Here is a 57671-nt window from a genome sequence, read left to right on the forward strand (position 1 = left end):
GTCCCTCTGTTCACGTTGGCGGCCTGCTTCGTCGTGCCCGGCCAGGGTGACGACGGCGGGCGTTCGGACAGCCGGAGCGCCACTCCCGACGCGCGTGCGGCCGGGCTGGACGCGCCGGGGAAGAAGGAGTTGGCGCAGCGGATCGTGTCCAGCGCGGAGAACTCCAGCCTGGACTGGCGTGCGCAGTACGGCTACATCGAGGACATCGACGACGGCCGCGGGTACACGGCGGGGATCATCGGTTTCACCACCGGTACGCATGATCTGCTCGTCCTGGTCGAGCGTTATACGAAGGCGCATCCGGGCAATGCGCTGGCGCGGTATCTGCCCGCTCTGCGGAAGGTCGACGGGTCCGAGTCGCATGCGGGGTTGGGCGACGGGTTCGTGGCTGCCTGGAAGGCGGAGGCGGCGAAGGCCGCGTTCCAGCGGGCGCAGGATTCCGAGCGGGACCGGGTGTACTTCGACCCCGCGGTACGGCTCGCGAAGCGCGACGGGCTCGGTGTGCTCGGTCAGTTCATCTACTACGACGCGATGGTGATGCACGGGCCCGGCAATCCCGGTTTCTACGGCATCCGCAAGCAGGCGATGGCGGAGGCGGACACTCCTGCGGAGGGCGGCAAGGAGGTCTCGTACCTCGACATCTTCCTGGACATGCGGAAGAAGACGATGGAGGACGAGGGGCGCCGGGACACGTCTCGTGTGGACACGGCTCAGCGGCGGTTCCTGTACGACGGCAATCTGGACCTGGACACCCCGCTGAAGTGGAAGGTCTACGGCCAGCCCTACGAAGTGAAGTAACCGCATGGGGGCTGCACCCCCTCGCCCCCGTTGCGCAGTTCCCCGCGCCCCTGAAAACCCCCAGGGGCGCGGGGAACTGCGCAATCGTTGAGGCCCGCCCCCACCGGACCCGCAGACGAAAACCCGTGCGGACGCACCACGGCGCCCACCATCATCCGGTCGGGGACGAGGGGCAGGCGCCGCGCTCAGTTCCGTACACCGTTGTACGGGACGTCTATGGGGGGGTGGAGCGTCAGACCATCAAGGACCGGTCTGTGGGGCGGACCGGCGCCGGCAGCTCGCTGACGCCCGTCAGGAAGCGGTCGACCCCGCGGGCGGCCGAGCGGCCCTCCGCGATGGCCCACACGATGAGGGACTGGCCGCGCCCGGCGTCACCGGCGACGAACACGCCGGGCACGTTGGTCGCGTAGTCGCGGTCGCGGGCGATGTTGCCGCGCTCGTCGAGGTCGAGGGCGAACTGGGAGACCAGTCCGTTCTCCTGGTCGGTGCCGGTGAAGCCCATGGCGAGGGTGACGAGCTGGGCGGGGATCTTGCGCTCCGTGCCCGGCTTCGGCGTGAGCTTGCCGTCGATGAACTCGACCTCGCCGAGGTGCAGCCACTGGACGTTGCCGTCCTCGTCGCCCTCGAAGTGGGTGGTGGAGACGGCGTAGACGCGCTCGCCGCCCTCCTCGTGCGCGGAGGTCACCTTGTAGAGCATGGGGAACGTCGGCCACGGCTGGTGAGGAGCGCGGTCCTCGCCCGGCTGGGGCATGATCTCCAGCTGGGTGACGGAGGCCGCGCCCTGGCGGTGGGCGGTGCCCACGCAGTCCGCGCCGGTGTCGCCGCCGCCGATGACGACGACGTGCTTGCCCTCGGCGGTGATGGGGGGCGCCACGAAGTCGCCCTCCTGCACCTTGTTGGCGAGCGGCAGGTACTCCATGGCGAAGTGGATGCCGTTCAGCTCGCGGCCGGGGACCGGCAGGTCGCGGGAGACGGTGGCGCCGGCGGCGATGACGACGGCGTCGTACCGCTTGCGCAGGTCGGTGGCCTTGAGGTCGCGGCCGATCTCGATGCCGGTACGGAAGCGGGTGCCCTCCGCGCGCATCTGCTCGATGCGGCGGTTGATGTGCCGCTTCTCCATCTTGAACTCGGGGATGCCGTAGCGCAGGAGGCCGCCGACGCGGTCGGCGCGCTCGTAGACGGCGACCGTGTGGCCGGCGCGGGTGAGCTGCTGTGCGGCGGCGAGGCCCGCGGGGCCGGAGCCGATGACGGCGACCGTCTTGCCGGAGAGGCGCTCGGGGGCCTGGGGGGCGACGTCGCCGCTGTCCCACGCCTTGTCGATGATCGAGACCTCGACGTTCTTGATGGTGACGGCGGGCTGGTTGATGCCCAGCACGCACGCCGACTCGCAGGGCGCGGGGCACAGCCGGCCGGTGAACTCCGGGAAGTTGTTCGTGGCGTGCAGCCGCTCGGAGGCCGCGGACCAGTCCTCGCGGTACGCGAAGTCGTTCCACTCGGGGATGAGGTTCCCGAGGGGACAGCCGTTGTGGCAGAAGGGGATGCCGCAGTCCATGCAGCGCGAGGCCTGCGTGGGGATGATGGGCAGGAGGGAGCCCGGGACGTAGACCTCGTTCCAGTCCCTGACGCGCTCCTGGACGGGGCGGGTCCTGGCGACCTCTCGGCCGTGGTTCAGAAAGCCCTTGGGATCAGCCATTGGTCGCCGCCTCCATCATCTTCTCGGTGATCGCGGACTCGTCGAGTCCGGCTCGCTCGGCGGCGTCCTTGGCGGCGAGCACTGCCTTGTACGTGCTGGGGATGATCTTGCTGAAGCGGTCCACCGCGGTGTCCCACTCGGCCAGGAGCTTCTCGGCGACGGTGGAGGCCGTCTCCTCCTGGTGCCGGCGCACGACGTCGTGCAGCCACTGCTTGTCGGTGTCGTCGAGTTCCTCGACCGCGCCGAGGTTTCCGGCATTGACGTTGTCGCGGTCCAGGTCGATGACGTACGCGATGCCGCCCGACATGCCGGCCGCGAAGTTGCGGCCCGTCTCGCCGATGACGACGGCGTGACCGCCGGTCATGTACTCGCAGCCGTGGTCGCCCACGCCCTCGGCGACCACGGTCGCACCGGAGTTGCGGACGCAGAAGCGCTCGCCGGTACGGCCGCGCAGGAACAGCTCGCCGCCCGTCGCCCCGTACGCGATGGTGTTGCCCGCGATGGTGGAGAACTCGGCGAGGTGGTCGGCGCCCCGGTCGGGACGGACGATCACCCGGCCGCCGGAGAGGCCCTTGCCGACGTAGTCGTTGGCATCGCCCTCCAGGCGCAGCGTCACACCGCGCGGCAGGAAGGCGCCGAAGGACTGGCCCGCGGAACCGGTGAAGGTGATGTCGACGGTGTCGTCCGGCAGGCCCGCGCCGCCGAACTTCTTCGTCACCTCGTGGCCGAGCATGGTGCCGACCGTGCGGTTGATGTTGCGGATGGCGACCTGGGCGCGGACCGGCTGGGCGTCGGTGGCGCCGGTCGCGTTGAGGGCGTCGGCGGCGAGCTTGATCAGCTCGTTGTCGAGCGCCTTCTCCAGGCCGTGGTCCTGCTCGATGGTCTGGTGCAGGGCCGCGCCCTCGGGCAGCTCGGGCACGTAGAAGAGCGGGGCCAGGTCGAGGCCCTGCGCCTTCCAGTGGTCGACCGCGCGGGCCACGTCGAGCGCCTCGGCGTGGCCGACGGCCTCCTCGATGGTGCGGAAGCCCAGCTCGGCGAGGATCTCGCGGACCTCTTCGGCGATGAACTTGAAGAAGTTCACGATGTACTCGGCCTTGCCCGTGAACCGGTCCCGCAGGACGGGGTTCTGGGTGGCGATGCCGACGGGGCAGGTGTCGAGGTGGCAGACGCGCATCATGACGCAGCCGGAGACGACGAGCGGCGCGGTCGCGAAACCGAACTCCTCGGCGCCGAGGAGCGCGGCGATGACGACGTCACGGCCGGTCTTCAGCTGACCGTCGGTCTGGACGACGATGCGGTCGCGCAGGCCGTTGAGGAGCAGCGTCTGCTGGGTCTCGGCGAGGCCCAGCTCCCAGGGACCGCCCGCGTGCTTGAGCGAGGTGAGCGGGGAGGCGCCCGTTCCGCCGTCGTGGCCGGAGATGAGGACGACGTCCGCGTGGGCTTTGGAGACACCCGCGGCGACCGTGCCGACGCCGACCTCGGAGACCAGCTTCACGTGGATCCGCGCCTGCGGGTTCGCGTTCTTCAGGTCGTGGATCAGCTGGGCGAGGTCTTCGATGGAGTAGATGTCGTGGTGCGGGGGCGGGGAGATGAGGCCCACGCCGGGGGTGCTGTGCCGGGTCTTGGCGACCCACGGGTAGACCTTGTGGCCGGGCAGCTGGCCGCCCTCGCCGGGCTTGGCGCCCTGGGCCATCTTGATCTGGATGTCGTCGGCGTTGACCAGGTACTCGGAGGTGACGCCGAAGCGGCCGGAGGCGACCTGCTTGATGGACGAGCGGCGCGCCGGGTCGTAGAGGCGGTCCGGGTCCTCGCCGCCCTCACCGGTGTTGGACTTGGCGCCCAGCTGGTTCATGGCGATGGCGAGCGTCTCGTGGGCTTCCTTGGAGATGGAGCCGTACGACATGGCGCCGGTGGAGAAGCGCTTGACGATCTCGCTGACCGGCTCGACCTCGTCGATCGAGATGGCCTCGCGGCCCGAGTCGAAGCCGAACAGGCCGCGCAGCGTCATCAGGCGCTCGGACTGCTCGTTCACGCGGTCCGTGTACTTCTTGAAGATGTCGTAGCGGTTGCTGCGCGCCGAGTGCTGGAGGCGGAAGACCGTCTCGGGGTCGAACAGGTGCGGCTCGCCCTCGCGGCGCCACTGGTACTCGCCGCCTATGTCGAGGGCGCGGTGCGCGGGCGCGATGCCGCTGGCCGGGTACGCCTTCGCGTGGCGGGCGGCGACCTCCTTGGCGACGACGTCGATGCCGACGCCGCCGATCTTGGTGGCGGTGCCGCTGAAGTACTTCTGCACGAAGGCCGTGTCGAGGCCGACGGCCTCGAAGACCTGGGCGCCGCGGTAGGAGGCGACGGTGGAGATGCCCATCTTGGACATGACCTTGAGGACGCCCTTGCCGAGCGCGTAGATCAGGTTGCGGATGGCCTGCTCGGGCTCCATGCCCGGGAGGAACGTACCGGCCCTGACCAGGTCCTCGACGGACTCCATCGCGAGGTACGGGTTGACGGCCGCGGCGCCGAAGCCGATGAGGAGGGCCACGTGGTGGACCTCGCGGACGTCGCCCGCCTCGACCAGCAGGCCCACCTGGGTGCGCTGCTTGGTGCGGATGAGGTGGTGGTGGACGGCGGCGGTCAGCAGCAGCGAGGGGATCGGTGCGTGCTCGGCGTCGGAGTGCCGGTCCGAGAGGACGATCAGACGGGCGCCGTTCTCGATGGCGGCGTCGGCCTCGGTGCAGATCTCCGCGATGCGGGCGGCGAGGGAGTCGCCGCCGCCGGAGACGCGGTACAGGCCGGAGAGCGTCGCGGCCTTCATGCCCGGCATGTCGCCGTCGGCGTTGATGTGGATGAGCTTGGCCAGCTCGTCGTTGTCGATCACCGGGAAGGGCAGGGTGACGCTTCGACAGGAGGCGGCGGTCGGCTCCAGCAGGTTGCCCGCGGGGCCGAGCGAGGAGCGCAGCGAGGTGACGAGCTCTTCGCGGATGGCATCCAGCGGCGGGTTGGTGACCTGCGCGAACAGCTGGGTGAAGTAGTCGAAGAGCAGCCGGGGGCGCTCGGACAGGGCCGCGATCGGCGAGTCCGTGCCCATGGAGCCGAGCGGCTCACCGGCGGTCTTGGCCATCGGGGCGAGGATGACGCGCAGCTCTTCCTCGGTGTAGCCGAAGGTCTGCTGGCGGCGGGTGACCGAGGCGTGAGTGTGCACGATGTGCTCGCGCTCGGGGAGGTCGGAGAGCTCGATCTCGCCGGCTTCGAGCCACTCCGCGTACGGGTTCTCGGCGGCGAGGCCGGCCTTGATCTCGTCGTCCTCGATGATCCGGTGCTCGGCGGTGTCCACGAGGAACATGCGGCCGGGCTGCAGGCGGCCCTTGCGGACGACCTTCGCGGGGTCGATGTCGAGGACGCCGACCTCGGAACCGAGGACGACGAGGCCGTCGTCGGTGACCCAGTAGCGGCCGGGGCGCAGGCCGTTGCGGTCGAGGACCGCGCCGACCTGGGTGCCGTCGGTGAAGGTGACGCAGGCCGGGCCGTCCCAGGGCTCCATCTGCGTGGAGTGGAACTGGTAGAAGGCGCGGCGGGCCGGGTCCATGGAGGCGTGGTTCTCCCAGGCCTCCGGGATCATCATCAGCACGGAGTGCGGGAGGGACCGGCCGCCGAGGTGCAGCAGCTCCAGGACCTCGTCGAAGGAGGCGGAGTCGGACGCGTCGGGCGTACAGATCGGGAAGACCCGGTCGAGGCTGTCCTGCTCGCCGAACAGGTCGGAGACGAGCTGGGACTCGCGGGCCGCCATCCAGTTGCGGTTGCCCTTGACCGTGTTGATCTCGCCGTTGTGCGCGACGAAGCGGTACGGGTGCGCGAGCGGCCAGCTCGGGAAGGTGTTGGTGGAGAACCGGGAGTGCACGAGCGCGATCGCGGAGGCGAAGCGGCGGTCGGACAGGTCCGGGAAGAAGGGCTCCAGCTGGCCGGTGGTCAGCATGCCCTTGTAGACGATGGTGCGGGCGGAGAGCGACGGGAAGTACACGCCGGCCTCGCGCTCGGCGCGCTTGCGCAGCGCGAACGCCTTGCGGTCGAGGTCGATTCCCTGGCTGGATCCGTCCCCTACGAAGACCTGCCGGAAGTGCGGCATCGTCGAGCGGGCGGTGGCGCCGAGGAGTCCGGGGGCGACCGGGACCTCGCGCCAGCCGAGCACCGTGAGGTTCTCCTCGGCGGCGATCGTCTCGATCCGTGAGACGGCGTCGGCGGTGGCGTCCTCGGGCAGGAAGGCGATGCCGACCGCGTACGAGCCGGCCTCGGGCAGCTCGAATTCGGCCACCTCGCGGAAGAAGGCGTCGGGGACCTGGGACAGAATGCCCGCGCCGTCCCCGGAGTCGGGTTCCGAGCCGGTCGCGCCGCGGTGCTCCAGGTTGCGGAGCACGGTCAGCGCCTGTTCGACCAGCGCGTGGCTCGCCTCACCGGTGAGGGTCGCCACGAAGCCGACGCCGCAGGCGTCGTGCTCGTTGCGCGGGTCGTACATTCCCTGCGCGGCAGGGCGAGCATCCATGAAGGACCAGTTCTGGCCATTCTCGGAGTGCTGGGACGGCTGGCGCGGCGTACGCATCGGCTCTCCCGTCGTCGTCGTGTCTGGGGGGCACCTCCCAGGCCTTGAGGCTCTGGGGGCAAGTGCCGAGGGACGACGTTGGCCCTTAGCGAGAGTGCAAAATTTCGTGCAGGTTACATGATGGAGCGGTTCTCGTGAACCGGATACCGCGTTCCATCATGCGGACGCCACGGGTCGCGGCGGGGCGCCGCTCGTGGCGGCTGAAAAAGGGGGCTTTTTCGGTCAGATCCATGACCGTCGGCCCGATCGCGGCAGGCAACGTCACCTGCTGCTGATGATGTGCGTGTGGTGCGGCGCGGTCGTCATTGCCCGCGGCGCTTACGGCTCATGCCCAATGGTTAAGCGTTCGAAACCGCCGAGTAACGGCTACTTATGCAGTCCCGTGCATAGGTGCGCGATCAGGCGGTGCCGGTCATCCTACGGCCGTTCCGAAGAAACTGCCCAGGGCGTACGTCACACCGGCCGCGGCCCCGCCCAGCGCGAGCTGCCGCAGCCCGCTGAACCACCATGACCTGGCGGTCACCTTGGCGACGATCGCCCCGCAGGCGAAGAGCCCGAGCGCGGCGAGCAGCAGGGCGGGCCAGAGGGTGGCGGCCCCCAGCAGGTACGGGAGGACGGGGAGCAGGGCGCCCAGGGCGAACGCGCCGAAGCTCGACACGGCGGCGACGACGGGTGAGGGCAGGTCGCCGGGATCGATGCCCAGCTCCTCCCGCGCATGGATCTCCAGCGCCTGCTCGGGATCCCTGGACAGCTGCCGGGCGACCTCGCCCGCGAGCGCGGGCTCCACCCCGCGGGCCTCGTACAGCAGTGCCAGCTCATGCTCCTCGTCCTGCGGATGCTTCCTCAACTCCCGCCGCTCCACGTCGAGTTCGGCTTCGACGAGTTCGCGCTGCGAGGCCACGGAGGTGTACTCGCCGGCCGCCATGGAGAAGGCACCCGCGGCCAGTCCCGCGAGCCCGGTGATGACGACGGTCCGGTGCGAGACGGCTCCACCCGCCACACCGGTCATCAGCGCCAGGTTGGAGACGAGGCCGTCCATCGCGCCGAAGACCGCCGGGCGCAGCCATCCGCCGTTCACGTCCCGGTGGGTGTGGTTGTCGCGGTGCGCCTCGTGCAGCGCGGCCTCGGTCTCGATGATGGCCATGCGGGGGTCCCCCAAGTGCTCGTTCACTGCTTGTTTGGACTGCTTCTACTTTTGGACAACTGCGAACGTACGCCTGAAATTCCGCCCCCGCCAGCAAGGAAGGCCGTACTTACCTGCACCTTCGCCCCCTTTCGCTCATCCGTGCCGAGCTGCGCACACATGTCGACCGGGTGACTCTGGGGCACGTGAGGCTCCGCCGAACCCCTCCCGGGGGACACATCCGCAAAGGGGCTCCCGGCCGGCCTGCGACTGGCTTCCGATCGCCCGGGACCCCGCGACGGAGAGGGGCCGCCATGGCATCGATCGCCTGCGTTCCGCCGGTACCGGCGCCCGGGGACGGGGGCGCCACCGCCCTCCGTGACCGCGCCCGCGGCGCACTGCTGGGTCTCGCCGTAGGGGACGCGCTGGGGGCACCGGCCGAGAACATGAAACCGTCCGAGATCCGCGCGCGCTGGGGCCGCATCACGGGATACGTGGCCGAACAGCCGGCCGGCACGGACGACACGGAGTACGCGATCTTCTCGGGTCTGCTGCTGGCCCGGCACGGCTCGGCGCTCACGGTCGCCCACGTGGAGGCGGCCTGGCACCAGTGGATCGCGGACCGCGACGAGGGGCCGTTCCGGGGCGCGGGCTTCAGCGAACGGGGCACGCTGGAGAACCTGCGCCGGGGGCTCGCCGCCCCCATCTCCGCCCAGCACCGGCACGCCTGGAGCGACGGCCTCGCCATGCGGGCGGCGCCCTTCGGGGTCTTCGCGGCGGGCCGCCCCGCGGAGGCGGCGCGGCTGGTGGCGATCGACGGTTCGGTGAGCCACGACGGCGAGGGCATCTACGGCGGCCAGGCCGTCGCGGCGGGCGTCGCCGCGGCGATGGCGGGCGCCCCCACGATCGTCGTCGTCGCCTCCGCCCTCGCGGTCGTCCCCGACGACTCCTGGACGGCCCGCTCCCTGCGCAGGGCGGTGGCCTGCGCACATCGCGGCGAACGCGCGGTCCGCTCGGCGGTCGTCATCGGCGGCTACCCCTGGACGGACCTGGCCCCCGAGGCCGTCGCCCTGGCCTTCGGCGCGTACGCGGCGGCCGACGGCGACTTCGAGGAGGCCGTCCTCACGGCGGTCAACATGGGCCGCGACGCCGACACGACGGCGGCGGTGGCGGGCGCCCTGGCCGGCGCCACACGCGGCGCCGCCGCGATCCCGCCCGCCTGGGCGGCGGCGATCGGCCCCGCGAAGGGCAGCTGCCTCCCCTCGATGCAGGGCCACCACGTCCTGGACGTAGCAGACCTACTGACCCCACCCGAGGAATCCCAATGACCCCCACAGCCCCTTCAGGACCACACCCTTCACCGGCACCGGCGCACCTCTCAGGGGCGCGGGGAACGGCGCGACCAGCCACAACGCACCCGCACCCTCCAGCCCACTCCACACCCCCCACCCCCTCAGGGGCGCGGGGAACGGCGCAACAAGCCCCCACCGACCCGCACCCCACAAGCGACCCCACACCCCCCACTCCCCCAGGGGCGCGGGGAACGGCGCAACCAGCCACAACGAACCCGCACACAACACCCCGCCGAATCGAAGGCCTCCTCCTGGGCCTCGCGGCCGGCGACGCCGCCGGTTGGCCGGCGGCACGGCACAGAGCAACCCGCATGCCCGAATGGACAAGACGCCTCACCCGCGAACTGGACACCTTCGCCGAACAGAACGCCACCACCACCCTCCCCGTCCCCATCGCCCTCAACCAGCCCCCCGAACCCCTGCGCCTCGGCCCCTCGGACGACGCAGAGTGGGCGGCCTTCGCGGCAGAGGCGGTGCTTCGCGCCGCGGACGCCGCCGCCCTGGGCGACCTCAGCCGAGCCCGCCGCATGCGCGCAGCGATCGACCTCTCCTGGAACGCGATCGCCAGCGAGGTCGCCGCCGCCGCGGACCGGGCCCCCGAGGTCGAGTCGGCGGTACTCCCCCTGCGCGCCCGCATCTCCGTACGCGCGGGCCTCGGCAATCTCGCCAACGGCCTGCGCCCACCCGCCTCGGGCCACGACAACCCCCACTACTTCGACGACGCGGCCTGCGTACGGGCCTGTGTCCTGGCGGTCGCCCACGCGGGGGACCCCCGGTCCGCCGCGGACCTGGCCGAGTTCGACGCCCGTTACACCCAGGACGGCGACGGCGTGCACGGCGCCCGCGCGATGGCCGCGGCCGTCGCCCTCGCGCTGAGCGGCGCCGACGTGGACGCCTGCGCGGAAGCGGCCCTGGCCGAACTCCCGGAGGCCACGGAGATCGGCCGCAACGCCCGCCACGCCCTGGCGCTCGCCGACGCCGCCCGCGCGAACGGGGACGGCGCCTTCGGCCTCGTTCCCCTCCTGGAACACCAGATCGTCGACCACGTCTACAGCTACGGCATCGCCGCCGCCGAGACCGTCCCGGTCGCCCTCGCACTCGCCGTCGCCGCCCGCGGCCGGATCGCGGAGGCGGTACCGGCGGCGGCGTGTCTGTCCCGGGTCGCGGACTCGGCCCCGGCCCTCGCCGGCGCGCTGACCGGCGCACTCGGCGGCGGGGCGGCCATCCCGGCCGCCTGGCGGGACGCCTGCCGCACGCTCTCCGGCTGCACGCTGCCGCGCCTGACCGGCACGGACCTCATCGGACTCGCCGATCTCCTGGAAGCCACGGAACTGGCCCTTCCCGGAGGATGATCCGGGCATGACGACAAAAAGCGAAGAAACCGTAAGCAAAGCAATCAGAAGTGAAGAGATCGGAAGCGAAGAAGCGGGAACCCTGGAAGACCGGATCACCGGAGCCCTCGTCGGGGCCGCAGTCGGCGACGCGCTCGGCGGTCCCGTGGAGGGCTACTCCCCCGAGCAGATCGTCGAACGGCACGGCGGACGCGTCCACGGCATCGTCGGCCCCTGGCACGGCGACGAATGGCGCACGGCCCGCCCCGTAGCGCCGTACCACAAGGGCGACGGACACGTCACCGACGACACCTTGATGACGCACGCGCTGGTACGGGTCTACGCGACGGTCCGCGACCACCTGGACGCGTACGCCGTCGCCGGACACCTCGTGCCCGACCTGATGACGACGCCCCGCTGGATCCCGGAACTCGAAGCGGACGCGCTGCCCCTCCAGCGGATCTTCCTCGCCGAGAAGTGGCTGGTGGCCAGGATCCACTACGGGCACGTGGACCCGCGCGAGGCGGGCACCGGCAACATCGTCAACTGCGGTGCCGCGATGTACATGGCGCCGGTCGGCCTGGTCAACGCGGCGAACCCGGCGGGCGCGTACGCCGAGGCCCTCGACGTCGCGGGCGCCCACCAGTCGTCGTACGGGCGCGAGGCGGCGGGGGTCTTCGCGGCGGCCGTGGCGGCGGCCTGCGCCCCCGGCGCGACCCCGGACTCGGTGGTCGGGGCCTGTCTCGCCGTGGCGAAGGACGGCACGCGGGCCGCGATCGAGACGGTCTGCGACACGGCCACGCGGTACTCGGACTTCGAGTCGGCGCTGCGTCCGCTGCGGGAGGCGGTCGCCCCGTACGACACGGTCGGCCCGGACTACCGCAGCCCGTCCCTGGGCGCCCGCCGCCCCTCCCGTATCCACTCGATCGAGGAACTGCCGGTCGCTCTGGCGATGTTGCTGGTCTCGGGCGGCGACTACCGGCACGCGGTGCTGGGTTCGGTGAACTACGGCCGCGACTGCGACTCCATCGCGACGATGTCCGGCGCTCTCGCGGGCGCCCTGGGCGCGGAGATCCCGTCCGACTGGGCCAAGACGGTGGCGGAGGCCAGCCGGCTGGACCTGAGGGCACCCGCGCGGACCCTCACCGAGGTGACCCAGGAGATCTTCGCGCGGGACGTCACCCGCCGCCGCGCCCACGAGACGGCGTACGCGGAGCTGTCATGACCCTCTCCCGTCCGACCCCGCTGCGCCTGACCTGGGTCCAGCCGGAAGACCTGCTGGGCCACGAACTGCGCCAGGCGGAGGAGGACGGCCGCCGCCCCGAGGCGATCGCGGCCCGCTGGCTCAGAGCGGGCGGCCCCGATTCCCCCCGCCGGGCAGGCGCCTCCCCCCACCCGGCCTCCCCCTACCTACGCGCCCTGTCCCTGGACCTGCTGGACGAACTGGCTGACCTGCCGAGCAGGTTGGCGGACAAAGAGCCGACCGACCTCGCCGGCATCCGTGCCCTCTGCCCCGCCACAGCTGGGGGCAGGCGTTCCGCAAGGGCGGAACGGGTGGGCACAGCGGAGACGGCGGACCTCAGCAAGTCACCGGGGGGCGTGGGGGCGCAGCCCCCGCTTTCGGGAAGGGGCGGGTCTGGGGAAGAAACAGCCCTGCAAGCCGCCTGGCTGGGCAGAGCAGCCGGCTGCCTCCTGGGCAAACCGGTGGAGAAACTCCCCCTGACCGCCATCCGCCAACTCGCCGAAGCCACCGGCAACTGGCCCCTCACCACCTGGTTCACAGAGCACGGCCTGACACCCGAGCTCAAAGCGAAATACCCCTGGAACCGCCGCTCCGCCCGCACCTCCCTCGCCGAGAACATCGACGGCATGCCGGAGGACGACGACCTCAACTACCCTCTCCTGAACCTCCTCCTGCTCCAACGCCACGGCAGGGACTTCACCACCACGGACGTGGCCCGCCTCTGGCTGGACGAACTCCCCGCGGGCCGTACGTTCACGGCGGAACGCGTCGCCTACCGCAACCTCCTCGACGGCATCGAACCCCCGCACACGGCCCGCCACCGCAACCCGTTCCGCGAGTGGATCGGCGCCCTGATCCGCGCGGACGTCCACGGCTGGACCAACCCGGGTGCTCCCGCCGCCGCCGCGGAACAGGCGCACCGGGACGCCGTCCTCACCCACACGGCCAACGGCGTCTACGCGGCGATGTTCACGGCGGCCGTCATCGCGGAGGCGGCCACCGGCACGAGCGGCATCCACACCTGCCTGCGTACGGGTCTCACCGTCGTCCCCCCGGACTCCCGCCTCGCCGAAGCGGTCCGCCAGGCGATCCAACTGGCCCGACAGCAGCAGGACTTCGACCGGGTCGTGGACGAACTGCACGCCACCCACGGCTCGTACCACTGGGTCCACGCCGTCCCCAACACGGCCCTGCTCGCCGCCGCCCTCACCCACGCGGACGGTGACTTCACGGCGTCCATCTGCCGTGCGGTGTCGGGTGGTTGGGACACCGACTCGAACGGCGCGACGGCCGGTTCGATCGCGGGCCTGCTCGCGGGCAGCCCCGAGGCGATCCCGTCCCGCTGGACGACCCCCCTCAAGAACCGCCTGGCCACGACCGTCGGCGACTTCGACGGAACAGGCTTCGACGCCCTCGCCGAACTGACCGCCCGTCTGGCCACCCGCCCCAGCCCCTCGGAGGCCTCACAGCCATGACCGCCACCCCCGCCCCGGCCCCTCTCGACGGCCTCCGCGTCCTCGATCTCGCGACCCTCTTCGCCGGCCCCCTCGCCGCCACGATGCTCGGCGACTTCGGCGCGGAGGTCGTCAAGGTCGAGCACCCGCGCAGACCGGACCCGTCCCGCGGCCACGGCCCGTCGAAGGACGGCATCGGCCTCTGGTGGAAACTCCTCGGCCGCAACAAACGCACGATGACCCTGGACCTCTCCACGTACGGCGGACGCGGCACCCTGCTGCGCCTCGCCGCCTCCGCCGATGTGATCATCGAGAACTTCCGGCCGGGCACGCTGGAGAAGTGGGACCTCGGCTGGGAGGAGCTGTCGGCCGTGAACCCCCGTCTGGTGCTCGCCCGGGTCACCGGCTTCGGCCAGTTCGGCCCGTACTCCCGCCGCCCCGGTTTCGGCACGCTCGCCGAGGCGATGAGCGGGTTCGCCGCGATCACCGGTGAGCCGGACGCCCCGCCGGTCCTGCCGCCCTTCGGCCTCGCCGACTCCATCGCGGGCCTGGCCACGGCGTACGCGGTGATGACGGCCCTGGCGGCGCGCGACCGTACGGGCCGCGGGCAGGTCGTGGACATGGCGATCATCGAGCCGATCCTCACGGTGCTGGGCCCGCAGCCGCTCTGGTACGACCAGTTGGGCCATGTCCAGGCCCGTACCGGCAACCGCTCGCAGAACAACGCGCCGCGCAACACCTACCGCACCGCCGACGGCACCTGGGTCGCCGTCTCGACCTCGGCCCAGTCGGTCGCCGAGCGCGTGATGTGCCTGGTCGGCCGCCCCGAGCTGATCACCGAACCATGGTTCGCCACGGGCGCGGACCGGGCCCGCCACAACGACGTCCTCGATGAGGCGGTCGGCTCGTGGATCGCCCGGCACACCCGCGCCGACGTCATCGACGCCTTCGAGAAGGCGGAGGCGGCGGTGGCCCCCGTCCAGGACGTACGCGATGTCATGGAGGACCCGCAGTACGCGGCCCTCGGCTCGATCACCACCGTCGACGATCCCGAACTGGGCCCGCTGCGCATGCAGAACGTCCTCTTCCGCCTCACCGACACCCCCGGCGGGATCCGCTGGGCCGGCCGCCCGCACGGCGCCGACACCGACGCGGTCCTCACCGAACTCGGCCTGACGGACGACGAGATCGGCAAGCTCCGGGCGGAGGGCGCCCTGTGACCACACAGATCAGGACGGGGGTACCGCTCACCTGGCTGTACGTCCCCGGCGACCGCCCCGAGAGGGTGGCGAAGGCGCTGGCCGCCGGCGCCGACGTCGTCGTCGTGGACCTGGAGGACGCGGTCGCCCCCGACCGCAAGGAGTACGCCCGCGCCGCCACCGCCGACCTCCTCGCCGAGCCGCCCCCGGTCCCGGTGCACGTCCGCGTCAACGCCCTGGACGGCCCGGAGTTCCCCGCCGACCTGCACGCCCTGCGCACCCCGGCCGCGCTCGGCACCCTCGCGGGCCTGCGTCTGCCGAAGGTCTCCTCCCCCGCCGAGATCCTGCGTACGGCGGAACTCGTCCCGGGCCTCCCCCTGTACGCCCTCCTGGAATCGGCCCTGGCCGTCGAGCACGCCTTCGCCGTCGCCACGGCCCATCCCGCCCTGCGCGGTATCGCGCTCGGCGAGGCCGATCTACGGGCCGACCTGGGCGTACGCGCCGACGCGGGCCTCGACTGGCCGCGCTCCCGCGTGGTCGTGGCCGCCCGCGCGGCGGGCCTCGCCCCACCGCCCCAGTCCGTCCACCCCGACGTACGCGACCTCGCGGGACTGGCCGCGTCCTGCGCGCACGGCCGTGACCTGGGGTTCTTCGGCCGCGCGGCCATCCACCCCCGTCAGCTCCCGGTGATCGAGGCCGCCTATCTCCCGACTGCGGAGGAGATCGAAACGGCCGAGACGATCCTCGGTGCGGCGGCCACCGATCCCGGCGCCCAGGCCCTCCCCGACGGCCGCTTCATCGACACGGCGGTGGTGGCGGGGGCGCACCGCACGCTGGCGCTGGCCCGCCGCGGGTAGGGACCGCCGGGTACGTGGAAGGGGGCGCCCCCGGAACTCGGGGCGCCCCCTTCCACGTACCCGCGGAGGTCAGGACTTCTTGGCCGACCCGGCCTCGTCCTTCTCCTCCACCTTGCCGTCCGCCTTGTCCGCTGCCTCGGCTTCTTCCGTGGCTTCCGCCGTGGTCTCGGCCTTGGTTTCTGCCTTGGTCTTTTTCTTCTCCTCGGCGGAGTCGGAGTCCGCGGCCTCTGCCTCGGTGTCGTCCTCGGACTTCTCGTCGCCGGACTTCTCGTCCTCGGACTTCTTGTCCAGGTCCACCGCGGCGCCGTCCTCGTCGGTGTCGTCGTCCGGGGCGTTCGGCTCGACGACCTCTTCGCGGCCCGGCCTGCTTCGTGCCGACAGCACGATGTAGAGCACGGCGAGGAGGAAGACGACGATCGAGGTCCAGCCGTTCAGACGGAGCCCCAGGAAGTGGTGGGCCTCGTCGACACGCATGTACTCGATCCAGAAGCGACCTACGCAGTACGCGGCGACGTACAGCGCGAAGGCGCGGCCGTGGCCGAGCTTGAAGCGGCGGTCCGCCCAGATGACGAGGACCGCGACACCGATGCACCACAGCGACTCGTACAGGAACGTCGGGTGGTAGTAGCCGGGCTCGCGGCCGTCCGTCACGGACGTGATGTGCAGCGCCCAGGGCAGATCGGTCTCGCGCCCGTACAGCTCCTGGTTGAACCAGTTGCCCCAGCGGCCGATGGCCTGCGCGAGGGCGATGCCGGGGGCGAGGGCGTCGGCCCAGGCCGGCAGCGGGATGCCACGGCGGCGGCAGCCGATCCAGGCACCGACCGCGCCGAGCGCGATGGCCCCCCAGATACCGAGGCCGCCCTCCCAGATCTTGAAGGCGTCGACCCAGTCCTGACCCTCGCTGAAGTACAGCTGGTAGTCGGTGATGACGTGGTACAGCCGGCCGCCGACGAGGCCGAACGGCACGGCCCACACGGCGATGTCCGCCACGGTGCCTGGCCGGCCCCCGCGCGCGACCCAGCGTTTGTTGCCGAGCCAGACGGCTACGAAGACGCCGATGATGATGCAGAACGCGTAGCCACGCAGCGGAATGGGGCCGAGGTGCAGCACACCGCGCGAAGGACTGGGGATATAGGCAAATTCCATGGCGGGGTCGACGCTACCCTGCCGGGCGCCACGTACGGCAACCCGCCCGGGCTACGGGTCCATAACGAGACCGGGCGGGACCCTGTCGTCCTGAGGGCCCCGCCCGGGGCTCACGCCTTGTCGGCCTGCTGCACCAGCTGCTTCAGCTTGGCCGGGGTCATCGACTGGTCCTGGTAGATGTTCTTCCCGTTCAGCAGGACCGTCGGCGTGCCGCTGAAGCCACCGCCCTGGAAGGCCTGGTGGGACTTGGCCACCCAGCTGTCGTGGGTGCCGCCCTCGACGCACTTCTTGAACGGGGCGGTGGTCAGCCCGTCGACCTTGCCGGCCAGCTCGATCAGCTTGCTGTTCTGCGCGTACGCGTCGTCCGTCTCGGCGGGCTGGTTCTCGAACAGCACGTCGTGGTACGCGGGGAACTTCCCGGCGTCCTGGGCGCACGCGGCGGCGTTGGCGGCTCTCAGGGAGCCGCTGCCGCGCATGTTCCCGTCGATCAGGGTCGCCAGGTGGTACTCGACCTTCAGCTGTCCGGACTCCGTCAGCTCATGGACCGTCGAGCGGTAGCCGTCCTCGAAGCTCTTGCAGGCCGGGCAGCGGAAGTCCTCCCACACGGTGAGGGTCGACTTCGCGCTCTCCTTGCCGACGGGGATGGCGAGGCTGTCGTCGCCGTTCGCCCCCGAGGGAGCCGTCAGCGGGCCCGCCTCGGCGTCCGCCTTCCCGTCGCCCGAGTTCGCGGCGAGGACGCCGATCACCCCGGCCAGGGCCAGTACGCAGACGATCGCTCCGCCCACGACCAGCACCCGGCGGCGCTTGTCGGCCGTCTTCTGCTTGTCTCGCTCTTCCGCCAGCCGCTCGCGGGCGGTGCGCTTTCCCTCACGGTTCTTCTCGCTCACATCCCGCAGAACGAACCGGGGAGGCGCACCGCGCCTCCCCGGACCCAGGTCCACCCGTTCGAGTGAGTGAACCGTTCATCACTTCATCGTGCCGCTACGCCGTACCGCGCACGCCCTTGGCGAGGTCGGCGGCGAGAGCGCGTACGGCGTCAAGCCCCGCGGTCTCGTCGGGGGCGTCCAGCATCAGCTTCACGAAGGCCGAACCGACGATGACGCCGTCGGCGAAGCCGGCGACCTCACGGGCCTGTACGGCGTTCGAGACGCCGAGGCCGACACAGACCGGCAGGTCGGTGGTGGCCTTGGTGCGCCGGACCAGTTCCTGCGCCTGGGCGCCCACGGACACGCGGGTGCCGGTGACACCCATCAGCGAGGCCGCGTACACGAAGCCGGAGCCGGCCGCGGTGATCTCGGCGAGCCGGGCGTCCTTGCTGCTGGGCGCGACGACGAAGACGGTCCCGAGGCCGTGCTTCTCCGCGTGCTCCCTCCACAGCGCCGACTCCTGGACGGGCAGGTCGGGCAGGATGCACCCGGCGCCGCCCGCCTCGGCCAGCTCGGCGGTGAAGCGCTCGACGCCGTAGCGGTCGATGGGGTTCCAGTACGTCATCACGAGGACGGGCTTGCCGGTCGCCTCGTACGCCTCGCGGACCGTGCGCATCACGTCGGCGATCCTGACGCCGCCGCGCAGGGCGATGTCGTCGGCGGTCTGGATGACGGGTCCGTCGAGGACGGGGTCGCTGTGCGGCAGCCCGACCTCGACGACGTCCGCGCCGCCGTCGAAGACGGCCTTGATCGCCGCGATACCGCCGTCCACGGTCGGGAAGCCGGCCGGCAGGTACGCGATCAGCGCGGACCGGCCCGCCGCCTTCGCCCCGGCGAGGGTGTCACTCAACAGCTGTACGTTGCCGCTCACTTGGCGTCCCCCTCGATCTCGGCGGTGTCGCTGTCGGCGTCCGCCTCGACGACGGCGTCGGCGCCCTCGTCGTACAGGCCGAAGTAGCGCGCGGCCGTGTCCATGTCCTTGTCGCCGCGGCCCGAGAGGTTGACGACGATCAGCCCGTCGGGGCCTAGTTCCCTGCCGACCTCCAGGGCCCCGGCGAGCGCGTGCGCGCTCTCGATGGCCGGGATGATGCCCTCGGTGCGGGACAGCAGACGCAGAGCCTGCATGGCCGCGTCGTCGGTGACGGCGCGGTACTCGCCCCGGCCGCTGTCCTTGAGGTAGGCGTGCTCGGGGCCGATGCCCGGGTAGTCGAGCCCGGCCGAGATCGAGTAGGGCTCGGTGATCTGGCCCTCCTCGTCCTGGAGGACGTAACTGCGGGAGCCGTGCAGGATGCCCGGTTCGCCGGCCGTCAGGGTGGCAGCGTGCTCACCGGTCTCGATGCCGTGTCCGGCGGGCTCGCAGCCGATGAGGCGTACGTCCGCGTCGGGGATGAAGGCGTGGAAGAGGCCGATGGCGTTCGAGCCGCCGCCGACGCAGGCGACGGCCGCGTCGGGGAGGCGGCCCGCGCGCTCCAGGATCTGGCGGCGGGCCTCGACGCCGATGACGCGGTGGAAGTCGCGGACCATCGCCGGGAAGGGGTGCGGTCCGGCGACCGTGCCGAACAGGTAGTGGGTGCGGTCGACGTTGGCGACCCAGTCGCGGAAGGCCTCGTTGATGGCGTCCTTCAGCGTACGGCTGCCGGACTTCACGGCGATGACCTCGGCGCCGAGCATGCGCATCCGGGCCACGTTCAGGGCCTGGCGCTGGGTGTCGATCTCACCCATGTAGATGGTGCATTCGAGGCCGAACAGCGCGCAGGCGGTGGCCGTGGCGACGCCGTGCTGGCCCGCGCCGGTCTCGGCGATGACACGGGTCTTGCCCATGCGCCGGGTGAGCAGGGCCTGGCCGAGCACATTGTTGATCTTGTGGGAGCCGGTGTGGTTGAGGTCTTCCCGCTTCAGGAAGATCCGGGCACCCCCGGCGTGCTCGGCGAACCGCTCGACCTCGGTGAGGGAGCTGGGCCGGCCGGTGTAGTGGACGAGCAGGTCGTCCAGTTCCCGGGCGAACTCGGGGTCGGACTTGGCCTTGTCGTACTCGACGGCGACCTCGTCCACGGCGGCGACCAGCGCCTCCGGGATGAACTTGCCACCGAACGCGCCGAAGTAGCCCTCGGCACTGGGAACCCGGCCCTCGGGGTCGGGAATGAAGAACTCGCTGGACATGCGGACACCTCACAGGGGCGTCGGCCCCGGGATAGGTCGGAATGGGGTCACGTAGGTCTCATCTGCGGTTCGGCAGCGCCCTGTAGGGGCGCGGGGCCGTGACATATGCGGCTCCGCCGCGGGGCGCGCCCAGCCCCCACCGGCCCGCGGATTCACAGCGGGCTTCCGGCGGAACGCAAGGACGCGGCTCAGCTCACCGCAGGTGACACGCGCCGACGCCATCGCATCCCGTTCACCTGACCCGGCTCGTCGCCGATGACATACCGCACCCGGCGCCCGTGCACGCGCCGCGCGGGCGCCCGGCAGCCGCGCGGACGGCAGCCGCGGGCCAGCCGGGCGTAGGGGCCGGGAACGGCCGAGAGCCCCGCGGCGACGGACCGGACACACGCCGGGCCACCGTCGGGGCGGGAGCCCGGACGGGTGGTCGCGGCGGGGGTGCGGCCTGCGCTCATCGGGAGAGGTCAGCCCCGTCCGTGCCGCAGCGCGGGGTGCGCGCCCGCGGCGACCAGGTCGGAGACGGCGGTCTTCGGGTCCCGGCCGGTCACCAGGGACTCGCCGACCAGTACGGCGTCGGCGCCCGCGTTGGCGTAGGCGATGAGGTCGTGCGGGCCGCGGACACCGGACTCGGCGATCTTCACGATGTGCGCGGGGATCTCGGGCGCGATGCGCTCGAAGGTGCCGCGGTCGACCTTGAGGTCCTTGAGGTTGCGCGCGTTGACGCCGATGACCTTCGCCCCGGCGTCCACCGCCCGGTCGATCTCGTCCTCGTCGTGCACCTCGACGAGCGGGGTGAGCCCGATGGACTCGGCGCGCTCGATGAGGGACTCCAGGGCGGGCTGGTCGAGGGCGGCCACGATGAGCAGCGCGAGGTCGGCCCCGTACGCGCGGGCCTCCCACAGCTGGTACGACGTGACGATGAAGTCCTTGCGCAGCACCGGGATGTCGACCCGGGCGCGGACGGCCTCCAGGTCGGCGAGCGAGCCGCCGAAGCGGCGCTGCTCGGTGAGCACGGAGATGACGGCCGCGCCGCCGGCCTCGTAGTCCGCGGCGAGGGCCGCGGGGTCGGCGATCGCGGCGAGGGCGCCCTTGGACGGGCTGGAGCGCTTGACCTCGCAGATGACCTTGACGCCGTCGCCGCGCAGGGCCGCGACACCGTCCTTGGCAGGCTGAGCCTTCGCGGCGCGCTCCTTGAGCTCGTCGAGGCTGACGCGCGCCTGCCGTTCCGCGAGGTCGGCACGGACTCCGTCGATGATCTCGTCGAGCACACTCACGCGAGCGGCCCCCTTCCAGACGGTGAACGGTTGAAGCGGTCGGGCGGTTCAAGCGGTTCCGCTGTCGACCGGGGTTTCGTCGCATCGGGCGAAACCGGTGGTCACTGCGATGATATCCGCAGGAGGGCGTGGGCCTCACATCCGGTTGACGCCGGTCCCACTACCTGGACGTTCCCTGATTGATCAAGGGTGCAGCCAGCCACCGAACGGCAGGTTCCGGACAACGGTGAAGACCAGCGACAACGCGCCCAGACTCCACAGCAGGGGCGGCCCGGGATCGATGCTCATCGGGCGGCCCCGGGCCGTGCGGACCACCCAGACGGTCCACAGCACGGCGAAGACCAGATAGCCGATCACGGCGAGCGCGTTGGCCCCGAGGGCCGTCCCGAGGTCCCCGTGCGCGACGGCGTAGGCGCTGCGCAGCCCTCCGCAGCCGGGGCAGTACAGGCCCGTGAAGCGGAGCAGGGGGCAGGCGGGGTAGTGGCCGGGTTCGTTCGGGTCGACGGTTCCGACGTACGCGAAGGCCGCGGCGACGGCCACGAGGATCCCGCCGGGGACGGCGAGTCGGCGTACCGCGGAGCCGGGAGCGGGTCCGGTAGCGGGTCCAGGTCCGGGCGTCACCCTCTGGGATTCGGCGTTCACGCGTCGCATTCTGCCGCGCCGGGGCGCGGGCCGCACATGGCCGGAGGCGGTCCCGGCGCTCGGTCGAGGAGCCGGACCCGCCTCGCGAAGCCGTGCGGGGGTCAGCTCTCGGCCGACGCCACCTGGTGGGTCGGGTGCTCGCGCTTCGCCTGGCCGAGGCCCGCCGCGCGCATGGCCATGCCGACCACGCCGCCGAGGACGACGATGACCATGCCGGCCCAGAAGCCCAGCGGGCTGGCCATCACCATGAAGGCACCTGCGACGCAGAACCCGATGACGGCGATGATGACACCGGTCCAGGCGGCCGGGGTGTGACCGTGGCTGCTGCCCGCCATGACTTGCTCCTCGTTGCTGTACGTGTATGAGAGCCGGACGCTCGCGCCCTATTGTCCCGCACGAGTTTGTGTGGGTTGAGCGGGGGTCCGTGGTGGTGCTTCGGGGCCCGCGGCCGGTGGACGAGTGCGGTCCGGTGAGGGTCGGCCGCGCCGTTCCCCGCGCCCCTAAAAGCGGGGCTGCGCCCCAGCTTTCGCCCCTTCAGGGGCGCGGGGAACTGCGCGAACGGCCCCCACCGGACCCGCAGCCGAAATCGCGAACCCCCGGTGGAACGGTCGCGGTGGAACGGTCACGCCCCGGTGGGGTCCTCGCCGCGGTCGAGCGCCTTCCAGATCTCCTCGGGCCGATCGGGATCCACCGGCGCCCGAACCCGCCGGGGCCGAGGCGTCCCGTCTCGCTCGTACCGACCCGACATGGTCGGCCACGACCGCCCGTACCGCAGCGCCAGCAGCCCCGCGAGGAGCAGCAGCAGACCGCCCACCGCGGCCACGTACGGCCACCCGGTGTGCGTCATCGTGCCCACGGTCGCGGCGGTGTCCCCGGTCGCCGCCGCGGCCTTCTCGTCCAGCGCGGAGCTGTCGGAGAGGCCGAGGAGCGCCGAGGCGATCGTGCCCGCGCCGGAGAGCGCGAGGAGTCCGGCGACCAGGAAGCGCCCTGCCCGGCGGACGGCGAAGACGGCGACGAGGGAGGCGAGTCCCACGATCGCCAGGGAGGCGGGGACGCCCGTGACGTCACTGCCTGAGGCGCTCAGCGGGAAGTCGCCGCCGGCCACGGTCGCCGTGCCGCCCGACCAGCCACGCCGGGTGGCGAGCAGCACGAGGGCCGCGCCGAGCGCGCCGGACAACAGGGCGACGGCGAGGCTTCGGCGGCCGGAGCGAGCGGGTCCGGGAGCTTCGGATCGGGGGTGCGGTACAGCAGTCACGTACCCCACTATCGCCTGAACTCCGGGCGAACCGTCACCCGAGGACACGTGAGCCACGTCGCACTGCCCGCGAATGTCTCCTTGTCGACCTCGTCGTCGATCCCGTCACCGACCCCGTCGTCGACCGCGTCACGTGTGCCGCCCCGGGTCCGTCGGGCGGGTGTCCGTCAGGAGAGCCGGTTGGCCGTGTGGACCGCGCGCAGGACCGCCGCCGCCTTGTTGCGGCACTCGGTGTCCTCGGCGACGGGGTCCGAGTCGGCGACGACCCCGGCGCCCGCCTGCACGTACGCCGTGCCGTCGCGCAGCAGGGCCGTACGGATGGCGATCGCGGTGTCGGAGTCGCCCGCGAAGTCGAGGTAGCCGACGCAGCCGCCGTACAGACCGCGCCGCGAGGGCTCCAGTTCGTCGATGATCTGCATCGCGCGGGGCTTGGGGGCGCCCGAGAGCGTGCCGGCGGGGAAGCAGGCGGTCAGTACGTCGAAGGCCGTACGCCCCTCGGCGACCTTGCCGGTGACGGTCGACACGATGTGCATGACGTGCGAGTAGCGCTCGATGGACATGAAGTCGACGACTTCCACGGACCCGGGCCGGCAGACCCGTCCCAGGTCGTTGCGGCCCAGGTCGACGAGCATCAGGTGCTCGGCGCGTTCCTTGGGGTCGGAGATCAGTTCGTCGGCGAGGGCCTGGTCCTCCTGGACGGTGGCGCCGCGCGGCCGGGTGCCCGCGATGGGGTGGACCATCGCCTGCCCGTCCTCGACCTTGACCAGGGCCTCCGGGGAGGACCCCACGACATCGAAGCCGTCGAAGCGGAAGAGGTACATGTACGGCGAGGGGTTCGTCGCCCGCAGGACCCGGTAGACGTCCAGCGCGCTCGCCGTGCACGCCGTCTCGAAGCGCTGGGAGGGGACGACCTGGAAGGCCTCGCCGGCCCGGATGCGCTCCTTGATGTCGTCGACGGCGACCTGGTAGTCGGGGCCGCCCCACAGCGCGGTGTACTCGGGGAGTTCGGACGGCGGGAGCGCGGCCGGCGGCTGCGAGACGGGCCGCGAGAGGTCCGCCTCCATGGCGTCCAGGCGGGCCACGGCGTCGTGGTAGGCCTCGTCGACGCCCGAGTCGAGATCGTTGTGGTTGATCGCGTTGGCGATCAGCAGGACCGAGCCGTCCCAGTGGTCCAGGACCGCGAGGTCGCTGGTGAGCAGCATGGTCAGCTCGGGCAGTTTCAGGTCGTCGCGCTCGCCGGGGCCGATCTTCTCCAGGCGCCGCACGATGTCGTAGCCGAGGTAGCCGACCATGCCGCCGGTGAACGGCGGAAGGGCGTGGCCGCCGGCGAGGTCGTGCGGGGTGTGCAGGGTCTCGATGGTGGCGCGCAGGGCCGCGAGGGGGTCGCCGTCGGCCGGGACCCCGACGGGCGGGGTGCCCTGCCAGTGCGCCTGTCCGTCGCGCTCGGTGAGGGTGGCGGCCGAGCGGACCCCCACGAAGGAGTAGCGGGACCATGTCCGGCCGTTCTCCGCGGACTCCAGGAGGAAGGTGCCGGGGCGTTCGGCGGCTAGCTTGCGGTAGAGCGCGACGGGGGTGTCGCCGTCCGCGAGGAGCTTGCGGCTGACGGGGATGACACGCCGGTCGGTGGCCAGCTTGCGGAAGGTGTCGAGGTCCATGGCCGCTGACCTTACTGATCCACTGCGGGTACGCCGGAATCGGCGTCGCCCGCGTTCCCGGCGTCCCCGGTATCCCCGGCGTTCCCGGCGTCCCCGGCGTCCTTGACGAGCACGTCGGCGTCGAAGCAGGTGCGGTCGCCGGTGTGGCAGGCGGCGCCCACCTGGTCGACCTTGACCAGTACGGTGTCGGCGTCGCAGTCGAGCGCGACGGACCTGACCCACTGGAAGTGCCCGGAGGTGTCGCCCTTGACCCAGTACTCCTGGCGGCTGCGCGACCAGTAGGTGCACCGGCCGGTCGTCAGCGTGCGATGCAGCGCCTCGTCGTCCATCCAGCCGAGCATCAGCACCTCACCGGTGTCGTACTGCTGGGCGATGGCGGGTACGAGCCCGTCGGCGCTGCGCCTGAGGCGGGCGGCGATCTCGGGGTCCAGGCCGCTGGGCCTGCTGGGCGTGGGCGTGCTGGTCATGCCGACCATTGTGCCGCGCCGGCCGTACGGGCCCGGACGGCGTCCACGGGCTGAGAGGGGCGGTGGGACGGAAACACGTCAACGGGAGATCGGTGGCCCGCAGAAGTGGGCGGACCGCCGGGGCGGTCGTAGGCTGGCAGGCATGTCGACCCATGCGAAGCGTGAACGACTTCTCCTCGCCGATCTGTTGGAGGCCGAGGGACCGGACGCCCCCACTCTGTGCGAGGGCTGGAACACCCGCGATCTCGCCGCCCACGTCGTGGTGCGCGAGCGCCGCCCGGACGCGGCCGGCGGCATCCTGATCAAGCAGCTCGCGTCGCGGCTCGACCGGGTGATGGCGGAGTTCGCCGCGAAGCCGTACGAGGAGCTGATCCAGCTGATCCGTACGGGGCCGCCGCGTTTCTCGCCGTTCAACCTGAAGCAGATCGACGAGGCGTCGAACGCGATCGAGTTCTACGTCCACACCGAGGACGTACGCCGGGCCCGGCCCGACTGGGTGCCGCGGGTGCTCGACCCGGTCTTCCAGGACGCCCTGTGGTCCCGGCTCGAACGCATCGCCAGGATGATGGGCCGGGGCGCGCCCACCGGTCTGGTCCTGCGCCGCCCGGACGGCCAGACGGTCGTCGCCCACAAGGGCACCCCCGTGGTCACGGTCACCGGCGACCCCTCCGAGCTGGTCCTCTTCGCGCACGGCCGGCAGGGCGTGGCCGACGTGGAGGTGGACGGCGACAAGGACGCGATCGCCAAGCTCCAGGAGACGAAGCAGCTGGGTCTGTAGGCAGGTCGCGACCACCCGCGCCCGGGCCCTTCAGGGGCTCGGGGCAGGGACTCGGTTCAGGGACTCGGGCGGTCACGCGGGCGGGTGGCTACCTCGGCAGTTCCGCCCGCCGCAATGCCCCGGAGCCCAGCCCGATCAGCCCTCCGAGCGCGCACACGCCCGCGCTGGCGGCGAAGACGGGGCCGGTCCCCCAGAGCGCGATCGCCGCGCCGGTCAGCGGGAACGTGAGCGGGGCGAGTCCGAGGCTGAAGAGATGCGCCACGGAGGTCACCCGCCCGATGTACGCGGGGTCCGACTCGGTCTGTATCAGCGCCCCGCACAACGCCCCGCTCAGCCCGGCGAGCAGGCCGACGGCGAGCGCCGCGCCGACGGCCGCGGCGAGCGTCGGCACGTATGCGATCGCCCCGACGGCGACGGCTCCGACGGCGATCGTCACGGACAGCACGAGCCCAGCGCGCGGCACCCGTCCCCGTACGGTCAGCAGCAGGGACATCGCTCCCGCCCCGATCCCGAAGCCGGCCAGCACCCAGCCCATCCCCGAGGCGCCCCAGCCGCGTTCGTCGGCGAGGAGGGTCAGTCCGACGTTCAGCGGCCCGACGAACCCGAGGTCGCTCAGCGCGATGACGACGACGAGCCGGGCGAGGACGGGGTTGCGCCGGATGTGGTGCAGTCCGTCGCGCAGTTCCCGTGCGGCCGTCGGCCGAGGGGGCGGTTCCTGACCGGCGGCCCCGTCGTGCCCGTCGTGCGGTCGGTTCCTCATCCGGACGGCCGCCAGCAGCGGCAGCGCCACCGCGAAGAGCAGCGCCGCCGTGCCGAAGGCCGCCGCGGCGCCGCCGAGGGCCACGCCGAGGCCGCCGAGCGGGGCGCCCAGGACGTTGGCGAGACGGCTCGCCATGCCGCGCATGCCCTGCACGCGGGCCAGTTGGCCACGGGTGGTGATCCGGGCCGGCAGCGCGCCGAGCGCGGGCATGAGCGCGGCGTCGACCACGCCGAAGACCAGGGCGAGCACCCCGAGCAGCCACAGCCCGGGGCCGGCGACCAGCAGCAGGACGGTGACGGCGACCACCGCGGCGCATCGCACGCCGTTGCCGGCGAGCAGCACGCGGCGCGGGCCGAAGCGGTCGGCGATCACTCCCCCGCCCAGCATGAGCAGGGCGCGCGGCAAGGCGCTCGCGGCCATCACGAGTCCGGCCTGCGAGGGCGTACCGGCCTGTACGGCGGCCCAGGACAGCGCCACGTAGTAGACGTTGTCGCCGATCGCCGAGGAGGCGTACGCGCCGAGCCAGCGCAGGACGTCGGGGTCGCGGTGGGCGGGGCGCTCGGGGGTCGGCGGGGCGGCTTCGGAGATCGCGGGAGTGACGGTCACGTCGGTGGCCTCCTGAGACGCACGGACTGTCAGGTGCGGAACGGGAACGCGAGCGCGTGCAGCGCGACGTTCTCGCGCCCCTCGGTGTCACCGGCGGCCTCCGCGGCCCGCCCCTTCTCGTCGTACTTCTTGGCGAGGGCCAGCAACTCCACGCTCAGCTCGGCCAGTTCGCCGGCGGTCAGCCGCAGCAGGGACTCGTTGTCCGAGGTGGCGGAGTTCCACTCGGGGCCCCAGGTGAGGCGTTCGTCGAGGTAGCTGCGGTACATGTCGGACCGCTGCCGGTGGAAGAGCCGGGTGGCGGCGAGGTGCGCGGCGGCCCGCTCGGGCGCGTCCCGGAAGTCCTTGTCCCTGATGCTCACGCCCTGCGAGGAGGGCTGCCACCAGCGTTCACGGGCGTCGCCGCTCTGCGGGTCGGCCGCCTCGATCAGGCCGTGCTCGGCGAGTTTGCGCAGGTGGTAGCTGACCAGGGAGACCGCTTCGTCGACCTGCTCGGCGAGCTGGGAGGCGGTGGCGGTGCGGGCCACGCACAGGCCCCGGTAGAGCTGCATCCGCAGCGGGTGGGCCAGGGCCTTGAGGGTGCCCAGGTCCGTGATCGGTTGGTTCTCCGTGCCGCTCATGACACCGACCGTAGATGCGAAAGAGAAGTTGCGCAATAAAAACTGCGCAACTTCTCTTTCGCGACGGACCATGGTTCCAGGCAGAGGGAAGCCCCCGGCCGTCGAACGGCCGGGGGCTCTCCTCTGCGCGGCCGGCTACCGGCGGAGCGTCACCGCACGGGATGTCCCGACTCCCGCAGCGCCTGCTTCACCTCGCCGATCCGCAGATCGCCGAAGTGGAAGACGGAGGCGGCGAGCACGGCGTCCGCGCCCGCGGTGACGGCCGGCGCGAAGTCGTCCAGCCGGCCCGCTCCCCCGGAGGCGATGACCGGGATCGTGACGTGCTTGCGGACGGCCCCGATCATCTCCAGGTCGTAGCCGTCCTTGGTGCCGTCGGCGTCCATCGAGTTGAGCAGGATCTCGCCCGCGCCCAGCTCGGCGGCCCGGTGCGCCCACTCGACGGCGTCGATGCCGGTGCCCTCGCGACCGCCGTGGGTGGTCACCTCGAAGGTCCCGGCGGCCGTCCTGCGGGCGTCCACGGACAGGACCAGCACCTGCCGTCCGAAGCGCTCCGCGATCTCGCGGATCAGGTCGCGGCGGGTGATGGCGGCCGTGTTGACGCCGACCTTGTCCGCGCCCGCCCGCAGCAGCTTGTCGACGTCCTCGGCGGTGCGTACGCCGCCGCCCACCGTGAGCGGGATGAACACCTGCTCGGCGGTGCGGCGCACCACGTCGTAGGTGGTCTCGCGGTTGCCGGAGGACGCGGTGATGTCCAGGAACGTCAGCTCGTCGGCGCCCTCGGCGTCGTACACCTTGGCCATCTCGACGGGGTCGCCCGCGTCGCGCAGGTTCTGGAAGTTGACGCCCTTGACGACCCGGCCGTTGTCGACGTCCAGGCAGGGGATGACACGTACGGCGAGGGTCATGACGCGGACGCCTCCCCCGGGGCCGCCTCCCGGTACGCCTCCACCTCGACCTCGACCACCAGGCCGGGGTCGACGAAACCGGAGACGATGATCATCGAGGCGGCCGGCCGGACCGCGTCGAAGAACTCCTTGTGGGCGCGGCCGATGTCCTCCACGTCCCGGGCGTGCGTGAGGTACATGCGCGTACGGACGACGTGCTCGGGGCCGAGGCCCAGCTGCTCCAGGGCCGAGAGGGCGACCTTGAAGGAGTTGACGGCCTGCTCGTACGGGTCGCCGCCGGCGATCTGGCCGTCCACCACGGAGGTGCAGCCGGAGACCAGGACCAGGCCGTTGGGCAGTTCCACCGCGCGGGAGTAGCCGAAGGCCTCCTCCCAGGGGGCGCCGGTCGTGACGCGTCGCAGGGCGCTCATCCGGCCACCGCCGCGAGAGCCTCTTCCAGGGTGAAAGCCTTGGCGTACAGGGCCTTTCCGACGATCGCGCCCTCGACGCCGAGGGGGACGAGGTCGGAGATGGCGCGGAGGTCGTCCAGCGAGGACACGCCTCCGGAGGCGACGACGGGTCGGTCGGTGGCCGCGCAGACGTTCTTCAGGAGCTCCAGGTTCGGGCCCTGGAGGGTGCCGTCCTTGGCGATGTCGGTGACGACGTACCGCGCGCACCCCTCCTTGTCGAGGCGCTCCAGCGTCTCGTAGAGGTCGCCGCCGTCCCGGGTCCAGCCGCGGCCGCGCAGGGTGGTGCCGCGGACGTCGAGGCCGACCGCGATCTGGTCGCCGTGCTCGGCGATGACCTTGGCGACCCACTCGGGGGTCTCCAGGGCGGCGGTGCCGAGGTTCACTCGGGTGCAGCCGGTGGCGAGGGCGGCGGCGAGGGTGTCGTCGTCGCGGATGCCGCCGGACAGCTCCACCTTGATGTCCATGGCGCGGGCGACCTCGGCGATCAGCGCGCGGTTGTCGCCCGTGCCGAACGCGGCGTCCAGGTCCACCAGGTGCAGCCACTCGGCGCCGGACCGCTGCCAGGCGAGGGCGGCGTCGAGCGGGGAACCGTACGAGGTCTCCGTGCCGGACTCGCCGTGCACGAGCCGGACGGCCTGGCCGTCACGGACGTCGACGGCGGGGAGGAGTTCGAGCTTGGCCATGGTCTACAGGGTTCCGATCCAGTTGGTGAGCAGCTGGGCTCCGGCGTCGCCGGACTTCTCGGGGTGGAACTGGGTGGCCCACAGGGCGCCGTTCTCGACAGCGGCCACGAAGGGCTTGCCGTGCGTGGACCAGGTGACGAGCGGGGAGCGCATCGCCGGGTTCGCGGTCTCCAGGGACCAGTCGTGGACGGCGTACGAGTGCACGAAGTAGAAGCGCGCGTCGGCGTCGAGGCCGGCGAAGAGCTTCGTGCCGGCCGGCGCCTCGACGGTGTTCCAGCCCATGTGGGGCACGATGTCGGCCTGCAGCGGCTCGACCGAGCCGGGCCACTCGTCGAGGCCCTCGGTCTCGACGCCGTGTTCGATGCCGCGCTCGAAGAGGATCTGCATGCCGACGCAGATGCCGAGGACGGGGCGGCCCCCGGCGAGCCGGCGGCCGACGATCCAGTCGCCGCGCGCCTCCCGCAGGCCCTTCATGCAGGCGGCGAAGGCGCCGACGCCCGGCACCAGCAGTCCGTCCGCGTTCATGGCCTTGTCGTAGTCGCGGGTGATCTCGACGTCGGCGCCCGCGCGCGCGAGGGCGCGTTCGGCGGACCTGACGTTCCCGAAGCCGTAGTCAAAGACGACCACTCGCTTCGAAGGGGTACCCGAAGACGTGCCCGAGGGGGAGCCCGAGGGGCTGCCGGGGGTACTCAATTCCACACCTCCAGGCGGACGACACCGGCCACGAGGCACATGGCCGCGCCGATGGACAGCAGGATGATGAGGCTCTTGGGCATCTGCTGCTTGACGAAGGAGTAGATGCCGCCGAGCAGGAAGAGCCCGACGACGATCAGGATGGTGGAGAGGCCGCTCATGGCTTACAGCGCGCCCTTCGTGGAGGGAAGGATGCCCGCCGCGCGCGGGTCGCGCTCGGAGGCGTACCGCAGGGCCCGGGCGAGCGCCTTGAACTGGCACTCCACGATGTGGTGGGCGTTGCGCCCGTACGGCACGTGCACGTGGAGGGCGATCTGCGCCTGGGCGACGAAGGACTCCAGGATGTGCCGGGTCATCGTCGTGTCGTACTCGCCGATCATCGGCGCCATCTTCTCGGGCTCGGTGTGCACGAGGTAGGGGCGCCCGGAGAGGTCGACGGTCACCTGGGCGAGCGACTCGTCCAGCGGGACGGTGCAGTTGCCGAAGCGGTAGATGCCGACCTTGTCGCCGAGCGCCTGCTTGAAGGCGCCGCCCAGGGCGAGGGCGGTGTCCTCGATGGTGTGGTGCGAGTCGATGTGCAGGTCGCCCTCGGTCTTCACGGTCAGGTCGAACAGACCGTGCCGGCCGAGCTGGTCGAGCATGTGGTCGTAGAAGCCGACGCCTGTCGACACATCGACCTTTCCGCTGCCGTCGAGGTCGATCTCGACGACGACGGAGGTCTCCTTGGTGTTCCGTTCGACACGGCCTACGCGGCTCATGCGCTCTGCTCCTTCGGGGCTGCGGGGGTGTCCCCCACGGGCACGGATGTCTGCACCTCACGCGGCAGTGCACGGACCGCGTCGAGGAACGCGTCGTTCTCGGCGGGGGTGCCGGCGGTGACCCGCAGCCATCCCGGTACGCCGTTGTCCCGGACCAGGACGCCCCGGTCGAGGATCAGCCGCCAGGCCTCGTGCGAGCCGGCCGCGCCGTCGAACCGTCCGAACTGGACGAAGTTGGCGTCGGACTCGGTCACCGCGAAGCCCAGCGCGCGCAGTTCGGCGACCAGCCGGTCACGCTCGGTCTTCAGCTGCTCGACGTACCCGAGCAGTGTGTCGGTGTGCTCCAGGGCGGCCAGCGCGGTCGCCTGGGTGACGGCCGACAGGTGGTACGGCAGCCGTACGAGCTGGACGGCGTCCACGACCGCCGGGTGGGCGGCGAGGTAGCCGAGGCGCAGCCCGGCCGCGCCGAACGCCTTCGACATGGTGCGCGAGACGACGAGATTCGGCCGATCTTCGAGCAGCGGCAGCAGTGACTCACCGTGACTGAACTCGACGTAGGCCTCGTCGACGACGACCATCGCGCCGGCGGTGCCGGCCCTGGCCGCCTGCGCCGCCTCGTACAGCGCGAGGACCGTGGCGGGCGGTACCGCGTTGCCCGTGGGGTTGTTGGGGGTGGTGATGAACACGACGTCGGGCCGGTGTTCGGCGATGGCCTTCTCGGCCGCGGTCACGTCGATCGTGAAGTCGTCGTTGCGGGGGCCTGAGATCCATCCGGTGCCGGTGCCGCGCGAGATCAGCCCGTGCATCGAGTAGGAGGGCTCGAAGCCGATCGCGGTGCGGCCGGGCCCGCCGAAGGTCTGCAGCAGCTGCTGGATGACCTCGTTCGAGCCGTTGGCCGCCCACACGTTCTCGACGCCGACCACGTGCCTGCCGGTCTTGGTCAGATAGGCGGCCAGTTCGGTGCGCAGCTCCACCGCGTCCCGGTCGGGGTAGCGGTTGAGGTGGCGCGCGGCCTCGCGCACCCGCTCGGTGATCCGCTCGACGAGCGGTTCGGGCAGCGGGTACGGATTCTCGTTGGTGTTGAGCCGTACGGGCACGTCGAGCTGCGGGGCGCCGTACGGGGACTTGCCGCGCAGCTCGTCGCGGACGGGGAGGTCTTCCATACCGAAGGAGCTGCCGGAGGGGCTGTCGGGGGAACCGCCGTTGGTACTCACTTGCCGGGAACCTTCCAGCCGAACCGGGCCTTGACCGCCGCGCCGTGGGCGGGGAGGTCCTCCGCCTCGGCGAGTGCCACCACGTGGTGGGCGACGTCCGCGAGCGCGTCGCGCGTGTAGTCGACGATGTGGATGCCCCGCAGGAACGACTGGACGGACAGGCCCGAGGAGTGGCAGGCGCAGCCGCCGGTCGGCAGGACGTGGTTGGAGCCGGCCGCGTAGTCGCCGAGGGAGACGGGCGCCCAGGGTCCGACGAAGACCGCGCCCGCGTTGCGTACCCGGTCGGCGACCGCGCTCGCGTCGGCGGTCTGGATCTCCAGGTGCTCGGCGCCGTAGGCGTTGACCACCCGCAGGCCCTCCTCCACACCGTCGACCAGCACGATCGCGGACTGCCTGCCGCCGAGTGCCGGGACGATCCGGTCCTCGATGTGCTTGGTGGCGGCGACCTGCGGTTCCAGTTCCTTGGCGACCGCGTCGGCCAGCGCGACCGAGTCGGTGACGAGGACGGCGGCGGCGAGCGGGTCGTGCTCGGCCTGGCTGATCAGGTCGGAGGCGACGTGCACCGGGTCGGCGCTCTCGTCGGCGAGGATCGCGATCTCGGTCGGACCGGCCTCGGCGTCGATGCCGATCCGGCCCGCGAAGTAGCGCTTGGCGGCGGCGACCCAGATGTTGCCGGGGCCCGTGACCATGTTGGCGGGCGGGCAGGACTCGGTGCCGTACGCGAACATCGCCACGGCGGTCGCGCCGCCGGCCGCGTACACCTCGTCGATGCCGAGCAGCGCGCAGGCGGCCAGGATCGTGGGGTGCGGCAGGCCGCCGAAGTCGGCCTGGGCGGGCGAGGCGAGCGCGATCGACTCGACGCCGGCCTCCTGTGCCGGGACCACGTTCATGATCACGGAGGAGGGGTAGACGGACCGGCCGCCGGGCGCGTACAGCCCGACGCGGTCGACGGGCACCCACTTCTCGGTGACCGAGCCGCCGGGGACCACCTGGGTGGTGTGCGTGGTGCGGCGCTGCTCGCGGTGGACGATGCGGGCGCGGCGGATCGACTCCTCCAGGGCCGCGCGCACTGCCGGATCGAGCTGGTCGAGCGCGTCCGTGAGGGCCTGCGCGGGGACCCGTACGGACTCCAGGCGTACGCCGTCGAACCTCTCCGCGTAGTCGATCAGCGCCGCGTCGCCCCGATGATGCACGGCCTCGCAGATCGGACGCACCTTCTCCAGGGCGGCCGAGACGTCGAAGTCGGCTCGGGGCAGCAGGTCGCGCAGGGCGGGGCCCTCGGGGAGGGCGTCGCCGCGCAGATCGATTCGGGCCATAGCGAAATGTTGCAGCACGTAGCTAATTCTCTCAGACGGCCGCCGGGTGCCGGACGGCTGTATCAATCGCTGATACGAGCCGCGGATCATCGGTCGGCGGGTGGCTTGATCCGGCCCCCGGCAGTCACTGAGAGCAACCATCGTCACTCTCGGCGTTCAGGCGCCGACTCAGCGGGCATCACAGGGACGGCTGTACGAACCGGCGAGTAACTGAGGAGTGAGAGAAAATCGTGACCGATGGGGCCGGCCTGCGCGTCGGCGAACTGCCCGACGACCTGAGCGCGGCCGAGGCCGGCATGTGGCAGGCGTTCCGCAACGGCAGCGTGTACGACCTGCGGGCCGGGGACACCGTCACCGACGATCCGCACGGTGGCCATCCCTGGGGCCCGGAGCGCACGGTACGGGCCAGGATCGTGTGCTGGCTGCTGCTGAACGGCCCGCCCGCGCTGGACGGCCGCGTGGCCTCCCTCAAGCTGGCCGGGGTCCAGATCGTCGACCCGCTCGATCTCGCGGGCGGCACCGTCGAGCCGTACGTCGAGATGAAGGGCTGCCGGTTCGAGAAGGAGATCCTGCTGCCGGAGTCCCGGTTCACGACGCTGCGGCTGGTGGACTGCGCGATACCGCGGCTGGAGGCGGCCCGGCTGCACACCGAGGGCGATCTGCATCTGCCGCGCTGCCGCTTCCACAACGGCGTGCGCCTCACCGACGCGCACATAGGCACGGACCTGCTGCTCAACCAGGCGGTGATCTACCGCGACCGGCGCGACAACTCCCTCGTCGGCGACGGGATGACCATCGGACAGGATCTGCAGGCCGAGATGATGGAGTCGCACGGCGAACTGAGCCTGCGCGGCGCGAAGGTCGGCGTCTCGCTCAGCCTGCGCGGCAGCCGGCTGGCCAATCCGTACGGGCGCCGGGCGCTGAACGCACCGCAGCTGACCGTCGAGCGCACCATGTACATGACCCCAGCGGGCATCGGCGACCCCGTGCTGACCAGCGGCCGGACCCCCGCGCACGGCACCCGGGTGCAGCGGTTCGAGTGCGAGGGCGGAATCCGGCTCGACGACGGCCGGTTCGGCGACGCGGTCGACTTCGAGCAGGCCCGCCTCACCCTGCGCGACGACCAGGAGATCTCGCTGCGCCGCGTCCAGGTCCCCGAACTGCGGTTCCTCGGCCGGCGCCCGCAGCGCGGGCGGGTCGTGCTGAACGGGGCGCGGGTGGTCACCCTCATCGACCAGGCCACCAGCTGGCCGGGCGCGGGCCAGCTGCAGATGGGCGGCTTCCAGTACGAGTACCTGGTGCCGCGCGGCCCGTTCCCGCTGACCCGGCGCCTGCAGTGGGTGGCCGCGGCCACTCCCGAGTACAGCCCGGAGCCGTACGAGCGGCTGGCGACCGTGCTGCGCAACGGCGGCGAGGACGAGCAGGCGCGCGAGGTGCTGCTCGCCAAGCAGCGCCACCGCCGCGAGAACCTGCCGGTCGCGGCCAAACTGTGGGGCCATGTGCAGGACTGGACGGTCGCCTACGGGTACCGGCCGGGGCGTGCGGCCATCTGGATGGGCGTGCTCTGGGCGGTGACCTCCTTCGCCTTCGCGCACGCCGACCATCCGCCGCTCAAGAGCGGTGAGCATCCGCCGTGGAACCCGTCAATCTTCGCCCTGGACCTGCTGCTGCCGCTCATCGACCTCGGCCAGGCCGGCTACTGGCAGTTGCGCGGCGGCTGGCAGTGGCTCGCCGCGGTGGTGATCCTGCTGGGCTGGGTCCTGGCGACGACGGTGGCGGCGGGCGCGACCCGCACGCTCCGCAGAGGCTGACCGACGACGGAGCGACGGCTCAGCGACAGCTGTCGCGCGAGGTGGGCGGCCCCGTCCGCATGGGCGCCGCACAGCCCCCCGACACCTGAGCAACAGTCACCTTTTACCCGCCCTTGACCCATCCTCACGCAACCAAACCAAGGTTACGAAAGCGTCACCGCACACCCTCTGGTACGGGTCCGACCTGCGGTTTTCAATGGACCCACCATGGCACTGCTGCGAGCGCTCCTCCGTACGGTCCGGATGGCGCGGAACACTTCGAGTCTCGCCGCCGGTCTGCCCGACGACGACGAGGTGCTGCTCGACGCCCCCGACGAGCGGCTCGGCCCGGCCCTGGTCGCGGCGGGCCGCGGTGAGTACGGCCCGGCCGGCAAACTCCTGTCCACCACCCGCGAGTCCGCCGAGTGGGAGAACCGGGACCGGTACGCGACCCGCCTCGCCGCCTTCGCCCTCTCCCGCGGCGAGTGGTTCGACGACTGGCGCTCCGCCGCCCCGCACGACCCGGACGCGGCCCTGGTCAAGGCCGAGCTGGCGGTCTGCCGGAGCTGGCGGTCACCGGCCCGCGCCGAACTGCTGCGCCAGGTCGGACCGCTGATCGCCGCCGCCGCCGAGGGCGCCCCGCGCGACCCCGTGCCGTGGCGGATCGCGCTGGACCACGCCCGGGGCACGAACGCGCCGCACACCGAGTTCGAGCAGCTGTGGGCGCAGGCCGTCCGCCGCTCCCCGCACCACTACGGCTGCCACGTGGCCGCCCTGCAGTACCTGTCCGCCGCCTGGTACGGCTCGCACCGCGAGTGCTTCGACTTCGCCGAGCGCGCCGCCCACGACGCGCTGCCCGGCTCCCTGGTCCAGGCCCTGCCCGTGCGGGCGGCCTTCGCCTATCTGACCGAGGGCGGCGGGGCCGCCGTGGGCCGCGCACGCCTCGACGCGGCGGCCGACCTGGCGATCGCCCTCTCCGCCGAGTACCGGGACGCCGACCCGTGGCCCGCGGAGGTCCGCAATCTGCTCACCTATGTGCTGGTCAGACTGGAGCGCTGGGAGGACGCGCTGGAACAACTGCGCCGGATCGGCCCGTACGCCACCTCGTTCCCCTGGGACCGGGTCTCGGACGATCCGCTCGGCCAGTTCCTCGAACTGCGCGACGGAATCCGGATCCAAGTGGCCTCGGACCGGCCCCTGAGGTCACGGATCGGGGATCTTCCACATCCACGGAGTGAGCGCGGCGGACGTACGCCCTCCGGTGACCATTAGGCTTTCCCGTCGTGACCACCGTCCGGCTCCCACTCTTCCCGCTGAACTCGGTGCTGTTTCCCGGGCTCGTCCTGCCGCTGAACATCTTCGAGGAGCGCTATCGCGCGATGATGCGCGATCTGCTGAAGACCGCCGAGGACGAACCGCGCCGGTTCGCCGTCGTCGCCATCCGCGACGGCCACGAGGTCGCGGCCACCTCGCCCGGTATGCCCGACCAGACGGCCGTACCGCAGCGCGGGCCCTCGGCCGGCTTCGGCGACGAACCGCTGAAGGCCTTCCACGCGGTGGGCTGCATCGCCGACGCGGCGACGATCCGGGAACGGGCCGACGGCAGCTTCGAGGTACTGGCCACCGGGACGACCCGGGTACGGCTGGAGTCCGTGGACGCCTCCGGGCCCTATCTGACGGCCGACCTCGAGGAACTGCCCGAAGAGCCGGGCGAGGAGGCCGGGGCGCTGGCGGAAGGGGTGCTGCGGGCCTTCAGGCAGTACCAGAAGCGGCTGGCGGGCGCGCGGGAACGGTCCCTCGCCACCGGTGCCGACCTCCCCGACGAGCCGTCCGTCGTCTCGTACCTGGTCGCGGCGGCGGCGATGCTGGACGTCCCGGCGAAGCAGCGGCTGCTCCAGGCTCCGGACACCGCGTCCCGGCTGCGCGAGGAGCTGACGCTGCTGCGGGCGGAGACCGCGATCATCCGCAATCTGCCCTCGCTGCCGGCGTCGGAGCTGACGCGCGGGCCGACGAGCCTCAACTGAAGGAACGTCCCTTGGCCAAGAAGGCGAAGAAGCAGCAGCAGGCGGGCGGGACGCCGGCGACCGTGGCGCTCACCGCGGCCGGGGTCGCGTTCACGGTCCACGCCTACGAGCACGACCCGGCGCACCCCTCGTACGGGGAGGAGGCCGCCGAAGCCATGGGCGTGTCACCCGACCGGGTCTTCAAGACGCTGGTCGCGGACGTCGACGGGGACCTGACGGTCGCCGTCGTGCCCGTGGCGGGCTCCCTCGACCTGAAGGCGCTGGCGGCGGCGGTGGGCGGCAAGCGGGCCGCGATGGCCGACCCGGCCGCCGCGGAACGCACCACGGGATACGTCCGCGGGGGCATCTCGCCGCTCGGGCAGCGCAAGCGGCTGCGTACGGTGCTGGACGCGTCCGCGAGCGGGCACGCCACGATCTGTGTCTCCGCGGGGCGGCGGGGGCTGGAGGTCGAACTGGCCCCCGACGACCTCGCGCGGCTCACCGGTGCGGTGGTGGCCGCCGTCGGGCGGGGCTGACCGCTCGCCGGGCGTGCGGGACCTCTCGACGGGGGCGCGGTTCTCGGTTAAGTACCGAGGACATGTCGAAGAAGACGCGCAAGCGGAAGTGGCGTATCCGGAAGGGTCGGGCGAACCACGGGCGCCGGCCTGCGTAGGGGCTCCTTCTTGAGCCCCCTGGCCTTGAGGTGACCTCTGAGCCAGGGGCTCCTGGGCCGTGATTCGACTGCGGGTCCGCTGTGGCCGGGCGCGCAGTTCCCCGCGCCCCTACGGGGCCCAGGCAGACGCTAGGCCTTGGGGTAGTACGGGGTCTCGAAGGGGTCCGGGTCCCTGGGGGCGAACAGGGCCGTCAGGCCCAGGTGGATCAGCAGGGCCGAGAGGGACCAGGCCAGCAGGGCACCCTTCGCGCCGAGTTCCAGCGGCGCGTCGAAGGTGACGCCCTTGCCGGCCTCCTTGGCGTGCGCGACCACGTCCTGGGTGGGGCCGAGCCAGATGCCGAGGCGCCAGGCGACCAGGGAGCCGAGGACGCCGCCGACGGTGAGGGCGACGACGAGCGCGATGCCGCCCTTGCGCCGCGCCAGGAACACGACCAGCGCGCTGACCAGGCCGAGGCCGAGTGCCAGCAGAGTGAACGTTCCGTCCACGCCGATGGCCTGCTCCCCCTCCGTGTCCGCGAGGTAGACGGTGGTGTCGTCCGAGACGAGCGGCACGTGCGGTGCCAGCCACCACCACAGGACACCGAGCAGCAGTCCGGCGACCGCCATCGCGACCGTGACGATCGCGGCCTCGCGCAGCTCTGTCTTCATTCCGGGACCGTCCTCCTGATGACCGAGCCCGTACCCGGCGGGCGGCGCCTGCCAGGCGTCGTGCGGCGGCTGGTGGTGCGGCGGCGGAGGCGGGTTCAGCGGTGCGGTCACACCGACATCGTGCCAGGCCCGCCTGTCGGGCGCGTCACCGGACGGCCGCCCGGCGGTAGGCCCAGGTCGCGACGGCCAGCGAGGCGACACCGACACCCGCGCAGACGGCGAGGTCGAGCAGCACGAGACCCCAGTCCGGGTCCGGCCCGAAGGTCAGCCCGAGCGCCTCCACGCCGTAGGTGGAGGGCATCAGATCACGCGCCCACTGCACGAACGTCGGCAGCCGGTCCGGCGGCAGCACGCCGAGCAGCAGCGCGGCGGACATGCCCAACTGGCCGAGCAGTGTAGCCAGTTCGGGGCGGGGCGCGAGCAGTCCGAGCGCCGCTCCGAGCCCGGCGAGCGCCGCGCCCGCGAGCGGGATGACCGCGACGAGGATCCACAGGTGCGTCAGCGGCAGCTGGAAGAGGACGCTGCCCACGACGGCCGTGACGAGCGTCCCCGGCACGGTGAAGGAGGCGTACGCGGCGGCGGCGCCGAGCACGACGGCGGCGGGCGGTACGGGCAGCGTCGCGTAGTGGTCGAGCCCGCCGCTGGCACGGAGCTGTCCGAAGTACTGGGCGAGCAGGTTGAGGGCGACGAACGCGACCACGAGGACCGACGAACCGGCGACCACCGCCCGCGCCTCGCCGCCGCCGTCCACGACCCCCCGCATCAGGACCATGATCCCGATCGACTGGAAGGTCGCCACGAACAGCAGCGGGATCCGCGCCACCCTGGCCCGGGAGAGCTGCGCCCGGTAGACGGCGGCCAGCGCGGGCCACAGCCGCGCGCGCGGCCCGAGCACGGCCACGGCACGGGCACCGTCCTCGGTGTGCACGCTCCGGCTCCCGTCCACACGGGCTGCGCCGGGCAGGATCTCGGCGGGTACGACACTCACGTCGCGCGGCTCCTGTTCGCTTCGGCTGTCGTCCTGTACCTGTTCCGTACGGCTGCGGGGGCCCGCATGCTCATGCCTTGACCAACCCCCGTACGCTTCCGGCGCTGCCGCCCAGTGCCAGATACACGTCCTCCAGGCTCGGTGTGGCGAGCGTGAAGTCGTCCAGGGCCGCGAACGCGGCGCCGCCGGTGACCGCCGCGACGGCCGCGCGGGCCTCCTCGGGAGAGAGCCGCAGCGACCAGCGACGGCCCGACTCTACGGCGCGGTCGCGCAGGGCCGCGACTTCCGGTACGTCGAGCGGGGCGCGCTCGCGCCAGACGAGTTCGAGCCGTACCTCGCCGGCGACCTGTTCCTTGAGGCCGGAGGGGGTGTCGCAGGCGATGACGCGGCCCCGGTCGAGCACGGCGACCCGGTCGAGGACGGTCTCCGCCTCGATGACGTTGTGGGTGACCAGGAGGACCGTCGTGGCGTGCTCGGCCCGGCGCCGGTCGACGGCGCTCCAGACGGCCCGGCGGGCGACGGGGTCCATACCGGTGGTGGGCTCGTCGAGGACGAGGAAGGGCCGTGCGCCGACGAGGGTGGTGGCGAAGCAGGCGAGCCGCCGCTGTCCGCCGGAGAGCTTCTTCAGGGGCCGCGAGGCGAGCGCGGTGAGCCCCAGTTCCTCCAGGACCGCGTCCCGCTCGGCCCGCGCGCTGCGCACGTCGAGGCCGCGCAGCCGGCCGGTGGTCTCCGCGGCGAGCGACACGGTCAGCTCGTCGAGCGCGGTGGACTCCTGCCCGAGGTACGCGAGGATCCGCGACGCCCGCTCGGGGTGGCGCACGATGTCGTGGCCGAGGATCTCGACACTGCCGCGGTCGGGGCGCATCAGCCCGGTCAGCTGGCGTACGAGGGTGGTCTTGCCGGCGCCGTTCGGTCCGAGCAGCCCGAAGATCTCGCCCTGCCGGATGTCGATGCGTACCCCGTCGGTGGCCCGCACCTCGGGTGTCGCGGGCTGCCCGCGCCGGCCGCGCACCGCCGGATACGTCTTCGTAAGATCCCGCACGGCACACACGACATCCCCGCCGTGCCCGTCCCGGACTGCCTGTGCGGTGCGCGTACTCACGAGACCCGAGACTACGGGGTCCCACCCCCCGAACAACGCGCGGGGAGGCCAAACCCCGCCAGAGCCGGACGCCAGGGGCACCCCTCAGGGGCGCACGAAGTGCCCCTCAGAGGCGCGAGGAACGGCGCGACAAGCCCCCACCGCCCCGCAGACACGATACGAGGACAGGGCGCAGCCCGTCCCGAGGGGCGCGGGGAACTGCGCGCCAAGCCCCCACCGACCCGCAGACGCGACACGGGGACAGGGCGCAGCCCGTCCCAAGGGGCGCGGGGAACTGCGCGACAAGCCCCCACCGACCCGCACCCGACAACGAAACCCCACCTACTCCCCTGCGGGAGCATGCTCCGCAGAGGTCCGCGCATCGATCTCCCGCCAGAACCCCGCCCGGATCGCATACCGATCATGCTCGTCGATCTGATCGTCCTTGTGCGCGAGCAACCCGAACCGCGCCGCGTACCGCAACAGCTCCCCGTCGATCCGATGCGGCACCCGCGGATACATCGTGGACAGCTTCGGCAACTGCGTCTGGTCGGCCAACCGCTCCATCCACCGCCGCGCGAACACCTGCCCGACCTCGAACGGATCCCCTCCGACCGTGGTGATGTCCTCCTCCCGGTCGGCCCACCGCTGCTCCGCCGAGGTGAGCTGCGCGAGCGTCGGCAGCAGCGCGGCCTCCGCGTTCTCCGCGGCGGCGGTACCGGGCCGGTCCACCCAGCCCTTGTCGGACGACCAGCGCAGCGTCGCGTTCGCGGGGTGCTGCGCCGCCGCGGAGCCGGGCGCACCGGCCGGCCCGGGCGCCCGCAGCGCGGCCAGATCCTTCGGCGTGGGCACACCCTTCGCGGCCGGCACCCGCGCCTCCGAGCCGTTCTCGCCCGGCGCGGCCTGCGCGTGCTCGGCCTCCGCCGCGGTCCGTTCCCCCACGACCCGCTCACCGGCGGAGCTCAGCGTGGAGGACGGCGCGGAGCCGAGCCCGGCGCCCAGCGCGGACTCGGGCAGCGGCGCGGAGAGGATCGCGGCGATCTCGGGCCGCGGCACGGGCGGCGGCGCGCAGACCCCGCCGAGATCCTTGGCCCGGACGGCCTTGGTGATCCAGATCCGGTCGAGCACGCGCCGCTCGTCGGCCTCGGCGACGAGGTCCTCGGACTGGTTGTAGTCGCCGTCCGCGGCCTGCACGGCCCACAGGTGCACGGCGACCCCGTGTTCCTTGGCGGCCATCATGCCGGGCAGCAGATCGCCGTCGCCGGTGACGAGTACGACGTCGGAGCAGGCCCGGTTGCGCGCCAGCTCGGTGAGTTCGGCGTGCATGGCGGCGTCGACGCCCTTCTGCGCCCATCGCCCGTCGCTGCGGGTCAGCGCACCGAGCCGTACGGTGACCCGGGGCATCACCCGCAGCCTGCGGTGTTCCGGCTGCGGTACGCGGTCGGGGGCGCCGTCGAACCAGTAGATGCGCAGCAGGGGCCGATCCGTCTCGGACTCGGCGCGCTCGCGCAGCCCCTGGATGAGGGCGGCGTGGTCAACGGTGATCCGGGATCGTGAGGGTTCCCCGGCGAGGAGACTGGCAGCGGCCCCGAGCAGATAACCGGCGTCCACCAGGACAATGCAGCGGTCCACGCGATCCACCCTCTTTCCGGGAGGTTTGCTTCGGGCTTCCTTCGAGTCTGCCCGACCACGCGGAGGTTAACGGCCGGAACTCGATCTTCGGCGTGGCGGATCGGGATGTCACGCGCCCACAGGCCTTATTACGCACGGTAATTCTCCGAAATGCGTGACTCGTCAGCCTATGTGAGTCTGGTCCCGGCCCTGGCCCCTAAAAACCCCGTAGGAGGCAGCACCATGGCCAAGAACAAGAACCGTAAGCAGGGCGGCGAACAGGACCGCTCGTCGCAGCCGGAGCGTGCGCAGGAGCAGTCCGAGCGGTCGTCGGCACAGGAGCGGCAGTCGCCGGTGTCGCAGATCCAGGGCAGCCCCGCCGATGTCGCCCGCAAGCACCAGAAGCGTTTCGGCCACAACTGAGCCGAGCGCACGGGCCCTTGCGGCCCAGGCACACGCCGAGGGGCGCACCCGTGCACGGGTGCGCCCCTCGCGCCGTTCCGGAGCCCGTCGGGCGAGCCCGTCAGGCGGTCGTCGCCAGACAGGCCGGGCCCAGCAGCACCTTCAGGTCGCCGAAGAGCGCGGGATCGGCCTTCACCCGGTGCCGGTCGAGCCGCAGGACCGTGGTCTTGCTCGGGCCCTGGAGCCGGATCCGCACCTCGCTCTCGCCCCGGTGGTGGCTGAGGATCTCACCGAGCCTGCTGATCATGGGCGGGGTGATCTTCAGGGCCGGGATGGTGAGGATCACGGGCGCGTTGGTGCCCGCGTTCGACAGGTCCGGGACCTGCAGTTCCATCGCGACCAGCCGCGGCACGTCCTCGCGCTTGTCGAGGCGTCCCTTGACGAACACCACGGCGTCCTCGACGAGTTGGGTCGACACCAGCTGGTACGTGGCCGGGAAGAACATGCACTCGATGGAGCCGGCCAGGTCCTCGACGGTGGCGATGGCCCAGGCGTTGCCCTGCTTGGTCATCTTGCGCTGGAGGCCGGAGATGATGCCGCCGATGGTGACGACCGCGCCGTCCCCGTGCTCGCCGCCGGTGAGCTGGGCGATGCCCGCGTCGGCCTTGTCGGACAGCACGTGTTCCAGGCCGAAGAGCGGGTGGTCGGAGACGTACAGGCCAAGCATCTCCCGCTCCTGGGCGAGCAGATAGGCCTTGTCCCACTCGTCGGTGGTGAACTCCACGTCCAGGCCGAAGCCCGGCTCGCTGTTGTCCGCCTCGCCCATGCCGCCGAAGAGGTCGAACTGGCCCTCGGCCTCTTTCCTCTTCACCGCGACCACGTTGTCGATCATCGGCTCGAAGTGTGCGGTGAGGCCCTTGCGGGTGTGCCCCATCGTGTCGAAGGCGCCGGCCTTGATGAGGGATTCCGTGGTGCGCTTGTTGCAGGCGGCGGCCTCGACCTTGTCGAGGTAGTCGGGGAACGAGCCGTACTTCCCCTTGGCCTTGCGGCTGCGGATGATCGACTCGACGACGTTCGTACCGACGTTGCGGACGGCGGAGAGGCCGAAGAGGATCACGTCGTCGCCCTGGGCGGCGAAGTTCTGCTCCGACTCGTTGACGTTCGGCGGCAGGACCTTGATCTTCATGCGCCGGCACTCGTTGAGGTAGACCGCCGACTTGTCCTTGTCGTCCTTGACCGAGGTGAGCAGCGCGGCCATGTACTCGGCCGGGTAGTTCGCCTTCAGGTAGCCGGTCCAGTACGACACCAGTCCGTACGCGGCCGAGTGCGCCTTGTTGAACGCGTATCCGGCGAACGGGACCAGTACGTCCCACAGGGCCTGGATCGCCTCGTCGCTGTAGCCGTTCTTCCGGGCGCCCGCCTGGTAGAGGACGAAGTTCTTCGCCAGTTCCTCGGGCTTCTTCTTGCCCATCACGCGGCGCAGGATGTCGGCCTCGCCGAGCGAGTAACCGGCGATGATCTGGGCGGCCTTCTGGACCTGCTCCTGGTAGACGATCAGGCCGTAGGTGACCGCAAGGACCTCTTCGAGCGGCTCCTCCAGCTCCTTGTGGATCGGCGTGATCTCCTGGCGCTTGTTCTTGCGCTCCGCGTAGTTGATGTGCGAGTTCATGCCCATCGGGCCCGGCCGGTAGAGGGCCGAGACGGCGGAGATGTCCTCGAAGTTGTCGGGCTGCATCTGGCGGAGCAGCGAGCGCATCGGGCCGCCGTCGAACTGGAAGACGCCGAGGGTGTCACCGCGGCAGAGCAGTTCGAAGGTCTTGGGGTCGTCCAGCGGCAGGGCGAGCATCTCCAGGTCGATGCCCTTGTTGGCCTTCACCATCTTGATGGCGTCGTCCATGATCGTGAGGTTGCGCAGGCCCAGGAAGTCCATCTTGAGCAGGCCGAGCGACTCGCACTGCGGGTAGTCCCACTGGGTGATCGTGACGCCGTCGGTGTGGCGCGTCCAGAGCGGCGCATGGTCGACGATGGGCTCGCTGGACATGATCACGCCGGCCGCGTGCACACCCATCTGCCGGACCAGGCCCTCGACGCCCTTCGCGGTGTCGATGACCTTCTTGACGTCCGGCTCGTTCTCGTACATCCCGCGGATCTCGCCGGCCTCGCCGTAGCGCGAGTGCTTGGGATCGGTGATGCCGTTGAGGTCGATGCCCTTGCCGAGGACGTCGGCGGGCATCGCCTTGGTGAGCCGGTCGCCCATCGCGTACGGGTAGCCCAGCACGCGCGCGGAGTCCTTGATGGCGTTCTTCGCCTTGATCTTGCCGTACGTGCCGATCATGGCGACCTTGTCGGCGCCGTACTTCTCGGTCACGTACCTGATCACCTCGACGCGCCGACGCTCGTCGAAGTCGATGTCGACGTCGGGCATGGAGACGCGCTCGGGGTTCAGGAACCGCTCGAAGATCAGACCGTGCGGGATCGGGTCGAGGTCGGTGATGCCCATGGCGTACGACACGATCGATCCGGCCGCGGAGCCTCGGCCGGGGCCGACCGCGATGCCCTGCTTCTTGGCCCACATGATGAAGTCGGCGACGACGAGGAAGTACCCCGGGAACCCCATCTGGATGATGACGTCCATCTCGTACTCGGCCTGCTTCTGGCGGTCGTCGGGGACGCCGCCGGGGAAGCGGCGCTCCATGCCGCGGCGCACCTCCTCCTGGAACCAGGTGACCTCGGTGAAGCCGTCGGGGATGTCGAACTTCGGCATGAGGTTCTTCGCCTCGAACATGCCGGTCGTGTCGATCTGCTCGGCCACCAGGAGGGTGTTCGCACACCCTTCCTGCCAGGCGTCCGAGGAGTCCACGGCGTACATCTCGTCCGTCGACTTCAGGTAGTAACCGGTGCCGTCGAAGCGGAAGCGGTCCGGGTCGGAGAGGTTCTTGCCGGTCTGGATGCACAGCAGCGCGTCGTGCGCGGTCGCCTCGTGGGCGTACGTGTAGTGCGAGTCGTTCGTCACCAGGGGCGGGATGCCCAGCTTCTTGCCGACGCGCAGGAGGTCGTCACGGACCCGGCTCTCGATCTCGATGCCGTGGTCCATCAGCTCCAGGAAGTACCGGTCCTTGCCGAAGATGTCCTGGTACTCGGAGGCCGCCTTGACCGCCTCGTCGAACTGGCCGAGGCGCAGCCGGGTCTGCAGCTCGCCCGAGGGGCACCCCGTGGAGGCGATCAGGCCCTCGGACCACTGGGAGATGGTCTCCTTGTCCATGCGGGGCCACTTCTGCAGCCAGCCCTCCGCGTACGCGTCCGAGGACAGTTTGAAGAGGTTGTGCAGGCCCGTGCTGTTCGCCGCCCAGATCGTCTTGTGGGTGTAACCACCGGAACCGGAGACGTCGTCGCGCTTCTGGTGCGGCTGGCCCCACTTGATCTTGCGCTTGTTGCGCCGCGACTCGGGGGCGACGTACGCCTCGATGCCGATGATCGGCGTGACGCCCGCCTTCTTGGCCGTGTGGAAGAAGTCGTACGCCCCGTGGAGGTTGCCGTGGTCGGACATCGCGATGTGCGACATGCCCATCTCGTTGCACGCGTCGAACATGTCCTTCAGCCGCGCGGCACCGTCCAGCAGCGAGTACTGGGTATGGACGTGCAGGTGCGTGAACGGCGGCTTTGACACGGCTTCGGCCTCCAAGAAGAACTGGCGTCGACGAGATCCCTACCGGCTGCGGACAGTCTGGGGGGACAGCCACGAAGTGTATGCCTGAGCACTGACACTTGGGTCAAGCACTGTGGCGCGCAGCGCCTCGATGAGGGGCGGCGGTCGGGTGACGGGTGGGCGCTTCCCCCCGTACCTTCGGACGTACCTTCATCGGACGGTAAACGGGCACTCCCGTGCACCCCCGTCCGTTGGAGGATGACGGAGACAACCGCTCCGGCGGACCGCACATTCCGTCCCACTCGTCATGCACCACCTGCACCAGGAGGCACCCAGCGATGTCGGTTCCGCAGCTCAGCGCCGAGCAGCGCGGCGAAGAGATCCTCGCCGTCTTCAATACCGCCTTCGGCGATCTGCTGGCCGCCGATCCGGCCGCGTTCCGCGTGAAGTTCCGGAAGATGGCGGCCTCGGCGTTCGCGTTCTACCGCGGGACGGCAGGGCTCTTCTACCACGACCTGGAGCGGGAGAAGCGGGGCGGCCCGTACCTGGACGAGCGCACCTCGCGGGTGTGGATCCACGGCGACCTGCACGCGGAGAACTTCGGCACGTACATGGACGCCCAGGGCCGGCTGATCTTCAACGTGAACGACTTCGACGAGGCGTACGTCGGCCCGTTCACCTGGGACCTCAAGCGCCTCGCGGCCTCGGTGGCCCTGATCGGCTACGCGAAGGCGCTGAGCGACGAGCAGATCACCTCGCTGGTCCGGACGTACGCGGCGGCCTACCGCGAGCGCATCCACGCCCTGGCGACGGGCGCCAAGAGCGACGAGGTGCCGCCCTTCACGCTGGACACCGCCCAGGGGCCCCTGCTGGACGCCCTGCGGGACGCGCGCTCGCTGACCCGTTTCGGGCTGCTCGACTCGATGACCGAGATCCGCGACTTCGAGCGCCGTTTCGCGCCGGGCGGCGGCTCCATCGAGCTGGACGCGGCCACCCGGTACAAGGTCCTGGCCGCCTTCGACGGCTATCTGGAGACGCTGCCCGAGTCGTCCCTGGACCGCCCGGACTCGTACCGGGTGAAGGACGTCGTGGGCCGCCGCGGCATCGGCATCGGCTCGGCCGGGCTGCCCTCGTACAACATCCTTCTGGAGGGCGCCACCGACGCCCTGGAGAACGATGTGGTGATCTACATCAAGCAGGCCCAGACCCCGGCCGTCTCGCGGCACATCACGGACTCCTCGATCCGTGAGTACTTCCAGCACGAGGGCCACCGCACGGTGATCTCCCAGCGCGCCCTGCAGGCGCACGCCGACCCGTGGCTGGGCTGGACCGAGCTGGACGGCGCCGGTCAGCTGGTCGCCGAGGTCTCGCCGTACGCGGTGGACCTGGACTGGGGCGACATCGACGACCCGGAGGAGATCGCGGCGGTCGTCGCCGACCTCGGCCGGTCCACCGCCACCATGCACGCCGCCGCGGACGACGAGAGCGGCCACTCGGAGCTGGTCCCGTTCTCCACCGAGCGCGCCATCGACGCGGCGATCGCGGGCGACGAGGAGAACTTCGGCGACCTCCTGGTCGACTTCGCGCACGAGTACGGGGCACGCGCGCGGGAGGACCACCAGATCTTCGTGGACCTGTACCGCAACGGCCGCATCCCGGGGCTGTAGGGGTCTGCAGGCCCGGGTCCGCAGGCGCGCGCGACCGCCCACAGGATCCCTTTAGGGGTCCCTTACAGGAGTACGTGACAGACTCTTCGGAACCATGGACATATCAGGGACCCAGCTCAGAGCCGTGCGCGCGGCGCTGTTCACGGCACTGGTCGTGACGCTCAGCACCGCGTCGCACGTGCTGCTGTCCCGGGTCCCCCTGCCGCTGGCCACCGTGGCGGCGCTCGCCGGTGCCGTCTTCGTCGTCGCGTACGCGCTGGCGGGCCGCGAGCGCGGCTTCGGACGGATCGCCGCCCTGCTGATCCCGCTGGAACTGGCCGCCGACACGCTGTTCACCGCGGGCCAGCACGCCTGTTACGGCAAGGCGGGCGGCCCGGTCGCGGGCCCGCTGCGCTCGGTCGGTCTCGACGTGCTCTGCGGGGGCGGCGAGGTCGGCACCCCGCTGGCCCGGGTGACGGGCGGCGAGGCGACCCCCGCCGCGGCCCTGCTCGCGCAGGCCGACCCGGGCGCCGCCTGGCTGCTGCTCGGCGCGCACATCGGCGTCGGCCTCCTCGCCGCCGCCTGGCTCCGTCGCGGCGAGCGGGCCCTGGCCCAGCTCCTGGACGCGATGGCCGCCGCCACCTTCCGTCCGCTGCTGGTCGCGGTCGCCGCGGTGACCGTGCATCTCACTCCGGTGCGCCGGCTGCCGCGGCCCACGCGCAGGGTCGCCGCCACGCGTACGCGGCTCTTCGTGCACTCGATGGGACGGCGTGGACCGCCGTGCTCGGCCGTCACCGCCTGAGCACACCAGTCCCCGTACACCCGTCACACCCACGGAGAAACCCATCATGAGCAAGCGGAACAGCCAGGCCTCGAAGTCGGCGGCCCGTGAGCGGCTGCGCGTCGAGCGCGAGCGGCAGGCCAAGCGCGACAAGGCCAAGCGGCAGATCATCGTCGCCGGTTCGATCGTCGCGGTCCTCGCGATAGCCGGCGGCATCGGTTACGCCGTCGTACAGAACAACGAGCCCTCGAAGTGGGACGCGGCGGCCGACGCGAAGGTCGTCGCCCCCGCCAACACCAGCGGCAAGAACGGCTCGACCGTCGTCATCGGCGAGTCCAAGACCGACAACACGGTCCACCTCTACGAGGACCCGCGCTGCCCGGCCTGTGCCTCCTTCGAGCAGACGGTCGGCGAGACCGTCAACAAGGGTATGACGGACGGCGACTACAAGCTCTCCTTCACCCTCGGCACGTTCCTCGACGGCAACCTCGGCGGCGAGGGCTCGAAGAACGGCGTGAGCGCGCTCGGCGCCGCGCTGAACGTCAGCCCCGAGGCGTTCCTGGAGTACAAGACCGCGCTGTACTCCACGAAGTACCACCCCGAGGAGACGACCGACGACCTCGCCAAGGACAGCTACCTGATCAAGGTGGCGAACACGGTGGACGCGCTGAAGGACAACAAGAAGTTCCAGGACGCCGTCAACAAGGGCACGTACGACGCCTGGGCGATGAAGATGAGCAAGACCTTCGACGACGCCAAGGGTGTCGACTCGACGCCGACCATCAAGATCAACGACAAGGTGATCACGAACCCGAGCACGGTCGCCGACTGGCAGAAGGCGCTCAAGGACGCGGGCGTCACCAAGTAGCGCGTCCCGCGTGGGGCACCACGGGTGACGGATTCCGTAAGGGCGGGCGAACTTCTCCACGTTCGCCCGCCCTTCACGTCCTTCGCCTTACAGAAAGCCCTACCCATCAGTAATGTGACCGGCCGTGACCAGTCGCATCAGATCCCTCACCAGCCCCTCCGGCCCCGACTCCCCCGCCCCGAGCCGCCGTACGGTGGTCAAGGCGGCCGCGGCCACCGCCGTGCTCGGGGCCCCGCTCGCCGCGGCGCTGCCGGCCCGCGCCGCCGAGGCCCCCGCGTTCCTGCACGGCGTCGCCTCGGGCGACCCGCTGCCGGACGGCATCCTCCTGTGGACCCGGGTGACGCCCACCGACGCGGCGACCCCCGGCTCCGGGCTCGGCCCGGACGTCGAGGTCGGCTGGACGGTGGCCACGGACAAGGCGTTCACGACGGTCGTCGCGCAGGGCTCCACCACCGCGACCGCCGCCTCCGACCACACCGTCAAGGCGGACATCCGCGGCCTGAAGCCCGCCACCGACTACTGGTTCCGCTTCTCCAGCGGCTCCGCCGACTCACCGGCCGCCCGCACCCGCACGGCCCCCGCCCACGACGCGTCCGTCGCCGGGATGCGCTTCGGGGTGGTGTCCTGCGCCAACTGGGAGGCCGGCTACTTCTCCGCCTACCGGCATCTGGCCGCGCGCGGCGACCTGGACGCCTGGCTGCACCTGGGCGACTACATCTACGAGTACGGCACCGGCGAGTACGCGACGCGGGACACCGTCGTACGCCCGCACGCCCCCACGCACGAGATCATCACCCTCGCCGACTACCGCACCCGGCACGGCCGTTACAAGACCGACCCGGACCTCCAGGCCCTGCACGCCGTGGCCCCGGTCATCGCGATCTGGGACGACCACGAGTTCGCCAACGACGCCTGGTCGGGCGGCGCCGAGAACCACACCGAGGGCGCCGAGGGCACCTGGTCCGCCCGCCAGGCCGCCGCCAAGCAGGCCTACTTCGAGTGGATGCCGGTCCGCCCCGCCCTCGAGGGCACCACCTACCGGCGGCTGCGCTTCGGCAGGCTCGCGGACCTCTCCCTGCTCGACCTGCGCTCGTACCGCTCGCAGCAGGTCAAGGCCGGCAACGGCACGGTGGACGACCCGGACCGTACGCTCACCGGCCGGGCGCAGCTCGACTGGCTGAAGGCGGGCCTGCGTTCCTCCGACACCAGCTGGCGGCTGGTCGGCAACTCCGTGATGATCGCCCCCTTCGCCATCGGCTCGCTCTCCGCCGAACTCCTCAAGCCCCTCGCCGAACTGCTCGGCCTGCCCAAGGAGGGCCTCGCCCTCAACACCGACCAGTGGGACGGCTACACCGACGACCGCCGCGAACTCCTCGCCCACCTGCGGGACAACGCGATCCGCAACACGGTCTTCCTCACCGGCGACATCCACATGGCCTGGGCCAACGACGTGCCGTACAACGCCGGTACGTATCCGCTGTCGGCCTCCGCCGCCACCGAGTTCGTCGTCACCTCGGTGACCTCCGACAACCTCGACGACCTCGTCAAGGTGCCCGAGGGCACGGTCTCGGCCCTGGCGTCACCGGTGATCCGGGCCGCCAACCGGCATGTCCACTGGGTCGACACCGACCGCCACGGCTACGGCGTCCTGGACCTCACCGCCGAGCGGGCGCAGATGGACTACTACGTCCTCTCCGACCGTACGACCACGAACGCGACGGCGTCCTGGGCCCGTTCGTACCGTACGCGCAGCGGCACGCAGAAGGTCGAGCGGACGTACGACCCGGTCTGAGCCCCCGCAGGTCCCTGAACGCCTACAGCGTTTCGAGGAAGCCGAGTGCCACCCGCCAGGTGGCCTCGGCGGCCTCCTCGTCGTAGTCCGGGAGACCGGGGTCGGTGTAGAGGTGCCCGGCGCCCGCGTATCTGTAGATCTCCACGTCGGCCCCCGCCTTGCCCATCTGCAGATACCAGGCGGTCAGCCAGTCGTCGGGCTCGAAGGCGTCCGGCTCGGCGACATGCAGCTGGACCGGCAGCTCGTCCACCGAGGCGGTCTCCGCGATGTCGGACGTACCGTGCAGGAGCAGCAGCCCACGGGCCTTGTCGTCACCGAGCGCCAGGGTCTGCGCGGTCGCCGCGCCCAGCGAGAACCCGGCATACACGAGCCCCCGCTCCGAGTAGGGCGCCGCGGCCAGGATGGCGCGCTTGAGCAACTCCTCCTTGCCCAGCTCGTCCTTGAAGGCCATGCCTTCCTCCACGGTCTCGAAGGTGCGCCCCCCGAAGAGATCGGGCGTCCACACCTCGTGTCCGGCCGCGCGCAGGCGGTCCGCCGCGTCCCGCACCGCGGGCCGCGGACCGAAGGTCGAATGGAAGAGCATGATGTTCATGAATCCATGGTGCCAGCCGCCACTGACAACGCAGTCGCCTCAGATATGACGGGGGCCACAGGTTAGTGACCCCCGCGGGCCGGTTACGGTCGAAGGCATGGAGAACGTGCTTCGCCCGCTGATCGTGATCGGCGGCTCGCTCGTGGTGACGCTGCTCGTCGGCTGGCTGGTCGACCTGCTGCTGCGACGCGCCGATCAACGCCACAACCAGGTCCCGCTGTGGGGCCTGCTGCGCCGCTGCCGTCTTCCGCTGCAGTTCGTGATGTGTGCCGCTCTGCTGAGAGGGTCCTACGACCAGGCCGAGATCGGCTCCGACCACTCCGCGGGGATCGGCCAGACCCTGAGCCTCGTCCTCATCGGATCCGCCGCCTGGCTCATGGTGCGGATCGCCACGGCGATCGTCGAGTCCTCGTACTCCCGTTACGCGCACGCCCACCGCGATCCGGCCAGGGTCCGCCGGGTCCGTACGCAGGTGACGCTGATCCAGCGTGTCGTCTCCGCGATCGTCGGTGTGGTGGCGGTCGCCGCCATGCTGCTCACGTTCCCGGCGATGCGCGCGGCCGGTGCCTCGCTGCTCGCCTCGGCCGGCATCCTCGGCATCGTCGCCGGTGTCGCCGCGCAGTCCACGCTCAGCAACATGTTCGCCGGACTGCAGATCGCCTTCGGCGACATGGTGCGGCTCGGGGACACGGTGGTCGTGAACGGGGAATGGGGCACGGTCGACGAGATCACCCTCACTTTCCTGACCGTGCGCACCTGGGACGAGCGCCGGTTCACGATGCCGGTCTCGTACTTCACCTCGCAGCCGTTCGAGAACTGGTCCCGCGGCGGGGTGCAGATGACCGGGACGGTCTTCTTCCACCTGGATCACAGCGCGCCCGTCGAGGAGATGCGCGACAAGCTCCGCGACATCCTGCGCGAATGTCCCGCGTGGGACGGGCGCGACTACGGCCTCGCGGTCACCGACTCCACGCCCAGCACGATGGAGGTGCGGGCGCTGGTCACCGCGAAGGACGCGGACGACGTGTGGACGGTGCGGGTCACCGTCCGCGAGCAGATGCTGCGCTGGCTGACCGTCCACCATCCGTACGCGCTGCCCCGCGTCAACACGGCCGACGCGATCCTTCCGCCGGGTGCGACCCCGTACACGAACGGCGCGGACGCGCACCGCCCGCGCACGACCACGCGCGGCCGAGTGGTGGAACCCCCACGCACGGGTCGCGGCTGACCCGTCCCCCGAACACCTTCGAGTGCGGCCCCGGTGGGGGCCGTTCGCGCCGTTCCCCGCGCCCCTGAAAAACAGGGGCGCGGCCCCACCACCAAGGGGCGCGGGGAACGGCGCAGTCTTTTGCCTTTAGGGGCGCGGGGAACTGCGCGACAAGCCCCCACCGGACCCGCACCCACCCACGAACCCCCGGCCGCGAGGCCCAAGGCCCTTGCCCTGCTGGAGCACCCAGCAAGGCAAGGGCCTACCTCAGGCTGCGTACATCCAGATGTCGCAGGACCCGGTCCACGACCTCCGGATTCGCCCCCGCCTCACTGCGCGCGGCCAACACCTCATGCCGAGCCGCGGACAGCATCTCCCCCTGCACCCGGCGCACCAACTTGATCCGCCGAGCCCGCTGCTCATGCGCCTCCCGCCGTTCGTCCTCCCCCAGGTCCGGACTGATCCGGTATCCGATGTCGAACGCCCGCCGCAGCAACTGCTCGGTCAGCTCGTCGGACAGATCCTCCGTCTCCTCCAGCTCCCGCAACCGCTGCTTCGCCGCCTTGGCCGCCCGCACGGCAAGCGCCTTCTCGAACTCCTTCTCGCTGTCCGTGTCGGCCTGCACGCCCAGCTTCCGCACCAGCCACGGCAGACTCAGCCCCTGCACCACGAGCGTCACCATGATCACCCCGAACGCGATGAAGATCATCTCGTCCCGGTTGGGGAACGGATCCCCGTTCTCCGTCTCCAGCGGAATGGCCAGCGCCAGCGCGACGGACGCCACCCCGCGCATCCCGGCCCACCACATGACGACGGTCTCCCGCGAGCTCGTCGGGATGTCCTCGTCGAGATCCCGCTTCGCGTGCAACCGTTTGGTCAGCCACGTGGCCGGCAACAGCCACAGCAGCCGTACGAAGACGACGACCCCCACGATCGCGGCGGCCCAGCCGAGCATCTCCCCCCAGCGCCCCGACGCCGTGCGGATCGCGTTGTGCAGTTCCAGTCCGATGAGCCCGAAGGCCACCCCGGTGACCAGCGTGTCGACGATGTTCCAGAAGGTGTGCCCGGCCAGCCGCGTCATGACGTCGTCGGCGTTGTTCGCGTACTCGGCCAGGAACAACGCCGTGGTCAGCACCGCCAGCACCCCGGACCCGTGCAGCTCCTCGGCCAGCACGTAGGACGCGTACGGCACGAGCAGGGTCAGGCTGATCTGCAGCGTCGGGTCCCCGAGCGAGTCCATCAGCCGGTTCGTGGCCCAGCCGAGCCCGAGCCCCACGGCGACCGCGACGACGGCGGACAGCAGGAAGTCGAGGGCTGCGCCCTGCACCGAGAAGGAGCCGCTGATCGCGGCGGCGATGGCCACGTGGTAGAGCACGATGGCCGTCACGTCGTTGAACAGCCCCTCGCCCTCCAGGATCGACACCAGGCGGCGCGGCAGCCCGAGCTGTCCCGCGACGGCGGTCGCGGCGACCGGGTCGGGCGGCGCCACCAGCGCGCCGAGCGCCACGGCGGCGGCGATGGGCAGGCCGGGCACGATCGAGTGGGCGACCACGGCGACCACGGCCGTGGTGACGAACACCAGGGCCACGGCGAGCAGGAAGATCGGCCGTTTGTTGGCGGTGAACTGCCGCCAGGAGGTACGCCGTACGGCGGCGTAGAGCAGCGGAGGAAGCAGCGCGGGCAAGATCAGGTCGGGCGGGATGTCCACGTTCGGTACGAAGTCGAGGACGGCCAGCACGATCCCGAGCAGGGTCATCAGCACCGGCGAGGGAAGCCCGAAGCGGTCCCCCAGCGGAACGCTGACGACGGCCCCGAGCAACAGCACGAACAACAGGGCCAACTGGTCCACGTTCAGGGCTCCAGGGATCTAGACGGTCAAAACAGGCCAGACCCCAAGCGTGCCACCGCATTCACTTTCCACACGCAGACGCACCAGGCCACCGCATTACGAGCGCCCGTCAGGAGCGCCTGAAGGGCGCCCTTCAAGGGCGCGGGGAACTGCGCGACAAGCCCCCACCGGGCCCGCACCCGAAGACCGCCCGAGCCCACCCGGACGCGCAAAGCGCATGCTTAGAGAGCGCGCCGCATCGCCCGATGCGCGATCCCGGCGTCGGGGAACTCGGGCCCGTGGGCCACGTACCCCAACCGCTCGTAAAACCCCAGCGCATGCGTCTGCGCGTGCAGATCCACCGCCACGAGCCCCTGCGCGCGTGCCGCATCCTCGATGCCCCGCACGAGCGCCACCCCCACGCCCAGCCCCCGCGCGGCCTTCACGACGGCGAGCCGTCCCAGCGCGCCGACGCCGGGCTCCCCACCGGTCCGCCCGGCCGCCGCCTCCCCGTGCAGCAGCCGCCCCGCGCCGAGCGGGAGCCCGTCCTCGCCCACGGCGAGCACGTGCACGGCGACGGCGTCGTACGCGTCGTACTCCAGGTCCTCGGGGACTTCCTGCTCGACGACGAAGACCTCTTTGCGCACCGCGAAGCAGGCCTCACGGTCGGCGGGATCCTCGGCGACCCGCACCACGCAGGGCGACGGGCTCGGCGACGGGCTCATGCGTTGCTTTCCTCCCGCACACGGTCCAGCGCCTGCTGCAGGTCGTCGGCGTAGCCGGCCTCGAACTCGACCCACTGCCCGTCCCCGGGGTGCTCGAAGCCGAGCCGTACCGCCTGCAGCCACTGCCGGGTGAGCCCGAGCCGCTTGGAGAGCGTCGGGTCGGCGCCGTACGTGAGGTCGCCGACGCAGGGGTGCCGGTGGGCGGACATGTGGACGCGGATCTGGTGCGTGCGCCCGGTCTCCAGCTTGATGTCGAGCAGCGAGGCCGCGCGGAACGCCTCGATCAGGTCGTAGTGCGTCACGGAGGGCTTGCCCTCGGCGGTGACGGCCCACTTGTAGTCGTGGTTCGGGTGCCGGCCGATGGGCGCGTCGATCGTGCCGCTGGTCGGGTCGGGGTGGCCCTGGACGAGCGCGTGGTACCGCTTGTCGACCGTGCGCTCCTTGAACTGGCGCTTCAGCGACGTGTACGCGTACTCCGACTTGGCCACCACCATCAGGCCCGAGGTGCCCACGTCCAAGCGGTGCACGATGCCCTGGCGCTCGGCGGCGCCCGAGGTCGAGATCCGGTACCCGGCGGCGGCGAGGCCGCCGATCACGGTCGGGCCCGACCAGCCGGGGCTGGGGTGCGCGGCGACACCGACCGGCTTGACGATCACGACCACGTCGTCGTCGTCGTGCACGATCTCCATGCCCTCGACGGGTTCGGCGACGATCTGCACGGGCGGGGCGGCCTGCGGCATCTCGACTTCCATCCAGGCGCCGCCGTGCACCCTCTCGGACTTCCCGACCACCGAGCCGTCGACCGTGACCTTCCCCGCCGCGGCGAGCTCGGCGGCCTTCGTACGGGAGAAGCCGAACATGCGGGAGATGGCGGCGTCGACACGCTCGCCCTCCAGGCCGTCGGGCACGGGCAGGGTACGGATATCGGGAACGGTACTCACCCGTCGAGTATGCCGGACGGGTGAGACACCGGCTCACGGCAGCCCGCGCGCCCGGCCCCCGCGGGCCCTACCGCGGCCGGCCTGCTCAGTCCTTGTGGACGGTGCCGTCCGGGTCCAGGCCCCGGAAGGACAGCAGCACGATCAGGATGCCGCCGCAGACGATCGCGGAGTCGGCGAGGTTGAAGACCGCGAAGTGCTTGGGTGCGATGAAGTCGACGACCGCGCCCTCCAGGATGCCGGGCGCGCGGAAGATCCGGTCGGTGAGGTTGCCGAGCGCGCCGCCGAGCAGCAGGCCGAGCGCGATCGCCCAGGGCAGGCTGTAGAGCTTGCGGGCGAGCCGGGCGATCACCACGATCACGGCGGCGGCGATCACCGTGAAGATGATCGTGAAGGCCTCGCCGAAGCCGAAGGCCGCGCCGGCGTTGCGGATCGCCTCGAACTTCAGCCAGTCCCCGACGATCTCGATCGGCTCGTGGTGCTCCAGCTTCGCGACCACGATCAGCTTGCTGA

Annotated in this window: 52 protein-coding genes (2 of these 52 only partly in view); 18 read left to right on the top strand and 34 right to left on the bottom strand. The window is 71.4% G+C overall.

Annotated elements, in window-relative coordinates; translation table 11 throughout:
* Positions 1-798, top strand: the 3' portion of a protein-coding gene (locus ACZ60E_RS24360; protein ID WP_453792780.1) for a chitosanase. Its footprint begins 33 nt before the window's first position; the window shows 798 of its 831 coding nt (coding positions 34-831); its start codon lies off the left edge, out of view; its stop codon occupies positions 796-798.
* A gap of 232 nt (positions 799-1030) precedes the next feature.
* Here ACZ60E_RS24360 and ACZ60E_RS24365 read toward each other — a convergent pair whose 3' ends face one another.
* The 3 genes from ACZ60E_RS24365 to ACZ60E_RS24375 form a co-directional block, all read right to left on the bottom strand.
* Positions 1031-2491 (bottom strand): glutamate synthase subunit beta, encoded by a 1461-nt coding sequence (locus ACZ60E_RS24365; RefSeq protein ID WP_210883545.1) that lies wholly within the window; start codon positions 2489-2491, stop codon positions 1031-1033.
* The gene (gene gltB / locus ACZ60E_RS24370; protein WP_469443067.1) at positions 2484-7079 is read right to left on the bottom strand and encodes a glutamate synthase large subunit; all 4596 of its coding nucleotides are present in this window, start codon (positions 7077-7079) and stop codon (positions 2484-2486) included. The genes ACZ60E_RS24365 and gltB overlap by 8 nt, the downstream gene beginning before the upstream one ends.
* 412 nt (positions 7080-7491) lie before the next feature.
* Positions 7492-8223: a VIT1/CCC1 transporter family protein gene (locus ACZ60E_RS24375; RefSeq protein ID WP_384808093.1), complete on the bottom strand. Its 732-nt coding sequence runs from the start codon at positions 8221-8223 to the stop codon at positions 7492-7494.
* Between the two features lie 293 nt (positions 8224-8516).
* On the opposite strand from ACZ60E_RS24375, the gene ACZ60E_RS24380 reads away from it, so the two are divergent.
* The 6 genes from ACZ60E_RS24380 to ACZ60E_RS24405 are packed head-to-tail and all read left to right on the top strand — an operon-like array spanning position 8517 to position 15638.
* Positions 8517-9530: an ADP-ribosylglycohydrolase family protein gene (locus ACZ60E_RS24380; RefSeq protein WP_384808091.1), complete on the top strand. Its 1014-nt coding sequence runs from the start codon at positions 8517-8519 to the stop codon at positions 9528-9530.
* The gene (locus ACZ60E_RS24385) at positions 9527-10906 is read left to right on the top strand and encodes an ADP-ribosylglycohydrolase family protein (protein ID WP_469443069.1); all 1380 of its coding nucleotides are present in this window, start codon (positions 9527-9529) and stop codon (positions 10904-10906) included. Before ACZ60E_RS24380 ends, ACZ60E_RS24385 begins: the two co-directional genes overlap by 4 nt.
* Positions 10907-10913: 7 nt before the next feature.
* Entirely contained in the window at positions 10914-12110 is a 1197-nt protein-coding gene (locus ACZ60E_RS24390) for an ADP-ribosylglycohydrolase family protein (RefSeq protein ID WP_469443071.1), read from the top strand.
* A complete protein-coding gene (locus tag ACZ60E_RS24395) occupies positions 12107-13603 on the top strand; it encodes an ADP-ribosylglycohydrolase family protein (RefSeq protein ID WP_469443074.1) in 1497 nt (498 codons plus the stop codon). Before ACZ60E_RS24390 ends, ACZ60E_RS24395 begins: the two co-directional genes overlap by 4 nt.
* Complete coding sequence (locus ACZ60E_RS24400; RefSeq protein WP_469443076.1) at positions 13600-14802, top strand: CaiB/BaiF CoA transferase family protein; 1203 nt, start codon at positions 13600-13602, stop codon at positions 14800-14802. Before ACZ60E_RS24395 ends, ACZ60E_RS24400 begins: the two co-directional genes overlap by 4 nt.
* Complete coding sequence (locus ACZ60E_RS24405) at positions 14799-15638, top strand: HpcH/HpaI aldolase/citrate lyase family protein (RefSeq protein WP_469443077.1); 840 nt, start codon at positions 14799-14801, stop codon at positions 15636-15638. The genes ACZ60E_RS24400 and ACZ60E_RS24405 overlap by 4 nt, the downstream gene beginning before the upstream one ends.
* Before the next feature lie 69 nt (positions 15639-15707).
* Here ACZ60E_RS24405 and lgt read toward each other — a convergent pair whose 3' ends face one another.
* The 11 genes from lgt to hisI form a co-directional block, all read right to left on the bottom strand.
* Positions 15708-16784 carry a prolipoprotein diacylglyceryl transferase gene (gene lgt / locus ACZ60E_RS24410; protein WP_469443079.1) on the bottom strand — a complete coding sequence of 359 codons (1077 nt, stop codon included), beginning with the start codon at positions 16782-16784 and terminating at the stop codon, positions 15708-15710.
* 110 nt (positions 16785-16894) lie between these two features.
* Positions 16895-17671: a DsbA family protein gene (locus ACZ60E_RS24415; RefSeq protein WP_453792788.1), complete on the bottom strand. Its 777-nt coding sequence runs from the start codon at positions 17669-17671 to the stop codon at positions 16895-16897.
* Between the two features lie 94 nt (positions 17672-17765).
* Positions 17766-18581 carry a tryptophan synthase subunit alpha gene (trpA, locus tag ACZ60E_RS24420; protein ID WP_453792789.1) on the bottom strand — a complete coding sequence of 272 codons (816 nt, stop codon included), beginning with the start codon at positions 18579-18581 and terminating at the stop codon, positions 17766-17768.
* Positions 18578-19870 carry a tryptophan synthase subunit beta gene (gene trpB / locus ACZ60E_RS24425; protein ID WP_384808074.1) on the bottom strand — a complete coding sequence of 431 codons (1293 nt, stop codon included), beginning with the start codon at positions 19868-19870 and terminating at the stop codon, positions 18578-18580. The genes trpA and trpB overlap by 4 nt, the downstream gene beginning before the upstream one ends.
* 188 nt (positions 19871-20058) lie before the next feature.
* On the bottom strand, positions 20059-20322 hold the full coding sequence (trpM, locus tag ACZ60E_RS24430) for a tryptophan biosynthesis modulator TrpM (RefSeq protein ID WP_384808072.1): 264 nt from the start codon (positions 20320-20322) through the stop codon (positions 20059-20061).
* 9 nt (positions 20323-20331) lie between these two features.
* Positions 20332-21141, bottom strand: a complete 810-nt coding sequence (gene trpC / locus ACZ60E_RS24435; protein WP_107017524.1) for an indole-3-glycerol phosphate synthase TrpC — start codon at positions 21139-21141, stop codon at positions 20332-20334.
* A 183-nt stretch (positions 21142-21324) separates the two neighbouring features.
* The gene (locus ACZ60E_RS24440) at positions 21325-21792 is read right to left on the bottom strand and encodes a DUF2752 domain-containing protein (RefSeq protein WP_469443083.1); all 468 of its coding nucleotides are present in this window, start codon (positions 21790-21792) and stop codon (positions 21325-21327) included.
* 92 nt (positions 21793-21884) lie between these two features.
* A complete protein-coding gene (locus tag ACZ60E_RS24445) occupies positions 21885-22118 on the bottom strand; it encodes an HGxxPAAW family protein (RefSeq protein ID WP_384808069.1) in 234 nt (77 codons plus the stop codon).
* Between the two features lie 287 nt (positions 22119-22405).
* On the bottom strand, positions 22406-23047 hold the full coding sequence (locus ACZ60E_RS24450; protein ID WP_469443163.1) for a TIGR02234 family membrane protein: 642 nt from the start codon (positions 23045-23047) through the stop codon (positions 22406-22408).
* 158 nt (positions 23048-23205) lie between these two features.
* Entirely contained in the window at positions 23206-24693 is a 1488-nt protein-coding gene (locus tag ACZ60E_RS24455) for an anthranilate synthase component I (RefSeq protein WP_384808067.1), read from the bottom strand.
* An 11-nt stretch (positions 24694-24704) separates the two neighbouring features.
* Positions 24705-25160, bottom strand: coding sequence for a phosphoribosyl-AMP cyclohydrolase (hisI, locus tag ACZ60E_RS24460; RefSeq protein WP_469443087.1), 456 nt, complete (start codon positions 25158-25160; stop codon positions 24705-24707).
* Positions 25161-25302: 142 nt separating this feature from the next.
* Between hisI and ACZ60E_RS24465 the strand changes: the two genes are divergently transcribed.
* Complete coding sequence (locus ACZ60E_RS24465; protein ID WP_384808064.1) at positions 25303-25938, top strand: TIGR03085 family metal-binding protein; 636 nt, start codon at positions 25303-25305, stop codon at positions 25936-25938.
* Between the two features lie 88 nt (positions 25939-26026).
* Here ACZ60E_RS24465 and ACZ60E_RS24470 read toward each other — a convergent pair whose 3' ends face one another.
* The 10 genes from ACZ60E_RS24470 to hisD form a co-directional block, all read right to left on the bottom strand.
* Positions 26027-27304, bottom strand: a complete 1278-nt coding sequence (locus ACZ60E_RS24470) for an MFS transporter (protein WP_469443091.1) — start codon at positions 27302-27304, stop codon at positions 26027-26029.
* 29 nt (positions 27305-27333) lie between these two features.
* Complete coding sequence (locus ACZ60E_RS24475; RefSeq protein WP_384808060.1) at positions 27334-27921, bottom strand: ArsR/SmtB family transcription factor; 588 nt, start codon at positions 27919-27921, stop codon at positions 27334-27336.
* Between the two features lie 149 nt (positions 27922-28070).
* Positions 28071-28826 carry an imidazole glycerol phosphate synthase subunit HisF gene (hisF, locus tag ACZ60E_RS24480; RefSeq protein WP_469443094.1) on the bottom strand — a complete coding sequence of 252 codons (756 nt, stop codon included), beginning with the start codon at positions 28824-28826 and terminating at the stop codon, positions 28071-28073.
* Positions 28823-29236, bottom strand: coding sequence for a RidA family protein (locus ACZ60E_RS24485; protein WP_384808057.1), 414 nt, complete (start codon positions 29234-29236; stop codon positions 28823-28825). The genes hisF and ACZ60E_RS24485 overlap by 4 nt, the downstream gene beginning before the upstream one ends.
* On the bottom strand, positions 29233-29958 hold the full coding sequence (gene priA / locus ACZ60E_RS24490; RefSeq protein WP_453794108.1) for a bifunctional 1-(5-phosphoribosyl)-5-((5-phosphoribosylamino)methylideneamino)imidazole-4-carboxamide isomerase/phosphoribosylanthranilate isomerase PriA: 726 nt from the start codon (positions 29956-29958) through the stop codon (positions 29233-29235). Before priA ends, ACZ60E_RS24485 begins: the two co-directional genes overlap by 4 nt.
* A 3-nt stretch (positions 29959-29961) precedes the next feature.
* Positions 29962-30651, bottom strand: a complete 690-nt coding sequence (gene hisH, locus ACZ60E_RS24495; protein ID WP_453794107.1) for an imidazole glycerol phosphate synthase subunit HisH — start codon at positions 30649-30651, stop codon at positions 29962-29964.
* Positions 30648-30812 carry a hypothetical protein gene (locus ACZ60E_RS24500; RefSeq protein ID WP_384808052.1) on the bottom strand — a complete coding sequence of 55 codons (165 nt, stop codon included), beginning with the start codon at positions 30810-30812 and terminating at the stop codon, positions 30648-30650. The genes hisH and ACZ60E_RS24500 overlap by 4 nt, the downstream gene beginning before the upstream one ends.
* A 3-nt stretch (positions 30813-30815) precedes the next feature.
* Positions 30816-31409 carry an imidazoleglycerol-phosphate dehydratase HisB gene (hisB, locus tag ACZ60E_RS24505; RefSeq protein WP_055518513.1) on the bottom strand — a complete coding sequence of 198 codons (594 nt, stop codon included), beginning with the start codon at positions 31407-31409 and terminating at the stop codon, positions 30816-30818.
* A complete protein-coding gene (locus ACZ60E_RS24510) occupies positions 31406-32572 on the bottom strand; it encodes a histidinol-phosphate transaminase (protein WP_469443165.1) in 1167 nt (388 codons plus the stop codon). Before ACZ60E_RS24510 ends, hisB begins: the two co-directional genes overlap by 4 nt.
* A gap of 47 nt (positions 32573-32619) precedes the next feature.
* Entirely contained in the window at positions 32620-33939 is a 1320-nt protein-coding gene (gene hisD / locus ACZ60E_RS24515) for a histidinol dehydrogenase (RefSeq protein WP_453794105.1), read from the bottom strand.
* A gap of 230 nt (positions 33940-34169) precedes the next feature.
* Between hisD and ACZ60E_RS24520 the strand changes: the two genes are divergently transcribed.
* The 4 genes from ACZ60E_RS24520 (at position 34170) to ybaK (ending at position 38268) form a co-directional block, all read left to right on the top strand.
* The gene (locus tag ACZ60E_RS24520) at positions 34170-35750 is read left to right on the top strand and encodes an oxidoreductase (protein WP_469443096.1); all 1581 of its coding nucleotides are present in this window, start codon (positions 34170-34172) and stop codon (positions 35748-35750) included.
* Between the two features lie 207 nt (positions 35751-35957).
* Complete coding sequence (locus tag ACZ60E_RS24525; protein WP_469443098.1) at positions 35958-37001, top strand: hypothetical protein; 1044 nt, start codon at positions 35958-35960, stop codon at positions 36999-37001.
* 11 nt (positions 37002-37012) lie between these two features.
* On the top strand, positions 37013-37753 hold the full coding sequence (locus ACZ60E_RS24530; protein ID WP_384808042.1) for an LON peptidase substrate-binding domain-containing protein: 741 nt from the start codon (positions 37013-37015) through the stop codon (positions 37751-37753).
* A gap of 11 nt (positions 37754-37764) precedes the next feature.
* Complete coding sequence (gene ybaK / locus ACZ60E_RS24535; RefSeq protein ID WP_385837349.1) at positions 37765-38268, top strand: Cys-tRNA(Pro) deacylase; 504 nt, start codon at positions 37765-37767, stop codon at positions 38266-38268.
* 266 nt (positions 38269-38534) lie between these two features.
* Here ybaK and ACZ60E_RS24540 read toward each other — a convergent pair whose 3' ends face one another.
* The 4 genes from ACZ60E_RS24540 to ACZ60E_RS24555 form a co-directional block, all read right to left on the bottom strand.
* On the bottom strand, positions 38535-39164 hold the full coding sequence (locus tag ACZ60E_RS24540) for an AAA family ATPase (RefSeq protein WP_384808038.1): 630 nt from the start codon (positions 39162-39164) through the stop codon (positions 38535-38537).
* Between the two features lie 34 nt (positions 39165-39198).
* Positions 39199-40041, bottom strand: coding sequence for an ABC transporter permease (locus ACZ60E_RS24545; protein WP_384808036.1), 843 nt, complete (start codon positions 40039-40041; stop codon positions 39199-39201).
* 70 nt (positions 40042-40111) lie between these two features.
* Positions 40112-41143: an ABC transporter ATP-binding protein gene (locus ACZ60E_RS24550; protein ID WP_384808034.1), complete on the bottom strand. Its 1032-nt coding sequence runs from the start codon at positions 41141-41143 to the stop codon at positions 40112-40114.
* A 321-nt stretch (positions 41144-41464) separates the two neighbouring features.
* Positions 41465-42754, bottom strand: a complete 1290-nt coding sequence (locus tag ACZ60E_RS24555) for an NYN domain-containing protein (protein WP_469443103.1) — start codon at positions 42752-42754, stop codon at positions 41465-41467.
* Positions 42755-42976: 222 nt separating this feature from the next.
* Here ACZ60E_RS24555 and ACZ60E_RS24560 point away from each other — a divergent pair, with 222 nt between their 5' ends.
* Positions 42977-43156, top strand: a complete 180-nt coding sequence (locus tag ACZ60E_RS24560; protein ID WP_384808030.1) for a hypothetical protein — start codon at positions 42977-42979, stop codon at positions 43154-43156.
* 100 nt (positions 43157-43256) lie between these two features.
* On the opposite strand, the gene dnaE is transcribed toward ACZ60E_RS24560, so the two are convergent.
* The gene (gene dnaE / locus ACZ60E_RS24565; protein WP_384808028.1) at positions 43257-46802 is read right to left on the bottom strand and encodes a DNA polymerase III subunit alpha; all 3546 of its coding nucleotides are present in this window, start codon (positions 46800-46802) and stop codon (positions 43257-43259) included.
* A 317-nt stretch (positions 46803-47119) separates the two neighbouring features.
* Here dnaE and ACZ60E_RS24570 point away from each other — a divergent pair, with 317 nt between their 5' ends.
* The 4 genes from ACZ60E_RS24570 (at position 47120) to ACZ60E_RS24585 (ending at position 51868) form a co-directional block, all read left to right on the top strand.
* Positions 47120-48448 carry a DUF2252 domain-containing protein gene (locus tag ACZ60E_RS24570; RefSeq protein WP_384808026.1) on the top strand — a complete coding sequence of 443 codons (1329 nt, stop codon included), beginning with the start codon at positions 47120-47122 and terminating at the stop codon, positions 48446-48448.
* 94 nt (positions 48449-48542) lie between these two features.
* Positions 48543-49229 carry a hypothetical protein gene (locus ACZ60E_RS24575; RefSeq protein WP_384808024.1) on the top strand — a complete coding sequence of 229 codons (687 nt, stop codon included), beginning with the start codon at positions 48543-48545 and terminating at the stop codon, positions 49227-49229.
* Between the two features lie 46 nt (positions 49230-49275).
* Positions 49276-50076: a DsbA family protein gene (locus ACZ60E_RS24580; RefSeq protein ID WP_384808022.1), complete on the top strand. Its 801-nt coding sequence runs from the start codon at positions 49276-49278 to the stop codon at positions 50074-50076.
* A gap of 124 nt (positions 50077-50200) precedes the next feature.
* The gene (locus ACZ60E_RS24585; RefSeq protein WP_469443107.1) at positions 50201-51868 is read left to right on the top strand and encodes an alkaline phosphatase D family protein; all 1668 of its coding nucleotides are present in this window, start codon (positions 50201-50203) and stop codon (positions 51866-51868) included.
* Between the two features lie 22 nt (positions 51869-51890).
* On the opposite strand, the gene ACZ60E_RS24590 is transcribed toward ACZ60E_RS24585, so the two are convergent.
* Positions 51891-52460 (bottom strand): dienelactone hydrolase family protein, encoded by a 570-nt coding sequence (locus tag ACZ60E_RS24590; protein ID WP_384808018.1) that lies wholly within the window; start codon positions 52458-52460, stop codon positions 51891-51893.
* A gap of 97 nt (positions 52461-52557) precedes the next feature.
* On the opposite strand from ACZ60E_RS24590, the gene ACZ60E_RS24595 reads away from it, so the two are divergent.
* Positions 52558-53688 carry a mechanosensitive ion channel family protein gene (locus ACZ60E_RS24595; protein WP_469443109.1) on the top strand — a complete coding sequence of 377 codons (1131 nt, stop codon included), beginning with the start codon at positions 52558-52560 and terminating at the stop codon, positions 53686-53688.
* Between the two features lie 241 nt (positions 53689-53929).
* Here ACZ60E_RS24595 and ACZ60E_RS24600 read toward each other — a convergent pair whose 3' ends face one another.
* The 4 genes from ACZ60E_RS24600 to lspA all read right to left on the bottom strand — a co-directional run.
* Positions 53930-55516 (bottom strand): Na+/H+ antiporter, encoded by a 1587-nt coding sequence (locus ACZ60E_RS24600; RefSeq protein WP_469443111.1) that lies wholly within the window; start codon positions 55514-55516, stop codon positions 53930-53932.
* Positions 55517-55737: 221 nt separating this feature from the next.
* The gene (locus ACZ60E_RS24605; protein ID WP_469443113.1) at positions 55738-56220 is read right to left on the bottom strand and encodes a GNAT family N-acetyltransferase; all 483 of its coding nucleotides are present in this window, start codon (positions 56218-56220) and stop codon (positions 55738-55740) included.
* On the bottom strand, positions 56217-57161 hold the full coding sequence (locus ACZ60E_RS24610) for an RluA family pseudouridine synthase (protein WP_107017498.1): 945 nt from the start codon (positions 57159-57161) through the stop codon (positions 56217-56219). Before ACZ60E_RS24610 ends, ACZ60E_RS24605 begins: the two co-directional genes overlap by 4 nt.
* A gap of 85 nt (positions 57162-57246) precedes the next feature.
* A protein-coding gene (gene lspA, locus ACZ60E_RS24615; RefSeq protein WP_385836248.1) for a signal peptidase II crosses the window boundary here: on the bottom strand, positions 57247-57671 show its 3' portion. The gene runs 199 nt beyond the window's last position; 425 of the gene's 624 nt are visible here — the last part of the coding sequence; the start codon falls outside the window, past its right edge; its stop codon occupies positions 57247-57249.

The organism is Streptomyces sp. NPDC102514 (assembly GCF_055584525.1).

Coding starts and splice junctions, on each gene's coding strand:
- ACZ60E_RS24365 (WP_210883545.1), bottom strand. CDS start 2,491: ATGGCTGATCCCAAGGGCTTTCTGAACCACGGCCGAGAGGTCGCCAGG.
- gltB (WP_469443067.1), bottom strand. CDS start 7,079: ATGCGTACGCCGCGCCAGCCGTCCCAGCACTCCGAGAATGGCCAGAAC.
- ACZ60E_RS24375 (WP_384808093.1), bottom strand. CDS start 8,223: ATGGCCATCATCGAGACCGAGGCCGCGCTGCACGAGGCGCACCGCGAC.
- ACZ60E_RS24380 (WP_384808091.1), top strand. CDS start 8,517: ATGGCATCGATCGCCTGCGTTCCGCCGGTACCGGCGCCCGGGGACGGG.
- ACZ60E_RS24385 (WP_469443069.1), top strand. CDS start 9,527: ATGACCCCCACAGCCCCTTCAGGACCACACCCTTCACCGGCACCGGCG.
- ACZ60E_RS24390 (WP_469443071.1), top strand. CDS start 10,914: ATGACGACAAAAAGCGAAGAAACCGTAAGCAAAGCAATCAGAAGTGAA.
- ACZ60E_RS24395 (WP_469443074.1), top strand. CDS start 12,107: ATGACCCTCTCCCGTCCGACCCCGCTGCGCCTGACCTGGGTCCAGCCG.
- ACZ60E_RS24400 (WP_469443076.1), top strand. CDS start 13,600: ATGACCGCCACCCCCGCCCCGGCCCCTCTCGACGGCCTCCGCGTCCTC.
- lgt (WP_469443079.1), bottom strand. CDS start 16,784: ATGGAATTTGCCTATATCCCCAGTCCTTCGCGCGGTGTGCTGCACCTC.
- trpB (WP_384808074.1), bottom strand. CDS start 19,870: ATGTCCAGCGAGTTCTTCATTCCCGACCCCGAGGGCCGGGTTCCCAGT.
- trpM (WP_384808072.1), bottom strand. CDS start 20,322: ATGAGCGCAGGCCGCACCCCCGCCGCGACCACCCGTCCGGGCTCCCGC.
- ACZ60E_RS24440 (WP_469443083.1), bottom strand. CDS start 21,792: ATGCGACGCGTGAACGCCGAATCCCAGAGGGTGACGCCCGGACCTGGA.
- ACZ60E_RS24445 (WP_384808069.1), bottom strand. CDS start 22,118: ATGGCGGGCAGCAGCCACGGTCACACCCCGGCCGCCTGGACCGGTGTC.
- ACZ60E_RS24455 (WP_384808067.1), bottom strand. CDS start 24,693: ATGGACCTCGACACCTTCCGCAAGCTGGCCACCGACCGGCGTGTCATC.
- hisI (WP_469443087.1), bottom strand. CDS start 25,160: ATGACCAGCACGCCCACGCCCAGCAGGCCCAGCGGCCTGGACCCCGAG.
- ACZ60E_RS24465 (WP_384808064.1), top strand. CDS start 25,303: ATGTCGACCCATGCGAAGCGTGAACGACTTCTCCTCGCCGATCTGTTG.
- ACZ60E_RS24475 (WP_384808060.1), bottom strand. CDS start 27,921: ATGAGCGGCACGGAGAACCAACCGATCACGGACCTGGGCACCCTCAAG.
- hisF (WP_469443094.1), bottom strand. CDS start 28,826: ATGACCCTCGCCGTACGTGTCATCCCCTGCCTGGACGTCGACAACGGC.
- ACZ60E_RS24485 (WP_384808057.1), bottom strand. CDS start 29,236: ATGAGCGCCCTGCGACGCGTCACGACCGGCGCCCCCTGGGAGGAGGCC.
- priA (WP_453794108.1), bottom strand. CDS start 29,958: ATGGCCAAGCTCGAACTCCTCCCCGCCGTCGACGTCCGTGACGGCCAG.
- ACZ60E_RS24500 (WP_384808052.1), bottom strand. CDS start 30,812: ATGAGCGGCCTCTCCACCATCCTGATCGTCGTCGGGCTCTTCCTGCTC.
- hisB (WP_055518513.1), bottom strand. CDS start 31,409: ATGAGCCGCGTAGGCCGTGTCGAACGGAACACCAAGGAGACCTCCGTC.
- ACZ60E_RS24510 (WP_469443165.1), bottom strand. CDS start 32,572: ATGGAAGACCTCCCCGTCCGCGACGAGCTGCGCGGCAAGTCCCCGTAC.
- hisD (WP_453794105.1), bottom strand. CDS start 33,939: ATGGCCCGAATCGATCTGCGCGGCGACGCCCTCCCCGAGGGCCCCGCC.
- ACZ60E_RS24525 (WP_469443098.1), top strand. CDS start 35,958: ATGGCACTGCTGCGAGCGCTCCTCCGTACGGTCCGGATGGCGCGGAAC.
- ACZ60E_RS24560 (WP_384808030.1), top strand. CDS start 42,977: ATGGCCAAGAACAAGAACCGTAAGCAGGGCGGCGAACAGGACCGCTCG.
- ACZ60E_RS24570 (WP_384808026.1), top strand. CDS start 47,120: ATGTCGGTTCCGCAGCTCAGCGCCGAGCAGCGCGGCGAAGAGATCCTC.
- ACZ60E_RS24575 (WP_384808024.1), top strand. CDS start 48,543: ATGGACATATCAGGGACCCAGCTCAGAGCCGTGCGCGCGGCGCTGTTC.
- ACZ60E_RS24580 (WP_384808022.1), top strand. CDS start 49,276: ATGAGCAAGCGGAACAGCCAGGCCTCGAAGTCGGCGGCCCGTGAGCGG.
- ACZ60E_RS24590 (WP_384808018.1), bottom strand. CDS start 52,460: ATGAACATCATGCTCTTCCATTCGACCTTCGGTCCGCGGCCCGCGGTG.
- ACZ60E_RS24595 (WP_469443109.1), top strand. CDS start 52,558: ATGGAGAACGTGCTTCGCCCGCTGATCGTGATCGGCGGCTCGCTCGTG.
- ACZ60E_RS24605 (WP_469443113.1), bottom strand. CDS start 56,220: ATGAGCCCGTCGCCGAGCCCGTCGCCCTGCGTGGTGCGGGTCGCCGAG.